At 65.0% G+C, this 57,268-nt stretch carries 55 protein-coding genes, 1 tRNA gene and 4 pseudogenes (2 of these 60 only partly in view); 33 read left to right on the plus strand and 27 right to left on the minus strand.

Features of this window, described 5'->3' with window-relative positions; all coding sequences use genetic code 11:
- Positions 1-641: the 5' portion of an alpha/beta hydrolase gene (locus B0T44_RS07800; protein WP_081511790.1), read on the minus strand. The gene continues 409 nt to the left of window position 1, outside the view; only the first 641 of its 1,050 coding nucleotides appear in the window; it begins with the start codon at positions 639-641; the stop codon falls past the left edge of the window.
- A gap of 233 nt (positions 642-874) precedes the next feature.
- Between B0T44_RS07800 and B0T44_RS27050 the strand changes: the two genes are divergently transcribed.
- Together B0T44_RS27050 and B0T44_RS07805 are read left to right on the plus strand one after the other, a co-directional pair.
- A complete protein-coding gene (locus tag B0T44_RS27050; protein WP_175648049.1) occupies positions 875-1,033 on the plus strand; it encodes a hypothetical protein in 159 nt (52 codons plus the stop codon).
- A gap of 26 nt (positions 1,034-1,059) precedes the next feature.
- The gene (locus B0T44_RS07805) at positions 1,060-1,674 is read left to right on the plus strand and encodes a class I SAM-dependent methyltransferase (RefSeq protein ID WP_077117641.1); all 615 of its coding nucleotides are present in this window, start codon (positions 1,060-1,062) and stop codon (positions 1,672-1,674) included.
- 97 nt (positions 1,675-1,771) lie between these two features.
- On the opposite strand, the gene B0T44_RS07810 is transcribed toward B0T44_RS07805, so the two are convergent.
- Entirely contained in the window at positions 1,772-2,095 is a 324-nt protein-coding gene (locus B0T44_RS07810; protein WP_367946995.1) for a zinc ribbon domain-containing protein, read from the minus strand.
- 267 nt (positions 2,096-2,362) lie between these two features.
- Between B0T44_RS07810 and B0T44_RS07815 the strand changes: the two genes are divergently transcribed.
- The gene (locus tag B0T44_RS07815; RefSeq protein WP_077117643.1) at positions 2,363-2,701 is read left to right on the plus strand and encodes an MmcQ/YjbR family DNA-binding protein; all 339 of its coding nucleotides are present in this window, start codon (positions 2,363-2,365) and stop codon (positions 2,699-2,701) included.
- A gap of 302 nt (positions 2,702-3,003) precedes the next feature.
- On the opposite strand, the gene B0T44_RS07820 is transcribed toward B0T44_RS07815, so the two are convergent.
- Positions 3,004-4,071 (minus strand): phage tail tip lysozyme, encoded by a 1,068-nt coding sequence (locus tag B0T44_RS07820; protein ID WP_077117645.1) that lies wholly within the window; start codon positions 4,069-4,071, stop codon positions 3,004-3,006.
- 280 nt (positions 4,072-4,351) lie between these two features.
- Here B0T44_RS07820 and B0T44_RS07825 point away from each other — a divergent pair, with 280 nt between their 5' ends.
- Entirely contained in the window at positions 4,352-4,999 is a 648-nt protein-coding gene (locus B0T44_RS07825) for a response regulator (protein ID WP_077117761.1), read from the plus strand.
- 29 nt (positions 5,000-5,028) lie between these two features.
- Here the strand turns inward: B0T44_RS07825 and B0T44_RS07830 are convergent, their stop codons facing one another.
- From B0T44_RS07830 to B0T44_RS07845, 4 genes are all read right to left on the minus strand, one after another.
- Complete coding sequence (locus B0T44_RS07830; RefSeq protein ID WP_077117647.1) at positions 5,029-6,012, minus strand: Acg family FMN-binding oxidoreductase; 984 nt, start codon at positions 6,010-6,012, stop codon at positions 5,029-5,031.
- A gap of 175 nt (positions 6,013-6,187) precedes the next feature.
- Positions 6,188-6,640: a CBS domain-containing protein gene (locus B0T44_RS07835; protein ID WP_077117649.1), complete on the minus strand. Its 453-nt coding sequence runs from the start codon at positions 6,638-6,640 to the stop codon at positions 6,188-6,190.
- Positions 6,641-6,763: 123 nt separating this feature from the next.
- Positions 6,764-7,765 (minus strand): zinc-binding alcohol dehydrogenase family protein, encoded by a 1,002-nt coding sequence (locus B0T44_RS07840; protein WP_217697513.1) that lies wholly within the window; start codon positions 7,763-7,765, stop codon positions 6,764-6,766.
- 76 nt (positions 7,766-7,841) lie between these two features.
- Entirely contained in the window at positions 7,842-8,285 is a 444-nt protein-coding gene (locus tag B0T44_RS07845; RefSeq protein WP_245839589.1) for a pyridoxamine 5'-phosphate oxidase family protein, read from the minus strand.
- Positions 8,286-8,479: 194 nt separating this feature from the next.
- On the opposite strand from B0T44_RS07845, the gene B0T44_RS07850 reads away from it, so the two are divergent.
- The gene (locus B0T44_RS07850) at positions 8,480-10,228 is read left to right on the plus strand and encodes a sensor histidine kinase (RefSeq protein ID WP_139347865.1); all 1,749 of its coding nucleotides are present in this window, start codon (positions 8,480-8,482) and stop codon (positions 10,226-10,228) included.
- A 15-nt stretch (positions 10,229-10,243) separates the two neighbouring features.
- On the opposite strand, the gene ilvD is transcribed toward B0T44_RS07850, so the two are convergent.
- Both ilvD and B0T44_RS07860 read right to left on the minus strand, forming a co-directional pair.
- The gene (gene ilvD, locus B0T44_RS07855; protein WP_254854206.1) at positions 10,244-11,923 is read right to left on the minus strand and encodes a dihydroxy-acid dehydratase; all 1,680 of its coding nucleotides are present in this window, start codon (positions 11,921-11,923) and stop codon (positions 10,244-10,246) included.
- Positions 11,924-11,988: 65 nt separating this feature from the next.
- On the minus strand, positions 11,989-12,306 hold the full coding sequence (locus tag B0T44_RS07860; RefSeq protein WP_077117653.1) for a MerR family transcriptional regulator: 318 nt from the start codon (positions 12,304-12,306) through the stop codon (positions 11,989-11,991).
- Between the two features lie 145 nt (positions 12,307-12,451).
- Here B0T44_RS07860 and B0T44_RS07865 point away from each other — a divergent pair, with 145 nt between their 5' ends.
- From B0T44_RS07865 to B0T44_RS07890, 6 genes and pseudogenes are all read left to right on the plus strand, one after another.
- A complete protein-coding gene (locus tag B0T44_RS07865) occupies positions 12,452-12,871 on the plus strand; it encodes an Hsp20/alpha crystallin family protein (RefSeq protein ID WP_077117769.1) in 420 nt (139 codons plus the stop codon).
- An 83-nt stretch (positions 12,872-12,954) separates the two neighbouring features.
- On the plus strand, positions 12,955-13,167 hold the full coding sequence (locus B0T44_RS07870) for an Rv3202a family protein (protein ID WP_077117655.1): 213 nt from the start codon (positions 12,955-12,957) through the stop codon (positions 13,165-13,167).
- 46 nt (positions 13,168-13,213) lie between these two features.
- Positions 13,214-13,393 (plus strand): annotated as a pseudogene (locus tag B0T44_RS27925) (cold-shock protein); the annotation flags it as partial.
- 85 nt (positions 13,394-13,478) lie between these two features.
- Entirely contained in the window at positions 13,479-13,691 is a 213-nt protein-coding gene (locus B0T44_RS07880) for a hypothetical protein (protein WP_077117659.1), read from the plus strand.
- Between the two features lie 101 nt (positions 13,692-13,792).
- Positions 13,793-14,680 (plus strand): manganese catalase family protein, encoded by an 888-nt coding sequence (locus tag B0T44_RS07885; RefSeq protein ID WP_077117661.1) that lies wholly within the window; start codon positions 13,793-13,795, stop codon positions 14,678-14,680.
- Positions 14,681-14,714: 34 nt separating this feature from the next.
- Positions 14,715-15,296, plus strand: coding sequence for a hemerythrin domain-containing protein (locus B0T44_RS07890; RefSeq protein ID WP_077117663.1), 582 nt, complete (start codon positions 14,715-14,717; stop codon positions 15,294-15,296).
- Between the two features lie 61 nt (positions 15,297-15,357).
- Here B0T44_RS07890 and B0T44_RS07895 read toward each other — a convergent pair whose 3' ends face one another.
- Genes B0T44_RS07895 through B0T44_RS07905 form a run of 3 tightly spaced genes read right to left on the minus strand, consistent with a single transcriptional unit; the run spans position 15,358 to position 18,088 of the window.
- On the minus strand, positions 15,358-16,074 hold the full coding sequence (locus B0T44_RS07895; RefSeq protein ID WP_077117665.1) for a catalase family protein: 717 nt from the start codon (positions 16,072-16,074) through the stop codon (positions 15,358-15,360).
- 60 nt (positions 16,075-16,134) lie between these two features.
- The gene (locus B0T44_RS07900; protein WP_081511773.1) at positions 16,135-16,995 is read right to left on the minus strand and encodes a methyltransferase domain-containing protein; all 861 of its coding nucleotides are present in this window, start codon (positions 16,993-16,995) and stop codon (positions 16,135-16,137) included.
- A 31-nt stretch (positions 16,996-17,026) separates the two neighbouring features.
- On the minus strand, positions 17,027-18,088 hold the full coding sequence (locus tag B0T44_RS07905; RefSeq protein WP_077117667.1) for an NAD-dependent epimerase/dehydratase family protein: 1,062 nt from the start codon (positions 18,086-18,088) through the stop codon (positions 17,027-17,029).
- 302 nt (positions 18,089-18,390) lie between these two features.
- Between B0T44_RS07905 and B0T44_RS07910 the strand changes: the two genes are divergently transcribed.
- From B0T44_RS07910 to B0T44_RS07940, 5 genes are all read left to right on the plus strand, one after another.
- Positions 18,391-19,881, plus strand: coding sequence for an FAD-dependent oxidoreductase (locus B0T44_RS07910; protein ID WP_254854204.1), 1,491 nt, complete (start codon positions 18,391-18,393; stop codon positions 19,879-19,881).
- A 110-nt stretch (positions 19,882-19,991) separates the two neighbouring features.
- Complete coding sequence (locus B0T44_RS07915) at positions 19,992-20,471, plus strand: Dps family protein (RefSeq protein ID WP_077117671.1); 480 nt, start codon at positions 19,992-19,994, stop codon at positions 20,469-20,471.
- Positions 20,472-20,542: 71 nt separating this feature from the next.
- Positions 20,543-20,627 (plus strand) — tRNA-Leu (locus B0T44_RS07920).
- Positions 20,628-21,178: 551 nt separating this feature from the next.
- Positions 21,179-21,544 (plus strand): hypothetical protein, encoded by a 366-nt coding sequence (locus B0T44_RS07930; RefSeq protein WP_077117673.1) that lies wholly within the window; start codon positions 21,179-21,181, stop codon positions 21,542-21,544.
- Between the two features lie 2,931 nt (positions 21,545-24,475).
- Complete coding sequence (locus B0T44_RS07940) at positions 24,476-26,035, plus strand: restriction endonuclease (protein WP_081511775.1); 1,560 nt, start codon at positions 24,476-24,478, stop codon at positions 26,033-26,035.
- Positions 26,036-26,958: 923 nt separating this feature from the next.
- On the opposite strand, the gene B0T44_RS07945 is transcribed toward B0T44_RS07940, so the two are convergent.
- On the minus strand, positions 26,959-27,156 hold the full coding sequence (locus B0T44_RS07945; protein WP_077117677.1) for a transposase: 198 nt from the start codon (positions 27,154-27,156) through the stop codon (positions 26,959-26,961).
- Between the two features lie 270 nt (positions 27,157-27,426).
- On the opposite strand from B0T44_RS07945, the gene B0T44_RS28495 reads away from it, so the two are divergent.
- Genes B0T44_RS28495 through B0T44_RS07960 form a run of 3 tightly spaced genes read left to right on the plus strand, consistent with a single transcriptional unit; the run spans position 27,427 to position 28,238 of the window.
- Entirely contained in the window at positions 27,427-27,720 is a 294-nt protein-coding gene (locus B0T44_RS28495) for a WXG100 family type VII secretion target (RefSeq protein ID WP_077117679.1), read from the plus strand.
- Positions 27,717-27,989 (plus strand): WXG100 family type VII secretion target, encoded by a 273-nt coding sequence (locus tag B0T44_RS07955; RefSeq protein WP_245839584.1) that lies wholly within the window; start codon positions 27,717-27,719, stop codon positions 27,987-27,989. The genes B0T44_RS28495 and B0T44_RS07955 overlap by 4 nt, the downstream gene beginning before the upstream one ends.
- An 18-nt stretch (positions 27,990-28,007) precedes the next feature.
- Positions 28,008-28,238, plus strand: a complete 231-nt coding sequence (locus B0T44_RS07960) for a hypothetical protein (RefSeq protein WP_077117681.1) — start codon at positions 28,008-28,010, stop codon at positions 28,236-28,238.
- A 137-nt stretch (positions 28,239-28,375) separates the two neighbouring features.
- On the opposite strand, the gene B0T44_RS07965 is transcribed toward B0T44_RS07960, so the two are convergent.
- From B0T44_RS07965 to B0T44_RS07980, 4 genes and pseudogenes are all read right to left on the minus strand, one after another.
- Positions 28,376-29,329, minus strand: coding sequence for a dipeptidase (locus B0T44_RS07965; RefSeq protein WP_245839583.1), 954 nt, complete (start codon positions 29,327-29,329; stop codon positions 28,376-28,378).
- A 503-nt stretch (positions 29,330-29,832) separates the two neighbouring features.
- On the minus strand, positions 29,833-30,009 hold the full coding sequence (locus B0T44_RS28500) for a hypothetical protein (RefSeq protein WP_342749235.1): 177 nt from the start codon (positions 30,007-30,009) through the stop codon (positions 29,833-29,835).
- A 424-nt stretch (positions 30,010-30,433) separates the two neighbouring features.
- The gene (locus B0T44_RS07975; RefSeq protein WP_081511796.1) at positions 30,434-31,339 is read right to left on the minus strand and encodes a restriction endonuclease; all 906 of its coding nucleotides are present in this window, start codon (positions 31,337-31,339) and stop codon (positions 30,434-30,436) included.
- A 322-nt stretch (positions 31,340-31,661) separates the two neighbouring features.
- A pseudogene (locus tag B0T44_RS07980) lies at positions 31,662-32,901 on the minus strand (IS3 family transposase).
- A 195-nt stretch (positions 32,902-33,096) separates the two neighbouring features.
- On the opposite strand from B0T44_RS07980, the gene B0T44_RS07985 reads away from it, so the two are divergent.
- From B0T44_RS07985 to B0T44_RS27930, 5 genes and pseudogenes are all read left to right on the plus strand, one after another.
- Positions 33,097-33,450, plus strand: coding sequence for a hypothetical protein (locus tag B0T44_RS07985; protein WP_217697509.1), 354 nt, complete (start codon positions 33,097-33,099; stop codon positions 33,448-33,450).
- Between the two features lie 10 nt (positions 33,451-33,460).
- The gene (locus B0T44_RS27520; RefSeq protein WP_217697510.1) at positions 33,461-33,604 is read left to right on the plus strand and encodes a hypothetical protein; all 144 of its coding nucleotides are present in this window, start codon (positions 33,461-33,463) and stop codon (positions 33,602-33,604) included.
- Positions 33,605-33,692: 88 nt separating this feature from the next.
- Entirely contained in the window at positions 33,693-34,097 is a 405-nt protein-coding gene (locus tag B0T44_RS27525) for a nucleotidyl transferase AbiEii/AbiGii toxin family protein (RefSeq protein WP_217697511.1), read from the plus strand.
- A gap of 357 nt (positions 34,098-34,454) precedes the next feature.
- The gene (locus B0T44_RS07995) at positions 34,455-34,664 is read left to right on the plus strand and encodes a hypothetical protein (protein WP_139347866.1); all 210 of its coding nucleotides are present in this window, start codon (positions 34,455-34,457) and stop codon (positions 34,662-34,664) included.
- Positions 34,665-35,442: 778 nt separating this feature from the next.
- A pseudogene (locus B0T44_RS27930) lies at positions 35,443-35,826 on the plus strand (IS3 family transposase); the annotation flags it as partial.
- 386 nt (positions 35,827-36,212) lie between these two features.
- Here the strand turns inward: B0T44_RS27930 and B0T44_RS08005 are convergent.
- A complete protein-coding gene (locus B0T44_RS08005; protein WP_077117692.1) occupies positions 36,213-37,100 on the minus strand; it encodes a LysR family transcriptional regulator in 888 nt (295 codons plus the stop codon).
- Between the two features lie 132 nt (positions 37,101-37,232).
- Here B0T44_RS08005 and B0T44_RS08010 point away from each other — a divergent pair, with 132 nt between their 5' ends.
- Complete coding sequence (locus B0T44_RS08010; protein WP_077117694.1) at positions 37,233-37,580, plus strand: DoxX family protein; 348 nt, start codon at positions 37,233-37,235, stop codon at positions 37,578-37,580.
- A 466-nt stretch (positions 37,581-38,046) separates the two neighbouring features.
- Here the strand turns inward: B0T44_RS08010 and B0T44_RS08015 are convergent, their stop codons facing one another.
- Positions 38,047-39,879 (minus strand): recombinase family protein, encoded by a 1,833-nt coding sequence (locus B0T44_RS08015; protein WP_077117696.1) that lies wholly within the window; start codon positions 39,877-39,879, stop codon positions 38,047-38,049.
- A 1,641-nt stretch (positions 39,880-41,520) separates the two neighbouring features.
- On the opposite strand from B0T44_RS08015, the gene B0T44_RS28505 reads away from it, so the two are divergent.
- Entirely contained in the window at positions 41,521-42,558 is a 1,038-nt protein-coding gene (locus B0T44_RS28505; protein WP_438269019.1) for a competence protein CoiA family protein, read from the plus strand.
- An 840-nt stretch (positions 42,559-43,398) separates the two neighbouring features.
- Here B0T44_RS28505 and B0T44_RS08030 read toward each other — a convergent pair.
- Positions 43,399-43,782 carry a hypothetical protein gene (locus B0T44_RS08030; RefSeq protein WP_077117702.1) on the minus strand — a complete coding sequence of 128 codons (384 nt, stop codon included), beginning with the start codon at positions 43,780-43,782 and terminating at the stop codon, positions 43,399-43,401.
- 275 nt (positions 43,783-44,057) lie between these two features.
- Between B0T44_RS08030 and B0T44_RS08035 the strand changes: the two genes are divergently transcribed.
- Together B0T44_RS08035 and B0T44_RS08040 are read left to right on the plus strand one after the other, a co-directional pair.
- A complete protein-coding gene (locus tag B0T44_RS08035; RefSeq protein WP_139347868.1) occupies positions 44,058-44,624 on the plus strand; it encodes a DUF5994 family protein in 567 nt (188 codons plus the stop codon).
- Positions 44,625-44,650: 26 nt separating this feature from the next.
- Entirely contained in the window at positions 44,651-45,130 is a 480-nt protein-coding gene (locus tag B0T44_RS08040; protein WP_077117704.1) for a DUF5994 family protein, read from the plus strand.
- A 279-nt stretch (positions 45,131-45,409) separates the two neighbouring features.
- On the opposite strand, the pseudogene B0T44_RS08045 reads toward B0T44_RS08040, so the two are convergent.
- From B0T44_RS08045 to B0T44_RS08060, 3 genes and pseudogenes are all read right to left on the minus strand, one after another.
- Positions 45,410-45,775, minus strand: a pseudogene (locus B0T44_RS08045) (zinc-binding dehydrogenase); the annotation flags it as partial.
- A 1,040-nt stretch (positions 45,776-46,815) separates the two neighbouring features.
- Positions 46,816-47,304 carry a hypothetical protein gene (locus B0T44_RS08055; RefSeq protein WP_175648052.1) on the minus strand — a complete coding sequence of 163 codons (489 nt, stop codon included), beginning with the start codon at positions 47,302-47,304 and terminating at the stop codon, positions 46,816-46,818.
- Positions 47,305-47,400: 96 nt separating this feature from the next.
- Positions 47,401-47,826 carry a MarR family winged helix-turn-helix transcriptional regulator gene (locus B0T44_RS08060; RefSeq protein WP_077117706.1) on the minus strand — a complete coding sequence of 142 codons (426 nt, stop codon included), beginning with the start codon at positions 47,824-47,826 and terminating at the stop codon, positions 47,401-47,403.
- A gap of 126 nt (positions 47,827-47,952) precedes the next feature.
- Between B0T44_RS08060 and B0T44_RS08065 the strand changes: the two genes are divergently transcribed.
- Both B0T44_RS08065 and B0T44_RS08070 read left to right on the plus strand, forming a co-directional pair.
- Positions 47,953-48,843 carry an MBL fold metallo-hydrolase gene (locus B0T44_RS08065; RefSeq protein ID WP_077117708.1) on the plus strand — a complete coding sequence of 297 codons (891 nt, stop codon included), beginning with the start codon at positions 47,953-47,955 and terminating at the stop codon, positions 48,841-48,843.
- Positions 48,844-48,860: 17 nt separating this feature from the next.
- Positions 48,861-50,045 carry an MFS transporter gene (locus B0T44_RS08070; protein ID WP_175648053.1) on the plus strand — a complete coding sequence of 395 codons (1,185 nt, stop codon included), beginning with the start codon at positions 48,861-48,863 and terminating at the stop codon, positions 50,043-50,045.
- A gap of 44 nt (positions 50,046-50,089) precedes the next feature.
- On the opposite strand, the gene B0T44_RS08075 is transcribed toward B0T44_RS08070, so the two are convergent.
- From B0T44_RS08075 to B0T44_RS08080, 3 genes are all read right to left on the minus strand, one after another.
- Positions 50,090-50,656, minus strand: coding sequence for a hypothetical protein (locus tag B0T44_RS08075; protein ID WP_077117712.1), 567 nt, complete (start codon positions 50,654-50,656; stop codon positions 50,090-50,092).
- Positions 50,653-50,781: a hypothetical protein gene (locus B0T44_RS27940; RefSeq protein ID WP_254893664.1), complete on the minus strand. Its 129-nt coding sequence runs from the start codon at positions 50,779-50,781 to the stop codon at positions 50,653-50,655. Before B0T44_RS27940 ends, B0T44_RS08075 begins: the two co-directional genes overlap by 4 nt.
- Positions 50,782-51,000: 219 nt before the next feature.
- Positions 51,001-52,611 carry a sigma-54-dependent Fis family transcriptional regulator gene (locus B0T44_RS08080; RefSeq protein ID WP_175648054.1) on the minus strand — a complete coding sequence of 537 codons (1,611 nt, stop codon included), beginning with the start codon at positions 52,609-52,611 and terminating at the stop codon, positions 51,001-51,003.
- Positions 52,612-52,787: 176 nt separating this feature from the next.
- Between B0T44_RS08080 and B0T44_RS08085 the strand changes: the two genes are divergently transcribed.
- The 3 genes from B0T44_RS08085 to B0T44_RS08095 are packed head-to-tail and all read left to right on the plus strand — an operon-like array spanning position 52,788 to position 56,955.
- The gene (locus B0T44_RS08085) at positions 52,788-54,248 is read left to right on the plus strand and encodes an aldehyde dehydrogenase family protein (RefSeq protein ID WP_077117716.1); all 1,461 of its coding nucleotides are present in this window, start codon (positions 52,788-52,790) and stop codon (positions 54,246-54,248) included.
- A gap of 8 nt (positions 54,249-54,256) precedes the next feature.
- Positions 54,257-55,855, plus strand: coding sequence for a class I adenylate-forming enzyme family protein (locus tag B0T44_RS08090; protein ID WP_077117778.1), 1,599 nt, complete (start codon positions 54,257-54,259; stop codon positions 55,853-55,855).
- Entirely contained in the window at positions 55,852-56,955 is a 1,104-nt protein-coding gene (locus B0T44_RS08095; protein WP_077117718.1) for an NAD(P)-dependent alcohol dehydrogenase, read from the plus strand. Before B0T44_RS08090 ends, B0T44_RS08095 begins: the two co-directional genes overlap by 4 nt.
- A 174-nt stretch (positions 56,956-57,129) precedes the next feature.
- On the opposite strand, the gene B0T44_RS27945 is transcribed toward B0T44_RS08095, so the two are convergent.
- On the minus strand, positions 57,130-57,268 hold the 3' portion of the coding sequence (locus B0T44_RS27945; RefSeq protein WP_245839580.1) for a hypothetical protein. The gene runs 20 nt beyond the window's last position; only the last 139 of its 159 coding nucleotides appear in the window; its start codon lies beyond the right edge, outside the window; its stop codon occupies positions 57,130-57,132.

Here is a 57,268-nt window from a genome sequence, read left to right on the forward strand (position 1 = left end):
GAGAACGAGCCGGCGAAGCTGAACTGACCCGGGTAGTGCGCGGCCAGGGTGAGCGCGGCGCTGCCGCCCATGGACAGACCGAACACCCCGTTGCGGTGCGCGGCGAATCCGAGTCGGTCACGCAGCGCCGTCGGCAATTCCCTGGTCAGGAAGGTCTCCCACCGATAGGTGTAGGACTTACCCGGCCCCGCCGACAGGACCTGCAGACCACCCGACCCCGACGACGACCCGGTTTGCGGCGGAATACCGAAGAAGGTGCTCGGCGCATTCCAGTCGGTGTAGAAACTGGATTGCCCGCCGACCGGCATCACGACGTTGATATTCCACTTGGTGAATTCCCGGGCGATATCGGTATCGATTTCCCAGCCACTGAGGTCTTCACGCGCCCGCATACCGTCCAGCGCGTACACCACCCGCGAGGTGTTCCCGTCGGCGGCGCGGAAAACACGCGTTTTGATCGGCCCCATACTGGAGTCGACCCAGAAGTCGAACCCAGCCGGATCGAACGCGGCTCGCGCGGCCGTGCCACCGCTGACCAGGGAAAAACCTTGGATCAGGACGGCGATCACGACGGCGAGGATCAGCCCGTGGCCGCGACGGTCGCGCCGGGGAATCGCCGACCAGGGGCGTCGGGCAGACATAGTGGCAATGGCCTTTCGTTCGAGCGAACACTTTTCTGCCACCGCCCGCCACTGCGGGCGATGGAAATCCAGACCGGTGACGCTGAACGGCACAGAAAGGCCCTCCGTAGCACCGCGTCACCAGTCGTTCTTTCGCTCGAACAGAACCAATAGTTACCGTATTGTGATATACCCCTCCCGACTCTCCCCTGACGTATAACCGATCCCGAGCCGACCTGCGCACCCGCGGCCCGGTGCGCTCCTTCACCGTGCTGCCCGCGTCGACCGGCAACGGCACTCAGATCACGAACCAGGACTCGTCCGAGGCGGGCAAGCACGGCATTACTGTCATCGACCCCTGCCTGCGTCCTGTGATCTTCGCGCGTTTCACGCAGTGCAGCGCCCTCGCGTAATGTGCCCCATCGAGGAGGAGCCGACGATGAGCGAACGTATCCCCAGCCAGTGGGAAGAGATCACGGCCGCCGACCCGACGCATTCCACCTGGTATGTGGAACGGTTCCGGACGATGGCGGCGGCGGGCCAGGACATCGTCGGGGAGGCGCGGCTGATCGACGCGATGCTGGGCCGCGGCGGGCGGGTTCTCGACGCGGGATGCGGGCCGGGTCGGCTGGGCGGATATCTACACCGGGCAGGCCATACCGTGGTGGGCGTCGATGTCGATCCGGTACTGATCGCCGCGGCGCAGGAAGACCATCCCGGCCCGACCTGGCTGGTCGGGGATCTCGCCGAATTGGACCTGTCCAGCCGGGGAGTGGAGCCCGATTTCGATATCGTCGTGTGCGCGGGCAACGTGATGACCTTCCTTGCTCCGTCCACGCGGCGGACGGTGCTGGCCGGGTTCGCCCGTCACCTCGCCCCCGGCGGCCGGGCGGTCATCGGGTTCGGCGCCGATCGCGGCTACGAATTCCCCGAATTCCTGGCCGACGCCGCGGCGGCGGGCCTCACCGAGGATTTGCTGCTGTCCACCTGGGATCTGCGTCCGTTCACCGAGAAGTCCGACTTCCTGGTCGCCATATTCTCGCAGGCGCGTTGACTTCCTCCCCACCGTGAACGGTGGGGATTCCTACGCAGCCTCACCCGTGGTGGGGTCTGTTCGGTGGGTTCCTGTTTCACAGAGACGTGCCTCCCACTTACGCGGCAGGGCTTACGGTCTCTCCGCAGGCGTTCAACCTCTCGGCCCGTCCAGCCGCGAGAATATTCTTGGCCGCGTTCGCATCGTGGTCGTGGCTGGCGCCACAGGTGCATGCCCATTCCCGGACGTGCAAGGGTTTCTTCCCACCCACAGCCCCGCACACCGAACACCTTTGCGTGGAGGGGAACCAGCGGTCGACCTTCCTGAACCCGCGGCCGTATCGGTGGGCTTCTCCTCCAACATGCGGGTGAACAGGCCCCACCCGGCATCGTGCACCGACTTCGCGAACCCGCCCGCTGATCATCAGACCGAACTCCGGCATCGTTCGCTCATCGGCGCGGAAGATGTTGGTGCACAGCGCTTATACCGTCGGCCACCGCACCTGTCGTCTCGGTATCGAAATATCTGGCCGCAGAACGGTCGACGCTGTACTCCACCGCGAAGGCGTGCCCGTGTGGGCTGGGAAGCGAGCGTGGTGCGCGCCTATCGTCTACCCCGCGCCCCTCCCCGAGCGGTTCGACGCCGTCACCTCAACCGCTGCTGCGGAGATTTACCGCGATGTCGGAGGGCCCTGGAATGATTCGGTCACATGAACGCCACTGGAGACGACGTCCGCGCCTTCGCTTTGTCACTGCCCGAGACAGCCGAGCAATTCACGTGGGGCATGCCCACTTTCCGTGTGGCGGGAAAGCTGTTCCTCACCCTCCCGGAGTCCGAAACCTCCATGGCGGTCCGCTGCCCCACCGTCGACCGCGATGAACTCGTCGTCGCCGAACCGCACAAATTCTGGATCGCGGCCCACGAAGCGAACAACCCGTGGGTCCGAGTCCACCTCGCCTCCCTCGACGACCGTGACGAACTGGAAGCCATCGTCGTCGATTCGTGGCGGCAGGCCGCGCCGCGGCAGCTACTCGACGACTCCGAATGACGCGGTATAGCACCGTTCACGAAAACGTCGGTGAGGTCCTGCGGGAGCTCACCGACCGAAGCTGGATCACCCGCGACCCGAGTGGGCGCTACACCCTCACCGACGCCGGCCGGTCAGCGCATTCCGCAGCGGCGCAGATCGTGGGGCGCGTCCGGGGAACTTTCGAGCGCGGGAGTCACCGAACAGGAATTCACCCAGATGATGGACATCCTGGGCCGCATCCTCGCGTGTGGTCCCCTGATGACGAGAACGTGACGACCTCGATGTCTTACGCTCGGACAAAGTCCGAGCTGGTTCCAGCACTACACAGCGATGTTGCTGTGGTTCGCCGCGAAGTTGTTCGCGTTCGCGATGCGCTGCGCTCGTGCGTGGCCGGAGCTTCGCTCGTAGTACTGGTCGAACACTGCTGCCGCCTGGCCGGGCGACTGCGCGGATTGCAGGTGCGCCCACGCGGTCGTTTCGGTGGCTCGCACCCCTTCCCCGCCCCGCATCTCATACACCAGGAAGTCGACCTGGACATCCCAGTCTGTGACGCTCTGACCACGGCTCGCGGCAAACGCTTCCAGCGCCTCCCTTCGTCCACCACGCCATTGAGCCAGTCCGATCGCGCCTTCGCCGGGATTGTAGGCGCCTGTGTTGAAGCCCGATTCGGTCTGCAGATTGCCGACGATTCCCGCCGCTTGCGCCGGTGTCAGCCCATGCTTCTCGATGAGGCGCTGATAGATCTTGTCCGCCGTCACCTTCTGGCCCGCGCCCATCGGTTGTGGGGCAGCGTTACTGACGACCGGGCTGGCCGTGGGTTGATAACCGCGGTTATAGGTGGGGGTGGCGGTGGGGTAGCCTCCGCTGTAAGCGGGTGGGGTGGAGTTGCTGGTCGTCGGCTGCTGGCCGTAGTCCACATTACGGGACTGCCTGTCCAGTTCCTCGTACGCGTCGCTGACGTCACCTGCGGCCTCGGTGACAGCTTTGTCGATATTGGCCACCGCGGTGACTTGGGTGAGCAGGTCAGGTTTTTTCGGTACGCCGCCGACGATCTCCTTGATTGCTTTCACGAGCTCTTCGACTTCGGTCCGCACGGTATTGCTGACGCTCGCCGACATCCCTGCGATTTCGGCGATATTGGTGTCCAGCGACTCCCAGTCCTCCTGGTATTGCTCGACCTCGTCCTTCTTGTCCTCGTATCGGTTCTCCAGTTCACTGGTTTCGTACTGGCGTTTACCCAGGTTGTCGAGACTTTCGACGGTGATCGTCTGCGCCGTTCCGTCGCCCAGACCTTCCATCAGCTTATCCAGTACCGCCTCTGCGTGAGTCAGATAGCTGTTGAGCAGCTCGGCGTCTGTAACTCTGGGCAGCTTCACCGGATCGGCCATGATCCACCTCTCACCACACGCCCCACGGGGCGGCCATCAGACAGCGAATTCTGCCGCTCGCACCGGCGGATGGGGCGCTGAAAGCCCCTCGGTATCGATATCATGGCCCCTACCGGTTTCGTCGCCTCATCTCGAATCCCGCTCGCCGTAGTGCTGGACTTCGCTCCGCCGAGCTCTTCCGGCAGGTAACCGCAGTTTAGTCGGCATTACGCCGCCCTCCCTCCCGAAAATGGGAATACCTACGCTGGATTCATGCCGCGGACAAGGAAGAGGTGTGCCCGTGATCAGGGTGTTCTTGGTCGACGATCACGAGATCGTCCGGCGCGGTATCAGTGACCTCATCGCAGTGGAACCGGATCTGGAGGTGGTCGGCGAGGCGGGCGGCGTCGCTCAGGCGTTGAGCCGGATCCCGGCGCTGCGCCCGGATGTGGCGGTGCTGGATGTGCGGTTGCCCGACGGCAACGGTATCGAGCTGTGCCGCGAGTTGTTGTCGACGAATCAGGAGTTGCGTTGTCTGATCCTGACCTCGTTCACCGATGAGCAGGCGATGCTCGACGCGATCCTGGCGGGGGCCAGCGGCTACGTCGTCAAAGACATCACCAGCCTGGAGCTGATCGACGCCATCCGCGAAGTCGGGGCGGGCAAATCGCTACTGGACAATCGCGCTGCCGCCGCGCTGATGGCGAAACTGCGGTCCGATGCCGAAGCGGCGAGCGGCCCGCTGGCCGGGTTGACCGAGCAAGAACGCACCCTGCTCGCGCTGCTCGGCGAGGGGCTCACCAACCGCCAGATCGCGGCACGGATGTTCCTGGCGGAGAAGACGGTGAAGAACTACGTATCGCGTTTGCTGAGCAAACTCGGCGTGCAGCGACGCACCCAGGCTGCCGTGCTCGCTTCGAAGCTGCGCCAGTCCAGCGGCAAGGAGTGACTACCGAGCAGGCGATGAGGAACCGGTGGCTAGCGTTCGAGCACTACCTCCAGCACCTCGTCGATCGGGCGGCGTGGCGTCGGCGGTGGCCGGGGCGCGGTCGATTCGCCGATACGGATCAGTGCCTGCGGATGCGTCATGTTCAGCAGGTCGGCGACTCTCGCCCGAACCGACGGCACCTCGGTCATATGCGTCAGCACACAGGTGGACAGGCCTTCGACAGTGCATTCCAGCAGGACCGCCGACAGCGCGGTACCACAGGCCAGTAGTGACGGCGCGGAATCGTCCCGGGTCGACAGCGCGATGAGGGTGGCGCGGTCGTCGGCATCGGGTTCGCCTGCGGGCGCGGCGGACCCAGCGGGAAAGACCCGGCCTGCGGGCACGTGCGCGGAGGTGCGCGACGACGGCAGCGCCGAGGCCGGGATGCCCACCTCCTTACGTGCGGTATTGCCCGCCCACCAGGTCAGTTCCCTCTGGTACCTGGGGTCGTGTCTGCGCAGAGCGGCCGTGGTCTGCGAGATATTGTCCAGTTCGCGTAGCTGCCCGGCATCGAGCACCCGCAGATCGACATGCCGGCGACGGCACAGGCTGCGCAGCACCACCTCCAGGCCGGCCCACGATTCGGGCGGGGTCATCGGCATCCGATCGGTGTATCGGGCATCGATCGCGGCGGCCAGCAGTTCGTCGGCCTCCAGTGCCCGATGCCATCCGGTGAACGTCAGCGACGCCAGATGCGCGCGGTCGGCCGGCTCAGGGAATTCGATGACACGCACCTCCCATCCGGCCGCGGCACAGGCCGTCTGGGCATGGTCGAGCACCGCGCCGCAGGCCAGGATGCCCTGACAGTTGAAGGCATCGGTCGAGGGAAGGAGCCGTCCCGCGTCGACGAACAGTGCCGCGACAGAACCGTCCCACCGCCAGCGCCACGGTTGGCTGTTGTGCAGCGACGGTGCGCGGCAGGCACGAGCCAGCACCCGGCGCACCGTGTCGATGTCCGGATTTCCCTCGCTCATCCCACCTCCTCACCGCTGGCCATCCCGCTATCACGTTCCGAGCCCGCACGCGACGGGCGCATGCGGGACCGTCCTCGGTCGGCGGTTTCAGTCTTGTCCCCGGCGCAGCGGTTCGGCAGGGTCCAACGGCCCTGGTTTCGGTACTACCGCGGCCCTCGGTGGCCGTGATCAGGCGCTATTGCGGGTTGTCACCGGTCCGGGCTGGTAACTTGTGCTCGCAGACCGATCCGACGAATTCCCCGACGGTCAGTTCTGGCATCCCCCGCGCCAGATCGGCTTCGGTGATGATCCCGACCACCTTTCCCTGCTCGGTGACCGGAAGCCGGCGCACCTGGTATCGCTGCATGAGCGCCAGCGCTTCAGCCATATCGGTGCCGACGTCGACGGTGCGCAGTTCATCTCCCTGGGCGAATTCACCGGCTGTCGCTGTGCTCGGGTTGCGGCCCAGCGCAAGACAGTTCACGACGATATCCCGGTCGGTGACGATCCCGACGGGATGGCCCTCGCCGTCACAGATCAGCAGGGAGCCGATATCCCGCTGCCGCATCTGCTGTGCCGCGACATCCAGAGTGTCGCGTACTCCGATGGAGACCACATCCTCATGCATTACCGACTTCGCTGTGCTCATATCTGGCCTCCCAACCAGGTCTGCACGATGGTGGTGCGACCATCATCGCCAGCCGCCTCGCACCGGGCCAGGGCACAAGGTAACGACCTGTGGCTACCTTCGGTAACCACCGGGTTCGATCGCTCAGGGCACGAGCACCGCCGCACCGTCGAACCGGCCGTTCGACAGATCGTCCAGAGCCTGGTCGGCGTGGTCGAGCCGATATCTGTGGGTGGTCACCTGGATCGGATGCCGGGCGGCGAAGGCGAGGAACTCCCTGGCCTGGGCTCGGGTATTGGCGGTGACGCTGCGTATCTGCCGTTCCCGGAACAGGTGGCGCTGATAGTTCAGCGGCGGCACGTCGCTGAGATGGATACCGGCCAGCGCCAACGTCCCGCCCGCGTCGAGCGCTGCCAACGCGGGCGGCACCAGCTCGCCTGCCGGGGCGAACAGGATCGCCGAATCCAGCGGTTCCGGCGGCGGCTCGGCGGGGCCCTGTACCGATGCCGCACCGAGCTCGAGCGCGAGCGTTCGGGCTGCCTGTCCGCGGGTCATCACGTGGACACGGGCGCCACGAGTGAGGGCCACCTGCGCGGTCAGATGCGCGCTGCCACCGAAACCGTAGATGCCGAGCACACCGTCCTCGGGTACCTGGGCCCGCATCAGCGCGTGATAGCCGATGATCCCCGCGCACAACAGCGGCGCCAGTTCTTCGTCGCCGTACCCCGAGGGCAGCGCGAGCGCGTAATCGGCGGGAGCCAGGGCGTATTCGGCGTATCCGCCGTCGGCGTCCCAGCCGGTGTACCGAGAGGACTGGCACAGGTTCTCCGTGCCGCGGCGACAGTATTTACACGTGCCGCAGGTATGACGCAGCCACGGGACGCCGACCCGGTCGCCGGGCGCGAGATCACTTGTCGTGCCCGGCCCGGCGAGCACGACTTCGGCGACGACCTCGTGACCGGGCACCACATGCGGCCGGTGGACCGGCAGATCACCTTCGGCCACGTGCAGATCCGTCCGGCACACCCCGCATGCGAGGACCCGGACCAGCAGTTCGCCTGTGGCCGGGGTGGGAATGGGCACGTCGAGCCGCTCCAGGGGTCCGCTGGCGACCGGCCTGGGCGTGCTCACCCGCCAGGCGCGCATCGTCGCGTTCTTGCCCATCCCTGCTCTCCGTTCCTCACCAGGTATCCGGATCGGCGCTGTGGACGGTCTGGGTGGCTCAGGCGACCAGTCTGAGACCGCTGACGATCGTGGGCTCGATCGTGATCACCGCTGCCGTTCGCGGTTCCACCCACGGCTGCAGGGTACGGCCGTATTCGGCGACCCGTTCGGGGGTCGTGACAGTACGCGCCAGCCCGGTGACCACCACCGACCAGCCGATGCGCCGCACGGGATCTATTTCGTCGGCCTCATAGGCGACGACGACCGATCTGCCGGGCCGCATCAGCGCGGCCAGCCCGGACAGCAGCCGCGTGCGCACGACCACGAAACCTTCGCTGTCGACCAGATGGTTGACGGGCCGGATCGCGGGTAGCGCGTTGCTGGTGAACACGATACGTCCGAACGGCACGCTCGCCAGCAGGCCGAGCGCCTCGTCCCGCGCCAGTTCTACAGTGCGGCGGGCGTAACCGTCGTACTCCTGGCACAGTTCGGACTCTTCCACGTCGTGACACCCACTTCCTCGCTCGCTTCCTCGATCCCATCGCACCATCACCCCCGGGCAGCGCACAGAGGCGAATGCCCTCAACCGTGATGGACCATCGGCCGGGACCGTTCGCGCGACTCGGCATCAGGAACGGACCGGTGACCGTGCTCTGGTGGCCATAGCCGCGAAAAGACATCGCCCAGCCTGGAAGAATGGCCGGTATGGAGTCCAGGTTGCCCGCGCCGGGCAACGGTCAGCCACCGGTCACCGAGACGCTGTCGCAGCTGCGGCTGCATGAGCTGCTGCTCGAAATCCAGGACCGTATCGCGCAGATCGTCGACGTGCGCGACCGGATGGACCGCCTGGTCGAGGCCATGCTGGTCATCACCGCCGGGCTGGACCTGGACAACACGCTGCGCTCGATCGTGCACACCGCCATCGAACTGGTCGACGCCCGATACGGCGCGCTGGGCGTCCGGGAGACCGACCCTGCCAGCCATCAACTCGCCGAGTTCGTCTACGAAGGTATCGATGACCGCACTCGGGTCATGATCGGTGATCTGCCGCGCGGGCACGGGGTGCTCGGCCTGCTGATCGAAGATCCGCAGCCGATCCGGCTGACCAATATCTCCGCCCACCCGTCGTCGGTGGGTTTCCCCGAGCATCACCCGCCGATGCGCAGTTTTCTCGGTGTTCCGGTCAAGGTCCGTGACGAGGTCTTCGGCAACCTGTATCTGACCGAAAAGAAGAACGACCAGGACTTCACCGAAGACGACGAGGTCGTGGTGCAGGCGCTGGCCGCGGCCGCGGGTATCGCCATCGAGAACGCCCGGCTCTACGAGCAGTCACGCAATCGGCAGCGCTGGCTGGAGGCGACCACTGCCGTCGCGACCGAACTGCTCGCGGGCGGTGCACCGCATGAGGTGCTGGAACTGGTCGTCGACCGGGCGCTGACGCTCACCGGTTCGGCCTGCACCTTCGTCGCGCTCCCCGAGGACCCGGATCTGCACGCCGACGAGGTGGCCGAGCTGATCGTGGTCGCCGCCGCGGGCCCGGGCGGCGACGACCTGAAGGGGTATCGGCTGCCACTGGACGACGCGCAGGCGGGCGAGGCGTTCCGTGAGGGCCGGGCGGTGGTCGTCGACAAACCCGCTGTCGAGTCGCTTCCCGATTTCACGGCCGATCTCGGTCCCGCGCTGATCCTTCCACTGCGGGCCACCGGAGCGGTCGTCGGTGTGCTCACCACGGTGCGGCCCCCCGGCGCCGGGGCCATGGACGCCGCGGCGCAGGCGATGATGGCCGCCATCGCCGATCAGGCGGCGCTGGCCCTGCAGTTGGCCGACACCCAGCGCCGGATGCGGGATCTGGACGTGGTCGCCGACCGCGACCGCATCGCCCGCGATCTGCACGATCACGTCATCCAGCGGCTGTTCGCCGTCGGCCTCGGCTTGCAGGGCACGATCCAGCGGGCACGCGACCCGGAGGTGAAGGCACGGCTCACCGAAACGGTCGAAGATCTGCAGGGCATCGTCCAGGACATCCGCCATTCGATCTTCGATCTGCACAACGGCACGGTCGATTCGGTCAACTATCGCAAGCATCTACAGGCGATCGTTGTCGATATGACCGCTGACTCCGGTCTGCGCACGTCGGTGCGGTTGAGTGGTCCTGTCACGGTCCTCGTCCCGCCGCTGTCCGACGATATCGAGGCGGTGCTGCGCGAAGCGGTGAGCAATGCGGTCCGCCATGCCCGCGCCAGTTCGATCTCGGTCGAGTTGCGCGTCGGCGACGATGTCACCATCGAAGTCGCCGACGACGGTATCGGAATCCCTGCCGAATGCGCCCGCCGCAGCGGGCTGGCCAATCTCGCCGCCCGCGCAGCGCGAGCGGGCGGTGACTGCCATATCGCGCCACGACGCAACGGCGGGACCCTGCTGCACTGGAGTGCGCCCCTGGCCTGAGCTACGGCTGCCCGGTCAATCGCAGACGGCGCCGGAGGATGCCGAGCCCACCAGTTTCGAGTACTTGGCGAGGACACCGCGGGTGTAGCGGGGCGGGAGCGGTGCCCAACCGTCCCGGCGACTCGCAAGTTCCTCGGCATCGACGAGCAGGTCCAGGGTGCCCGCGGCGACATCGAGACGGATCGGGTCACCGTCGTGGACGAACGCGATCGGCCCACCATCGACAGCTTCAGGGGCGACATGTCCGACACACAGCCCGGTAGTGCCTCCGGAGAACCGGCCGTCGGTGAGCAGCAGTACGTCCTTGCCCAGGCCCGCGCCTTTGATGGCGCCGGTGATGGCGAGCATTTCACGCATCCCGGGGCCGCCCTTCGGTCCCTCGTAGCGGATCACCACCACATCCCCGGCCCCGATGGTGCCGTCCTCCAGCGCGTCCATCGCCGCCCGCTCCCGGTCGAACACCCGCGCGGTACCGGTGAACACCTCGAAGTCGAATCCCGCCGATTTCACCACCGCCCCGCCCGGTGCGAGCGTGCCGTGCAGGATCGTGATCCCACCGGTCGGGTGAATCGGTGCCGCCATGGCGCGGACCACCGCACCATCGGGGTCCGGCGGCGCGATCTGCGCGAGGTTCTGCGCGACCGTGCGCCCGGTCACGGTCAGGCATCCACCGTGCACGAGCCCGGCGTCCAGCAGCGCCTTCATCATCACCGGCACACCGCCGACCCGGTCCACATCGGTCATCACATGCCTGCCGAACGGTTTCACATCGGCCAGGTGCGGCACCCGGCGCCCGATGCGGGAGAAATCGTCGAGTGTCAGCGCGACATTCGCCTCGTGCGCGATCGCGAGCAGGTGCAGCACAGCATTTGTGGAGCCACCGAAGGCCATGACCACCGCGATCGCGTTCTCGAATGCTTCCTTGGTGAGGATGTCGCGGGCCTTGATGCCACGGCGGATCAGGTCGACGACCGCTTCGCCACTGCGCCGGGCATATCCGTCGCGGCGGCGGTCGGTGGCCGGCGGAGCCGCGCTGCCGGGCAACGACATCCCCAATGCTTCGGCGGCGCTGGCCATGGTGTTGGCGGTGTACATGCCACCGCAGGCGCCTTCACCGGGACAGATCGCCCGTTCGATGGCGTCGACGTCCTCGCGGCTCATCAGGCCCCGCGAGCATGCGCCGACCGCTTCGAACGCATCGATGATGGTGACCTCGCGCTCGCTGCCGTCGGACAGTTTCGCGATACCGGGCAAGATCGAACCGGCGTAGACGAACACGCTTGCCAGATTCAGCCGCGCCGCCGCCATCAGCATCCCCGGCAACGATTTATCGCACCCGGCGAGCAGCACTGAACCGTCGAGCCGCTCGGCCTGCATCACCGTTTCGACGCTGTCGGCGATGACTTCCCGCGATACCAGCGAGAAGTGCATCCCCTCATGCCCCATGGAAATACCGTCGGACACCGAGATGGTGCCGAATCTCAGGGGATAGCCGCCTGCAGCGAACACGCCCTCCTTGCCTGCTGCGGCCAGCCGGTCCAACGACAGGTTGCACGGGGTGATCTCGTTCCAGGAAGAGGCGATCCCGATCTGGGGTTTGTCCCAGTCCTCGTCGCCCATGCCGACAGCACGGAGCATCCCGCGTGCGGCGGTCTTCTCCAAGCCGTCGGTGACGTCGCGGCTGCGCGGTTTCATATCGACGCGTGTCGTCTGGTTGGCCACGAGGCCCATCATGCTCTTATCGGCTGCGGTGCCACGGGTTATTCGCCGGTATCGCTGCGTAGCCGGGTGTTGTCGGCGTGTAGTTGGGCATTGGTGTCCTCGAGGTCGAGGATGCGGCCGACTCCCGCGAGGTTGACGCCTTGGGCCACCAGTTCGGTGATGCGGTGCAGCCGGGCCAGATCGGCGGCACTGTAGCGGCGGGTGCCGCCCTCGCTGCGGGCCGGCGTGAGCAGCCCGTGTCGTTCGTACAGGCGCAAGGTCTGCACTCCGATTCCGACCAGTTCGGCGGCCACCGAGATGCCGTAGACCGCCTGATCGGGATCCGGGAGCCGCGGTGTGTGCTGATCGGCCGACATACAGCTCCTCCTTCTTCGCTCCATCAGATTTTCTATTTTAGAGACTTGCATTCGACTACCGAGAATGTTATAAGAAACCTATGTCAGGCAGAACAGATTATCTGCCAACAACCTAGAGAGAATGGAGGAGTTGGAGGTGGCGACCATGCTGATGCGCACCGATCCGTTCCGTGATCTGGACCGTTTGACGCAGCAGGTGTTCGGCACAGCAGCCCGTCCCGCGGTGATGCCGATGGACGCCTGGCGCGAGGGCGAGAAGTTCGTAGTCGAGTTCGATCTGCCCGGTATCGACCCGGATTCGCTGGATCTGGACATCGAACGCAATGTGGTGACCGTGCGGGCGTCGCGCCCGGAACTCGACACCGGCCGGGAGATGATCGCCGCGGAACGCTCCCGTGGTGTTTTCAGCCGCCAGCTGTTCCTCGGCGAGAACCTCGACACCGACCACATCACCGCCGACTACACCGACGGTGTACTGCGCTTGACCATCCCTGTGGCGGAGAAGGCCAAACCCCGCAAGATCGCGGTCGCCCGCGGTAACGGGCACAAGGCCATCGACGCCTGACCGGCTCTGCTCGGCGGACCCGCAAGCCGGGTCCGCCGAGCGAACCACATCAGCGGCTCGATCCCAGTGCCAGGAGGTATGCCATGACCATCCCTGCCTTCGACCACGCCGACTTCGCCGACCAGAACACCTTCGCACACGACGAGGACCGCGATATCGGGCTGGACACCACAGCGGTGACCCCGCTCGCCGAAAAGGTCCGCGCCGCGTTCGATACCGCCGAGACCACCGACCGAATCGAACAGTCCCACATCACCCTGCTTCCCAATGACGACGACTATCCCTTCGCCTACTGAGACCCGGGCGACACCGGCCTGCCAACCCGAATGCTGGAAACACGGCATGGTCGCCTGGTTCAACAGCGAAAAAGGTTTCGGTTTCCTCCAGCCCGACGACGGCACCGCACCGGTGTTCGTCGAGTTCTCCAGCATCGAGGCCACCGGTTACCGAACACTGAGCGCAAGGCAGCCGGTTGTTTTCACCACCGTCGCCACCGCACGCGGTCCCGAAGCCCGCCGCGTACGCCCCTACACCCGCGCCCGGTCGGTACCGCTGCCACGGCGATCAGTCACCGAATCTCTGCGCTCCCGGAAATGAAAGGCACCTGATGGCTTTGCGACACGCCCACCATCATCTGCTGCTGCTGCTCGCCTGCCTCGCAGGTCTGGTCATGCTCGGCGCCCCGCCACTGACGCTGCTCGTACTCCCCGGCATCGCCGCCTGTGCGCTGCTGGCTCTGCTGCTGCACGAAACCCAGCGCGTCGACCACGAAGGCCCGGCCGGCGCCCCGGCGCGCGCCGAACACGGCATCGAACCCTGAGGCGCCCGGCATCCGTCCTGTTTCGGCCGAGCCCTGTTTCCGACCGGGGAAACAGGGTAGGCGGCGGACATCGGAGTGCCGTGACTACTGCGAGGAGTGCGATGTTCGTCCACAACAAAGACCTCCAGTTCGATGTCCGTGTCGAGCGACCCGACCCACGGTTCGCCACCCTGCTGCAGGAACAATTCGGCGGCGCCAACGGGGAACTCAAAGCCGCCATGCAGTACTTCAGCCAAGCGTTCGTCCTGCGCCGCAAACACCCCAAGATGTACGACCTGTTCATGGATATCGCCACCGAGGAATTCAGCCACCTCGAAATGGTCGGCAATATGATCACCATGCTCCTCGACGGCCTCAACGACGACCTGAAACAGGCCAACGAACACTGCGACTGGATGCCGGTGGTCGCCACCTCCGACGGAAAAGAGCAGGCGATTCATCAGGTAGCCACCGATCCGCTGTTCCTGGCACTGCGCGGCGGCGGGCCGGACCTCGGAAACTCCGCGGGCGTGCCGTGGAGCGGGGCGTATGTCAACTCCAACGGTGAACCTTCGGTGGACCTGCGCAGCAACCTCGCCGCCGAGTCGCGGGCCAAGATCGTCTACGAATACCTCAAGCAGTTCACCGACGACCCTGGCGTCCAGGACACCCTGTCGTTCCTGATGACCCGCGAGGTCGCCCACTTCCAGCAGTTCACCGCCGCACTCAACGAACTGCCCGTCAACTTCCCGCCCGGTGCGCTACCCGGTGACGACCGCTTCCAGAATCTCGCCTTCAACATGTCCGATGGCCAGTCCCATCGCGGCCCCTGGAATGAAGGCCAGGGCCCGTGGCCCGACGGGATGGAATGGAAATACGTCGAGAACCCGGTCCAGGATTGGCTGGGTACCAGCATGCGCGACAATACCGGGTCCACCGGCAACCCCCAAGGCAGCCCGGCCGTCGCGGGAAGCAAACCGTTCACGCACGAGCAGCATCAGCCGGGCTGAACACCGGTCACGATCGCGGAGGGGAGAAGATCCCATGGATGCATTGAGTTTTCTCCGTAGTGAGCACGAGAGTGTGCTTGGCATGATCGAGTCGCTCGAACGGGGCCGCGGCAACAGCCAGCCGGAACTGGATGCCCGCAATCATTTGACGACAAGCCTGGTGATGGCGGCCTCGCAGCACGAAGCCGTGGAGGAGCAGTTCTTCTGGCCCGCGGTCCGGCAATCACTGCCCGACGGCGACGCCCTGGCCGATCAGGGGATCAATCAGGAAGAATCGGGCAAACAGTTGCTGCAGATGATCGAGGACTCCGAGGCAGGCAACGAGCAGTTCGAACAGGCCCTGACCGAATTCCTCGCCACGCTGCGCGAGCACATCGAGTTCGAGCAGAGCCAGGTGTGGCCGCAGTTCCGCAAGTCACAACCGCCGCAGGCCATGGAAGAACTCGGGCAGAAAATGGCTGCGGCCAAGAAGACCGCACCCACTCGGCCCCACCCGGACACACCGTCGAGTTCTGGAGTGCAGAAGACCGTCGGTCCGGCGGCAGCGGTCGCCGACAAGGCTCGCGACATGTTCAGTGGACGCCGATCCCATCAGCCGCCCGACCCGCCGTCCTGAACGCCAGGACAGGCAGCAGGCTCGCCCGGACGTCGCCGAGGATCGGCGTCCGGGCGAGCCGTCAGTGCGGCAGCAACGGGGCTTCTTCGCCGCGGCCGCGCCTGCTTCCGGAATAGGCGAGTTCCCGGATGTGGGCAATCGCCGCCGGAACCAACGCCACGGAGTCGGGGCGGTTGATCATGGGGTCGAAGTAGTCGGTGTGGTGCTCGTTCGACTTGTCGGAGTCGGCCGCGTGCAGCGCGAGTTCGGCTATCGGCCGCTTCGGCTCGCCGATACGGGCCGCGGTCAGTTCGAACCCCACCTGGTGGTCGCGCAGATGTCTGGTCAGAGCGGCCAGCGATGCCGCCGCGGGCTGGTCGACGTCGGGTTCGGCGAACAACCACACCGACGGTCCGTCGGCGAACCGGTAGGGCAGCAGCGTGCCGTAACGGGCGCTACGCCAACCACGAGCGCCGGTGATCAGGAACCGGCTCAGCATCCCCGTCCCGGTGGTGGCCAACGCAAAATCCCACGGGCGGTTGTCTGCGTCGAGGACCCGGAACGCGAGCCCGAACACGTCCGGCACACCGTCCGGCGCGCCGATGCCCTTGGACAGCCGCGCCACAACCGGCCGTTCCCCCGATCCGAACAGCGGTTCGTACTCTCCGGACGCGCGCAGCCGACCGGTCAGATACAGCCCTTTCGGATGAAAGACCCTGGCATGCCGCAGCCGTGCCCCCTCCCGGAACCCGCGTCGCAGCAGCTCAGACGGCATATCGGCCAATCTGGAACGTTTCATGGCCACGATCTACCCTGCAGCGGCCGACTCAATCGCCGACCGCGGCCGTGGCAGGCCTCGTCACTGCGGCAGGTGAGCGAGCACCGCGAACATGGTGACCGACAGGTGATAGTCGCCTGCGGCTATCCCGGCGTCCATGGTGGCGACCAGGTTCTCGTGCTCCTGCTGGGTGATCGCGCCACTGTCGCGCGCGGTCTCTCCCATTCCGGCGAAGAACGGCCGCAGCGTTTCGGGCTCCCAGATCACCGCCTCCGAACCCATATCGTCGATGACGAACCCGGCGGCCGCAAGCAGGCCCCGGAGCCGCCGACCGGACGCCGGATTCGGCGTGGCTGCCAACATCACGTCCGACAGACGCCGCACCACGTCCGTGTCGCCGGGGTGCAGGATCGCGGTGTGCCAGTCGCTGTCGATGAGCAGCACCCGCCCACCGGGATGTAAGACCCGCGCGATCTCGGCGGTGGCGGCGTCGGGGTCATCCAGATGCTGGTAGACCCGTTCGCACCGCACGGCGTCGAAGTGCCCGTCGGCGAACGGCAACCGGTAGGCACTACCTTCGACGAACTCGACGCACCCGGCCTGCGTGCCGGCAGCAGCCGTGCGCTCGCGGGCCACGGCCAGCATCGCCGGATTGGGATCGACACCGACCGCCTCCCCGTCAGGCCCGACCCGCTCGGCGAATTCCCGCACCTCCGAGCCGGTTCCCGACCCGATATCCAACACCCGCTCCCCCTGCCCCACCGCCAGCACCTCATGCCCCCACCGCCGGATACGCTGAATGCTCGGCAGCTGGGCCTGCAGATCCAGCAGGCCGACCAACATCGCCATCGCCTCGTCGGCGCCTTCCGCCGGTTCTCTGTTGAGAGCGTCCACATGAAACGACAGCTGCTGTGCCCGGCTTATCGGCTCATCGATCTGCATGCTTTCGACAGTAGTGTTCCCGTTGCCTGCCTCAGGCGCTCGGCGCTGCGGCAGCGGCCGATTCACGCAGCGGTGCCGACGCAAACCGGGCGAGACCGTCGGCAGGACGAACGCGAGCGGTGAAACCGAGCACACGCGCGGCCTGCGCGGGGTCGGCAACAATATGGCGGACGTCGCCTGCCCGCACGCGACCGGTGACGACCGGCTCGGGGCCACCGTGCGCCCGCGCCAATGTCGCCGCCACCTCACCGATGGCGATCGGATGCCCTGAGCAGATGTTCAGCGGCACGAACCCGGGCAGGGGCTGCTCGACGGCGGCACGATTGGCCTCGGCGACATCGCTGACATGCACGAAATCGCGCATCTGCCCGCCGTCCTCGAACACCTGCGGTGCGCGCCCGGCCTCCACTGCCGAACGGAAGATCGCCGCCACCCCGGAATACGGTGTGTCCCTGGGCATCCCGTCGCCGTACACATTGTGGTACCGCAATGCGGTGACGCAGCCACCGGTCGCCGCCGCCCACGCCGCCGCATAGTTCTCCTGCGCGACCTTGCTGGCCGCGTACACACTGCGCGGCCGTGACGGCGTTTCCTCCGGCACCGACACCCACTCGAGGGTCTCCTCGCCGCAGCGATACTCGTACATTCCCGCGGCGAGATCGACGGCCAGCCGCACACCCACCTGAACCATCCCGCACCGCCGTCCCCGATAACGCCCCTCGCCGTACACCACCATCGAAGAAGCCAGCACCAGCCGCCGGCAGCCTGCTCGGTCCATGGCGGCCAGCAGCACCGCGGTCCCGTAGTCGTTATGGCTGGCGTAGGCGGGCGCATCCTGCGCGCTCACCCCGGCCCCCACCACCGCGGCCTGGTGGCAGACCACATCCACGTCTGTGAGCAGCCCATCCAGCGCCGCGGAGTCACGCACGTCGATCCTGCGCACCCCCTCGGGCGCGGCAGCCGCCGGTCCGTGCGCCGCATCCAGCATGACGTCGACGGCGACCACGTCGTGTCCGCTGTCGCGCAGTGCGCGGTGCACATGGGAACCGATGAACCCGGCCGCGCCGGTCAGCAGAACTCGCACACCCCCAATCCTGCCCCCGCGCGACCGGGAATCGAGGTAGCCGACGCCGTGTCCTCGCGAATTCGGTCATTCTCACAAGCCGGCCGCGGTGCACTCGCACCCGGCTTGCAGGACGAGCAGAGCAGGGGTCGCCGACCTGGCACCGGCTCGACCGTTGCTGGCGGGGCTCCCCCATCTGCCAGAGGACTCATCGGAACCGGGCATCGAACGTTCTTTGGGGCAAGGGAGCAACGACAGGATCGTGTGGGTGGTGAACGTGCGGGTACCCGCCCGCCATGGACGCCTTGCCCGGAGCTGCCGAATCGTACTGGATGGACTCTGCACCAGCGACCTCGTATCCGCCGGTTACCGGCGATATCGAGGCAGATGTCGCAGTGGTCGGCGGTGGTATCGCCGGCATCTGCACTGCATGGGAACTGGCGCGGGCAGGCCGCTCGCCGGTCGTGTTGGAGGCCGATCGGATCATCGCGGGCACCACCGGCTACACCACCGCGAAGGTCAGCGTCCAGCACGCCCTTATCTACGATCGGCTGCGTTCCTCGTTCGACGCCGAGGTCGCCCGCCTCTACGCGCAAACACAACAGGACGCCGTGGAACATCTCGCTGCTACGGTCACCGAACTCGGCACCGACTGCCAATTCGAGCGCGCGCCCTCCTACACCTATGTGACCGACCCGAAGAGCGTCGACACGATCCACGCCGAAGTCGCCGCCGCAAGGGCCGCGGGCCTGCCCGCGTCACTGGCCATCGACACCGAGTTGCCGTTCCCGGTCGCGGCCGCCATCCGGGTCGACCAGCAAGCCCAATTCCACCCGCGCCGCTATCTGCTGGCTCTTGCCGAAGACCTCGGCAACCGCGGCAGCCGCATCTTCGAACGCACCCGCGTGGTCGGCCTCACCGAAGGCGAACCGTGCACGCTGACCACCGAATCGGGGGCCACTGTCACCGCCCGCGATGTAGTCGTCGCGACCCACTACCCGGTGTTCGATCGCGCCCTGCTGTTCGCCCGCTTGATACCGCACCGGGAGCTGGTCGTCGCTGCCGCCGTCGACGCCGACGCCGCGCCCGAGGGCATGTACATCACCAGCGAGAACAACACCCGTTCGGTGCGCAGCGCCCCCTACCGCGACGGGCAGCGGCTGCTGATCATCACCGGCGAATCCGAAGCACCAGGCACCGCCCCCACCGCCGAACGCTTCACCCGCCTCGCCGCCTGGGCCAGAACCCACTTCCCGGTCCAATCCTTCGCCTACCACTGGGCGGCCCAAGACAACAACACCCCCGACCAGCTCCCCTACATCGGCCCGTTCCACCCCGGCGCTCGGCACACCTGGGTCGCGACCGGCTTCGGCGGCTGGGGCATGACCAACGGCATCCTCGCAGGCCGTCTCCTCGCCGCCCAGCTCACCGGCACCTCACCGGACTGGGGACGTATTTACGACCCCCGCCGCCTCCATCCCACCGTGGAAGCACGAGGCCTGCTCAGCGCCGCCACCAAAGTCGTCCGCCACTTCGTCGTCGACCGCCTCACCCCCACCCACACCGACTCCCCTGACGACCTGGCCCCCGGCCGCGGCGCCGTCATCCGTCACCGCGGGCAGCGCACCGCCGTCTACCGCGACGACGAGGGCGCTCTGCACGCCGTCTCGGCCACCTGCACCCACCTCGGCTGCCTCGTGGCGTTCAACGACGCCGAACGCAGCTGGGACTGCCCCTGCCACGGCTCCCGTTTCGATATCGACGGCGCCGTCCTCCACGGGCCGGCCACCACCCCACTACACCACGTCGAACTGGGCGAATAACTCTGCCGGCCGCTGGGGATGCACATCACAACGTGCCGCGATTCGATATTTCACATCTGGGTAGACCGCCTTTGACCGGCGGATTTCGACACAAGGAAGGCGTTACCACAATGACCGTCCCCATCAAGAGCACCCTCGACCCGGAACAGCAGCGGATCACCGGTGAAGCCCTCCGCGGCGCCGTTGTCGACCTCATCGACCTGTCGCTGATCGCCAAACAAGCCCACTGGAACGTCGTCGGCACCAACTTCCGCTCCGTGCACCTGGCGCTGGACGAGCTGGTCACCGCCGCCCGCGAATTCACCGATTCGGCCGCCGAACGCGCCACCGCCATCGGCGTCAGCCCCGACGGCCGCGCCGCCACCGTCGCCAAGGAAGCAGGCGGCCTCGGTTTCCCCGACGGCTGGCAACAGGACACCGACGTCATCAACGCGATCGTCGACAACCTCGCCACCGTCATCGGCCGCCTCCGCGAACGCATCGACGCGACCGAAAAAGCCGACCCGGTAACCCAGGACCTCTTCATCGAAATAGCAGCCCGCCTGGAACAACTCCACTGGATGTGGCAGGCCCAACTCACCACCGCCTGACCCCCCACCCCCACGCCCCACCCGCGATTTGGTTCACGCCGCGTGATCCGATAATCTTGCGGAGCACACCGGTCCGGGTGGCGGAATGGCAGACGCGCTAGCTTGAGGTGCTAGTGCCCGTTATAGGGCGTGGGGGTTCAAGTCCCCCTCCGGACACACAAACGAGGCATTTATGCCCCAGAAACGGTGTCCAGGCACAGCCTGGACACCCATTTTTCTCTCACTCTCCTGACCTGCAGTTTCACCCCGAACGGGGGTGGAAACTGTGACCAGTGACACACTGCGGCCGCCACTCCCCTCATTCACCGCCGCTCCCGGATTCCCCCTGTCCGGCAGCCCGGCATTGCCGCTGTCCGAGGTCGAGCAGCCGACGCGGTCGATGGCTGTGCACAGCATCCGGGCCGTCGACACCAACGGCCGTGTGGTCGACAAAGCGATCGTCGACGCCCTGGGCTGGCGGCCCGGGGACCTGCTGTCGTGGCGGGTCGCCGGCGGACTGGTTCTGATCACCCGCCCCGGACACGGCCGTCGTGGCGTCACCAAGTACGGCCACATCTGCCTACCGGCCGCCGTACGGCACGCCGCGGGCGTCCGTATCCGCGATCGCGTCCTGTTGGCCGCCGACCCGACCACGCCTTGCTTGTCGTCTATCCCGCCGCGGTCCTCGACGACATCCTCGCGCGCCGCTTCGCCGAAGGAACCCCGCAATGACCACCAGCACTCAGGCCGATATCGCCGCGGTGCAGATGATGATGCAACGCTTCGGCCTCACCGTCGCCGACCTCACCACCGGTGCTGGCACCGAAGGTGCCCGGATGACACCGACCTTCGGCGACTACATTCCGACCGTCCTAGCGGCAATGCCTGAAGGGCGGACCCGCGAGCACTACCGCACCTACTGGAACAAAATCCTTGCTCAGCCCGGCTGGGGTTCCCGGCGCCTGGACGAACCCACTCCCGCGGATCTGCAGGTGCTGTGTGAGGCGATCCGCGCCGCCCGGGTGATCCGCCGCTCCGACCGCGGCGGCAACGATGTGGTCCGCCATGTCATCGATGCCCTGCGGAAGCTGTAGGATCATCCCCGCCTGCGCGGGGAGCACACTTCCTGACCGGGCACTTTTCTGTGGAACAACTGTTTCTCATTTAGTTTGCCGCTTCCTCACAAGTGTCTTCGATGGGACCCACGTACAGTCGCAAATCCCCTACTCGGTCGAGACCGCTCGGCGAAAGCGAGTTCAGTGTTGTCGGCTGTGTTCGCCGCATCTCTCTCGCCGCTCCATTGAAGACGTTACCTGGGGTCGCTGGCTATCTGTCTGCGGCCCACAGCAAGTCCTGTTAAAAGGTTGGACGCAGACCCCTGCACCATTCATCACACCCAACGACGCCGCATTGGTCGCCAGGGTCCGCCTCGATCGCTACCGCCCCGCTCGTTCGTGCAGGGCTCCCGCTCGCAACCACCATGACCCCAGCAGCAGCCGACCAGGCTGCATAACCACTGTCACCTCGTCGTGCAGCAGCCCCCCATACAAATGCGTGTATTCAGCAGCGAACGATCTCGCGTTGCGTGTCGTAGAGTGTTCGATGCCACTTCACCACCGAGCACTCCGCGGAAGCGATCGATATCAGCCCATTCAGTCCGTGTTCGGCGATGACAGTGCGGAGCTCGGGGTCGCTGCCCGCAGAGCAAGCAGCTCGGCATTGAGTGCAGCTACCGGCCAGGATATCGCCGTCGCCGTCTGGACCCGGTCCCGATCGGATGCCGGCTGCGAGATCAGGCGCCACCTGTGACCGTTCCAAGAGCTGCTTGACCAGCCTCCACGCGCTGTCGGTAGTGACGAGTACGAGATGATTGAAGGTATCAGCAGGGAAAGCCGGGAACACACCCACAGCAAACAGAGCGTCAGCAGCGCAAGACCCACATGGCCTCCGTACCCCATAGGCGCGCAGCCATATTCGGGCCCCACTGTTACCCGGTGGTTTATCGATCCGAAACACCGGCAGCGGCTCGTCATCGTGATGCTGGCGCCCTGTCCGGTGGGAAATGTCCTCGCATCGCCCGCACAGCACAGTCCAGGCACCAGGACCGCCCCCGAGCATGCCTCGTTCGTCTGCCACCCAGACCGAGCACATCGCACACGCTTGGCCCCAACGCGCTCGCCGACCAGTCCCCGACATTCACCGCCCCCTTTGACCGCGCCACCGACAAGCATCCATCGTCACACGCCGGGCTTGAGTTTCCGTCAGTACTCTCTGAAGACCACCGATCTGTCCCTGCACAGTGTAAAGAACCTCTGGCGGTTCCGTGTCGAATCAACATCCAACTGCGCAGAATCCTCAAGTGGCGAACTGTAGCCGAGGTCTACCAGTACGAACCGACAGGATGAAATCCGTTCACGTATTGCGACGGTCACTCGAACCCGCGGTTGAACTCAATCGGACGGTGCTGCCGCCAGGCCACGGCACTGATGCGATGTATACAGCTTCAGGGATCGGCTCGACACCGGGACGCCTTGGCTTCTGCACGAAGGCTGCTCGCTGAGACCAGCCTTCACCGGAAATGCGCCCCGGTCCTACTCATCATCTTCGGGATGTGATCTTGGCGCGATGAGCGCGCTGCCGGCAGGTCGAGTCGCAGTACCTTTTGGACCGTCCCGTTTCTGCCAGTTTCAGCGCCATGCTGCAGACTTCGCAAAGTCGGGAATTCGGAGGCGCCTCTTCGCCGAGATACGCTGCCAGCGCCGCACCGGACTTTAGCTTCCGCCGATCGATCCAATCCCGACGTAGAAGGATAGGTATCCAGTACGCGGAATACCCTGCGGTCCTGGCGACCGCGTCATTTGCGATTTCTTCGGCGGTTCGGCCTTCTATATAGAACTGTTTAATCACGTGCCGCTGTGCCGCGTTTAGATCCAGCTCGTTCAGCGCCTGCTCCAAGTCCTCAGCGAGAAAGCTGTTCGCAACATAATCGGCAACGCCACCGTTACGGTAACGGTAACGGTGAGACCTACTCATCGAACCACCTCATTGCAAACTGACCGTTCCGCCCAGAACGCCCGTTCAGCCGAAAACCCAGGCTCCTATCAACCCAACGGGCATCAAGCCGAGGATCGCGACAACGGGCATCCGCGTAAAGCGAACACACCTTCGGTACATCCATGGACCTCGCTCTCATCAGCGCCACTGTAGGCACGATAATCACTGCAACAGCTCTGACCAACGCGGGAAGACTCAGCCAGAAGATAAGCCAGCCGCCAGCCGCCACATCGGCCACGGCCTCAAGTCCCGACGGAATCACCACAACACTCCTCCTCAGACGACACAGGGCCCTCGACAACCGCCGAGGGCCCTGTAGACAAAAAAAGGGGCTCCAGTAGCAATGCTGAAGCCCTTGGACAGAAATCTGCCTGTGGTGATGAAGGCCATCATCGTTGCCCGTAGTTGATCAATATCCCGAGAAAGCGCAGGCCAGGGCGAATTTTGGATACATGGTGACGCTGCACGACCCGGTCCACGACGCGGGGGACTTTCGTGACGAATCTGGTACATCTTGCCGTGCGCAACGTCGCGATCCCGCTCTCCGGCAGCGATTGCCCTTGGCACACCCGAGGCTGGCCACCACCACGCGATCGTTTTCGGCTCCGGCTCCGGCTGCGACTGCGGACCGGTGCGGCGGCTGCTCAACGGTTCTGGACCGGATAAGCCCGTCCGGCGGCTCAACCCCGCCGGTACACAATCACACGGAAAGACTCTTCTTGCAGTAACTCAGTCCTTCGCAAAGGCCAATTCTCTCCCGTAACCATGTCCGCCGGACTTCACTGCCCTTGCTCACACTCCTATGTATCGAAACCGCCACCGACGCATTGCCGCTTCCACCCGCCGGTATCACTGACGGATTGGGCGCAAGACCGATACCGTGGAACAGACCAAGGTCCACGCGGTGCAGGGGTAGGTGTGACGATGGGTTCACGACGGGGAATTTTCCGGAGATCCAGCGGCAGCAGCGGTTGGCCGCACAGCAGCAGGCACGGCACCAGCGTGCCATCGAGCGTGAACAGCGGCAGGCCGAGCAGGCTCGGAAAGCGTATGAGAAGCGGCAGCGCGCCGACTACATCACAGGCAGGAAAGCCCAGGTGGATGCCTACAATCGCAACCTCGCCGAACAACTCCGCCGGATCACCGGCCTCCTCGTCTCCGGGCTGCGGCAACCGGAGCGGTTCGACCTCGCCACCGTCCGCGTGCAGCTCGCCGAGCCACCACTCGATCTCGGCGAATACGCCAGTCCAGAGCCCCAGCCCGTGTGGGAACAGTGCGCCCCAGCCACACCCGGTCGACTGTCGCGGCTCACCGGCGGAAACAACCGATATCAGGCGGCGTTGCGGGACGCCCAGCACCAGTTCGACCTCGCGCAACGCGCACACGCCGACCGCGAGGCGCGCCGCGTCGCAGAGATCGCCCGGATCACAGCCGAACACGAGCGCACTGTATCCACGCTCCGGCAGCAATGCGACGAGGAGAACGCCCGGCTCGACGCCCGTCAGAAAGGGGTCGCCGACCGCATTCCGGAGGATGTGATCTGGCTGGCCGAACAAGCACTACGCGAAACCCCTCTACCGCAGGGCTTCCCCCGCTCCGCGGAGCTCGCCTTCGATCACCGAACCGACATGCTGCGGGTCCGTCTCGAATTGCCCTCCCTCGACGTTGTGCCGATCGAACGCGAATTCAAATACATTCAGTCCAGCGACGAAAACCGCATCATCGAACGCGCCCGCGCTCAGCTCAATGAGCTATACGCCGAAGTCATCGCCCAAACCGTTCTGTTGTCCATCCGCGACCTGTTCGCCGTCGACGCCGCGCTACGGGCAGTCAGCCTCGATGGCCACATCTACCGCAACGACCCTGCCACTGGCGCTCTGCACTACCCGAGGATTGTCAGCACGACTGTCGAACGCGAACAATTCCCACCGGATACCAACCTGGTCAACGTCGAAGCCCAGGCCTGCCTGCGCAGTTTCAACACCCTGATCTCCAAACACCCCTATCAGGTCGAGCCCGCGGCGCCCACACTCGACTTCGATTGGGACCGCTACCGCTTCGTCGGCGAATACGACGCCGCCGCCACGCTCGACGCCCGGCCCGACCTGATGGACATGAGCCCCACGGAGTTCGAACACCTGGTACGGCAAATATTCCAGGCCCAGGGCGCTGAAGGATGGACCACCCAGCAGTCCAAGGACGACGGCGTCGACGCCGTCATCGCCAAACGCACCCCGCTGATCGGTGGTCTCGCCATCGTCCAGGCCAAGAAATACAAGGGTGTGGTCGGGGTGAACCACATCCGCGAACTCGCCGGAGCCATGGAGGAGAAGAAAGCCGGCTGGGGCATTCTCATCACCACCTCCTGGTTCACCACCGGCTGCTGGGAGAAAGCCCGCGAATACGGCCGCATGGAACTCATCGACGGCGACCGACTCGTGCACCTGATCAAGGAACACCTGAACAAGGACGTTCTCATCGGCGCACCCCGACCCGGGCCACCGCCGTCCAACAAGCCCATCGTTACCTGAAAACAGCGGCATCCGGTCCGGCCACATCTACCGCCCGCTCCGGTCCCGGCCGCCTGCTTGCTAGGCGGCCGACGGATTCTGCTCCCCCACCCTACATGCCAGCCAGGCCCAGGCCCGACGCCCTCGTCGACGCACCTCGCCTCTACCTTCAGGTTTCCGAACGGTTCGTCGCAAGTGCAGGTGTGCCCGGCACCTTCAGACACCGGCCGCGTCGGCATGAAGTGACCATCTTTTCCGAACTGCGCTCGTAGTGACGGAACCAGCGGTACCCTGCACGCATTTCTGATGTTCATCGCACCCGACTGTGCGGCTGAACGTGGTGAGGCCGCCGCTCAAGTATCCGATCCCAGGCGCCCAGCCATGCCCGCAACCACCAATCGGTAAGAACCCCGCTTCGGCACCGCTGGCACCGGACAGACACGCCGGAGGACTGTCGTAAGCAGGGGGCGCTGTGCTGATCGCACCAGTCATCCCACCCAGTCAATCCCTGGAAGAGACTGGAAGAGATACGGGGCAAAGTTTTCGCTATCCCACCGTCGAGTACCGACACCGACCTGTGCGATATCGCATACAGCACCGGCACTCTCGGACCAGCCGACCGTATCAGCGACAAACACACCCTTCGCATCCTGGGCTGGCGGCCCGAAACACGGGCCGATATCCGTTGCGGATACTACGGAGTCCTCACCACCCCACGCCGCCGCCACAGCCCCGGCCTACGTCACCACCGGCGACTACTTCTGGATCCCGTTCCGCCTCCGCCACGTCGCCAACCTCGAGATCGGCACCCGGGTCCTAATGATCGCCTACCGCGCTGAAGGCTGTTCCAGGCGTTTGCACCACCAGTAATAGGTCGACGAAGCTATCCGAGTACCCGCAATACAAGCTCGACCGGGTGCCAGCTGTCCGTGACGAACCGCAGATCACCTCCGGGTCTGGCCGAGCTCCGAGGCGAAATACGCACTCGCAGAATGAAGGTTGTCGTTGACCCGCTCCAGCTCGGCGACCTGCTTGCGCAGCCGCTTGTTCTCCTCGGCCAGATCGTTCGCCGCTGGTTCCGGTCGCTGACCGGTATCTTCCTGGCGGATCCAGTTCCGCAGGGCCTTGTGGTGCACGCCCAATTGCTGGGCGAGCTTTCAGATCGTCGGTTTCAGGTCCGACTCCAGACACAGCCGGACCGCTCGAGCCGTCAACTCGTCCGGAGATTTCTTCGGTGCTGCCACGCGGGACTCCTTCCCGGTCCTATCGGACCATGCTCAGAACCCTCCAAGGAAGCGGGAACCTCATTGGGCGGTGGCCGGATCTCCTGATCCTCATCTGGCGGTGGCCGGATCTCCTGATAGGTTGATGAACGTGGTCCTGCTGGGGAGACACCGCCGAGTGGCATTGTTATTGTCCCAGAGGAGATTCGGGCGGTAGGTCAGTTCGTCGCTGATATCGCTCGTCAACTGCGGTCCGGGCTGAACTCGGCGAGTTCCGATGTCGCTGCCCTGCTGGCCGATGGGTGGCGCGGGGATGCTTCGAACGAGTTTTTCGGTGGTTGGACCGAACTCCGCGACGGTGGGGTGAAGATCCTGCAGGCCCTCGATGTCATGACTGAACGCTTAGGGGTACAGGCGAACAGCTATCAGGCGACCGACGACAGCACCTCCCAACAGTTCCCGAGTCTGAATCTGCATCTATGAGCAACCCGGAGTTCATGGTCGACCTCGAGCGTCTCGATCAACTCGTCTATCGCCTGTTCGGTTTGGCCGGGTATCTCACCGAGCAATTCGACCTGATCGATGACAAGGTCGCGACGTTGGATGGGGTGTGGGAGGCGGTGGTCGCGGCCGCTTACCGGGATGCGCATCGGTTGCGGGCAGCCAGCGCGCGTGAGTTCACCGACGGGCTCGCCGATATCGGCGATGCCGTCTGCGCGGCGCATACCCGCTCACCAGGGCGATCGAGTTGAACCGAGCGATGCTCAACAGTGGGTGACCCGGCGTTGTTCGTGAACTGGGATACCTACTATGAGGCCGCGAGACGATGCCAGGACCTGGCCGGTGAGCTGCGCGCCGCCGACCGCCCGCTGCACGAGGTGGTCAAGCGTTCCTGCGCCAGGATGGCCGGTGACGCCCCCGGCTGCAAGCAGTGGGGCGAAGCCTACGATGAGCACGCGCGGGCGCCTCGAACAGCACCGGGCAGTGGCCACCCGCTATGACAAACTCGCCGTCCGTTACCTGGCCACCGTCCGGGTCGCCGCGATCAACCTGTGGTTATCCGGCCACGACAACCTAGCGATTCGCCCCTCTCGGCCGGCGGAAGGCCGGACGTGGCAGCAAACATCCAGAGTCGATTCTAATCCCGCCACACCTGCCGGGCCACGCGCGCGAAGTTGCCGCCGAAGACCGCGGCCAGTTCGTCCTCGGCGAAGCCGCGCTGGGCCAACACGTCATGCAAGCCGGGTACGTCCGACAGACCGAGGAAGTCCTCCGGTGGGGTCCAGCACAACTGGCCGTGACGGGTGTACTCCTCGGAGAACAGCTCCGGATTGGCGGCCAGCATGTCGTTGAAGTCGTCCGCGTCGAAGGAATAGTCGGAACTGACACCGATATGGTCCAGGCCGACCAACTCCACGCCGTAAACGATGTGATCGGCCATAGCAGCTACCCGTTCGGCGCGTTCGTCTTTCCCGTTGTGGCCCAGAAATATTCCAACGCCATTGATACCTATCACACCACCGGTTGCCGCGCAGGCCCGCGCCTGGTCGTCGGTAATGTTCCGCGGATGTTCCCACACCGCACGGAAATTGGAGTGGCTGTAGATCATCGGCACGCTCGAAGTTTCGGCGATGTCCAGCCCGGTCTGAACCGAGCAGTGCGAGCCGTCGGCGAACACACCGGACTCGTTCAGCTTACGGATCAGATCGCGGCCGTAAGCCGTGAGTCCGGTGTCCTCGGTGTCGAGACATCCACAACCTGAGGCGTTGGCCTGGTTGTAGGTCGGCAGCAGCGACCGCAGCCCCAGGTCGTGGAATATGTCGACATTGTCGAGATTGCCCTCGAGCGGAGCGGAGTCTTCCAGATCGAACGCCAGCGCAATGAATTCGTCCGCCTCCACCGACCCCGGTTCCGGCCAGGCATCGGCGACGCTCTTCACCAGCCGGAATCGACCATCCGCCAAAGCTTTCCGTCGGAACACATCAAGCAGTTCCAGCACTTCCTGGGCGGACTGGGGCGAATAGCCCACGTTCACCGACAGATACGAGCCCAGCGGATAACGTCCCAGGCCGGCGACGTCTGCTGTCGGCACCAGTGGCAGGCAACAATGTTGTTCCCACAGTCGTGGCCTGTCTACCACCGGACCTCCTGGAACTGGATCGGCAACGAACCAGCAATGCTACTGATCATCAGGAGTGGGACGTGGATGCGCTCTACGGCACCGTTTCAACCCATGTCATCCGACTGGTGCGCGCCGCTACGCTACGCGTTGCGGCCCGCGGCCGAGCTCACCCGCATTCCGGTTCTGGATGCGAACCCCTCACCGCATGACGGCACCGCCTACTTGTGAAACACGCTCTAGGGCTGCGCCCCCACGCACCCTCCCGGGCCTCTTGGTGGGCCGACGCCCAGGTCGCGCACCGAGACTCGCCCCTACTCGCGCCTGCGGTAGCACATGACAGCGTTCAAACCGCTGCTCGTCGGTGAAGACACCGTCGCAAAGTCGCCGTCCTCGTCGGACTGGGACCGCGTGACCGCGACCGGCAGACCATCGTGGAGAGCATGGCGGTCATCCTCGCCGCGGGCCCGGCGCTGTCATGGATCTGACAGCCAACCCCGCAAGGTGGCGCTGCGCGCGTTCTTGCCGACGACGCCGACGAACCTGCCCTCGTGGATCCGGGCCGCGAGGTCCGACTTGTACGGCTCGGGCAGGTTCTGGGTGCGGTAGATCCACTTGACGGTGTCTCGACGGTGCGGCGTGCGTAGAAGCACGTGGTGCGCGGATCGAACAACGCGTCACGCTCAGCCTTCTTGGCTTCGGCGTGCAGTTGCGGCCATTCGGCCTGCAGGAAGTCGAAGTTCCCCACCATGAGCCCGCGGTCCTCTCAAAACTTGTGTGCACCGCGCGCAGCATCTGCCGCACCGGCGTCACTGACAGCACCGCCCTACCGTCCGGGCTCTTTCGCTGGGTGGTAGGGCGGTCGCGTCATCGGCACGGTGTGTCACCGAGCGCACCGAACTTCTCGACGCGTCACCGCCATCTGCGCCGAGTTCGCCGACATCACCTGGACACAGGAGGATGGGCTTATCCACGGACGCATAGGCAGGAAATGCTGTGGGAGCCGAGGTCCGTTCGCTGCTCGGCGAAGTTCTCGTCGCCGAGCAGGGGTGGAATGTGCTCAGGGGGGCTGTGGAGTCATTCGAAGTAGTCCTCGTCGACCTCGACGACGGTGAAGGTCTGTCGCGTCTGGACGGCGACGCCGTAGCGGATCATGAGTTCGGCGAGGCGCCTGCCGTCGATGAGGACGATGCGGGTGCTGATGCTATGTGCGTACTCGCGGGCGCCCGACGTGAACGCGCTGGTGGTGATGAAAACTCCGCGGGCCGCGCCGACACCGTGCAGTGCACCGACGAACGCCTGGATCTCCGGCCGGCCGACAGTGTTCTCCGCTGCATAGCGTTTGGCCTGCACGTAGATGCGTTCGAGGCCGAGCGGATCCTGGTCGATGACGCCGTCGACGCCGCCGTCACCAGAGCCACCGATCCGGGCGGCTCGCCCCTCGGTGCCTCCGTAGCCCATGGCGACGAGCACGTCGAGCACCGACTGTTCCAGGAACGCCGGGTTCTGACCGCGCAGCCGCGCGAGCAGGTCTGCCGCGACCTCGGCGTGGAGGCGTTCGACGCCGTGCTCGATCTGCTCGAGCGGGTCGACGTCTTCGTCTGTACCCACGGCGCCGGTTACCGGCGTGATGTTCGACGAGCCCGAACGCAGCGGGGTGTAGTCGCGGTATTCCGGTAGTGCTTTCAGAGTCTTCTCGGTGATCCCATCCGGATGGGCTTTGAGCAGCGCACGACCCGCGTCGGTGATGACGAACGTCGCGCGGGCCGGCTTGTCCACCAGCTTAGCGCGGTACAGACCGCTCAGCGCCCACCCGATCCGGTTGTCAGCACGCCCCTGACCCGACGGCAGCACCTCGGCCCGCTGCTCGACCGTCAACCCGATACGGTCCTCCACCGCCGAGTGCAGGTCCCGTTTGCGCCAGACCTGGCCATCGGTCAACACTTCCAGCACCGGAGTAAGGAAGCCTGACCACACCGGCATCGCTGACACGGGATGAGGGGTGGTCATAGCTCGCCTCGGAAGGTGCGGGATCGGAGGGAAGTAAAAAGGGAATCCAGCTCGGCACAGGCAGCGCGGTGTTGGTCCTCGAGCATTTCAGTACTAGTGATGCGTTCCGCGAAAACCTCTTTGGGCCTTTGAGGCGGCAGTGGGATCGACAGCGCTCGCAGAATCCCGAGGTTGATGTTCTGAGTAATTGTCAATTCTTGTGGATCTCCGGGTTTCTCAGGTTATTCGCAGCCAGTGATCCAGGGCTGCGAAGTCCTCGTCACTGAACCGTCACGAGTAAGGGACCGGCTTCGGTTCAGACCAGCACCGGTCGACGTGGCGTTTGTTGAGAGTAGTACGCGGCTTCGTATTCGGCCGGACTCAGGTAGCTCAGTCGCGAGTGGAGCCGGGCGTTGCTGTACCAATCGCACCACTCCATGAGCGCGAATTCGACCTCGGTGAGCGTCTTGAACAGGCCAGGCCGGTTGACGACCTCGGTCTTGAACAAGCCGATGATCGATTCCGCCAGGGCGTTGTCGTAGGCATCGCCAACCGAACCTATCGACGACGAGAGCCCTTGCAGGGCAAGGACTCAACGAACTTCACTGACGTGTATTGCGACCCGGCATCGGAGTGGTGGATCAGGCCGGGCTCGATCCGGTGCCCGTAATGACCGCGCCGCCACACGGCCATGTCGAGCGCCTTGGACACCAGCGAGGTCGTCTTCGTGGCAGCCGCGGTCCAGCCGACAATCGCGCGGGAGTAGGCGTCGAAGACGAACGCGACATATGCCCATCCGGCCCAGGGCGACACGTAGGTGAAACCGGCGACCCACACACGGTTCGGTGCGGCGGCGGTGAAGTCACGGTTGAGCTTGTCACCGGCCCGCACGCCGTCCTCGACCGGGATCGTGGTGCGCAGCTTTCGGCCTCGCACCACCGCGTTCATGCCCAATTCGCGCATGATCCGATCCACGGTGCAGAAGGCGACGTCGTGGCCGCGGCACCGCAGGTAGCGGATCATTTTCCTGCGACCATACATCTCTTCCGGTCGGCCTGTCGGATCACGTAAAGCGTTCTCCACGTGCGCATCTGTGATATCGCGCGTCGACGCCTGTCGACGGCGGGCTTTGCGATAGGTCCGCGGCGCGATCTGGATTCCGTGCGCGGCCAGCGCACGGCAAATCGACTCGACGCCGAAGACCTGGCGGTATTCGTCGATGAACCCGACGATCAGCGGTGTCGCGGGTCGAGTTCGCGCGAAAAAAGCCGAGGCAGCTTTCAGGATCTCATTGGCCTGCTCGAGATCCCGGACCTCTTTGCGCAGCCGCGCCAACTCCTCACACTCGCCCGCCGACAACCCCGCACCGCCTTGCTATCGGGCGGGACGCCCTGCGTGAGTGCCTTCTTCACCCACACCCGCAACGTCTCGTAATGCACATCCACCAACGGGCCGATCGCCCTCGCAGCGGCCTACGGGGACCCGAACTCATCCAGCCGTTCCAAGACCAGACGAACGGCCTTCTCACGAACCTCGGGCGGGTAACGCTTCGACATGATGGGAACCATCTTCCTCACGAAAGGAAGCAGCCCCAAACCCGGGACGGTTCACAGCCTTGCGGATGATCATCCCAGCGCATTCTCAACGCGGGTAGCGGACTACAGCGATGATGATGTCACCAGCCGATCTCCACAGACAAGTTCGGACGGATCCTAGCTTTCACGGCGGTTAGACTGGCAGGCAGCCGAGCCTTGGAGGAGAGGATATCTGAGCAGCCCCGTGAGCAGCGGAAATACGCGCGACCGGTCGCCGTGCCGGACGATCTGGCGCTGCTGACCGGACCGACGAGCGGCACCGTGACCCTCCCGGCCCACCTCGACTGGTCGGGTAACGCCGAATACGATCTCGACCGCCCAGGCCGCATCGTCGACCTCTACCGCACGGTGATCAACGAGGCCGCGAGCCCGGCCGACCTGCATACCTTCCTCGACACCGCCACCCTGAAGCGGCTCTGGTCCTACATGTGGCTCCCTCCGCTGGTCCGGCGCGCCTGGGAGGACCGTTTCCCCGAACTCGCCCAGATCAGCCGCCTGGCCTCGGCATAGGCTTTCGCCCGTGGAACCACGCCATCGCCGACTGGCGAAAATCGCCCTCGCGGTCTCGGGTGCTCAAGGATTCGCCCTCGCCAGCGGCTACGCCCTCCGCGTTCACGGAATGGGTGATCGGCCGAGCGGCGACGTCGACTTGTTCACCGACTGACATCGCCGCGCCGACTTCCCCGCCGCGGTGCAAGCGGTCGTCACGGCGCTGGAAGAACACGGATACCAGGTGTCCACCGCGATGAGCGGTGATTCGTTTGCTGGTGTCCCCGCCCGATGGGAGCGAGCCGGACAAATTGGAGATGTCGGCGGATTGGCGGGCGCATCCACCCGTTCTCCTGGATATCGGACCGGTTCTGCATCCAGATGATGCGGTGGCGAACAAGATGTGCGCATTGTTCGGGCGAGCACTGGCCAGGGACTTCCTCGATATCGACGCGGCGGTTACCAGTGGCCGATACACGAGGGAGAGACTGCTGGAGTTGGCGGACAACGCCGACCCCGGTTTCGATACCGCGATTTTCGCGGACGCTCTCGGCGTGCTCCATCAGATCACCGATGATGCCTTTGCCGAATACGACGTCGCATCCGAGCACATCGGCGCTTTACGCCGCCGTTTCGCGGACTGGCGCGAGAAACTGCGCTCCCAATAGGCGCCCCCGCAGGTACAAGCCGCCGATCGTGTTTGGTGACGGCATGCACACGAAATGTGTGCAGAAATGGCGTGGTACCGGTGGCCAGCCCCCCTCCGGACACACAACGAGGCATTTATACTCCAGAAACGGTGTCCAGGCACAGCCTGGACACCTATTTTTCTCTCGCTCTCCTGACCTTCGGTTTCACCCCAAATGGGGGTGAAAACTGTGACCCACTGCGACCGCTGCCCCCCATTCACCGCCACTCCGGATTCACCCCGCCCGGCAGCCCGGCACTCCCCCTCGCCGATGTCGAACAACCACCACCCTCGACAGCCGTACACAGCATCCGGCCCCGTCGGCACCAACGGCCGTGTGGTCGACAAAGCGATCGTCGACGCCCTGGGCTGGCGGCCCGACGATCTGCTGTCGTGGCGAGTCAGCGCAGGACTGGTTCTGATCACCCGCCCCGGGCACGGCCGCCGCGGCATCACCAAATACGGCCACATCTGCCTGCCCGCCGCCACACGCCACGCTGCGGCCTGCACCCACACCCACCACCCGGTGGGCTGCAACATCAACTGAACACCGACGAAACGACACCGGGCTCTGAAACCGGGTGGTCGCGTTACCGGGGACTGGTCACCAGCGCGTTCTGGGCTTCCGATCGCAATACCCCAAGGGCTCGCCCGGCCTGTGGATGGTCGATTACCAGGAACTGGCCGACCATCTAGCTCTGTAATGGGCACCAGCTAGGCGAACGACGCCTGCGGCGATCACTCGCGCCGCAGGCGTCTTCGGCGAGCAGTTGAGGCGGGGAAAGCTCGAACACGCTTCTGAACACCTGAACAAAGACCGGACGCAGTCGCTTACTGTTCAGCACCGACCTCGCGATTCCCGCAGCTAACAGCGCCCGGAGCCACGATCGCGCCATCGCCGTAGAGTCGGCTCCGACTCACGGGGGGGGCGAAGCCTCACACACTGAGCAAGCGGCGCGGTACCGGCATCCCTACATCCTCCGGTGCAGCAGCTGCGCCCGCGGTGCCACCCCCGACACCCGGCCCGTTAGAATGGGCCCCAGCAGCATTCGAAAATGCCACCAACATCACCACTCTGGCGGCCAACTCCGCACTGACCAGACAGGCAGATGTGACGCGTCTATGGAATCTGCCGCAATCGACTGCGAGAATCCCGAAAATCGAACGTTACAGCTCGAATTCGGCGTCAGTCGTCTATCTTCCGCCCATAGACCCTCGGTCAGGCGCGGTCCCATCTGTACCGGCCCCGCCGGCGGCAGAAACCTGCGCTGTTCGCCGTCGAGCTGGAGCCGACCGGACGATGGGTGACTACCCGGCCGGATCGTGGCTACTCGACCGACTTGCGGGTGAAGCCCGGCTCGCGGTGAATACGTTGAACAATGCCGTTGCCCGCCGCTGTGAGGTGGCCGACACACCGACCGCGGTTCGCAATTTCGCCCCAGGCGTTTTGTCCATGCCCTGAACCGGCATCGCATGGTCGGGTTATGGGTCGAGTCGGGGCGGCCGAGGACAACGCCGCGATGGAAAACTCCTTCAGCCTGCTGCAACGCAATACCTTGGACCGGCAGCGGTGGGATACCCGCGAGCAGTTGCGGATCGCGATCGTGACCTGGATCGAACGCACCTACCACCGGCGCCGACGCCAAACCCGGCTCGGCAGGTCGACCCCGATCGAATACGAAACCATCATGACCCCAGCTGCCTCTGCTGGACCGGAACACCCTCATGCGCGGGGGCGACTCCGATCGGTATCGAGCTTCCATCTGATCATGGGACCATCCCCCGCGCACACGAGGATAGCTTGCCGCGTACGGATCTCGCGGTCACCGCAGCGGTGTACGGCCAGAACCTCCTCCCCAGCAAAACGATTGTCAACGCTTCCCCAGTTCGATTTGTGTGGTTAGCGCGGGTATCCCCCTCCTATTTCATCCCCCATGCAAGGGTCCCCGTATACGCCATATCCGCCCGATCCGGCGGATACTACGGCGCCCCCCTCACCAGACGAGCTGGGCTGAACCTGTGACGACAACGTCAGAATCCAAGGAGATGCCGGAAGTATCTGCTTCTGCCGCTCCCGAGAGCGGCCACGGCGTAGTCAGGAGAGCGTCCCATGGTCGCGGACAGTTTGAGCGAACGCGCGAATCAGTGAGGACTCTTTCGAGGCCTGCCATGCGAAGGCCCATTGGACCGGTGGGGCATCGAGCACCGGGAGGTAGACGAGGTTGGGCCAAGGGTAGAAGCGGGCTGCCTCGGCCGGGACGGCGAGGGCGGCCCGGCCTGAGACGACCGCCTTGACCTGGTCGTCCCAACTGGAGACCGCCGGACCCCGCGAGATCGGGCGACCAGAGGGGGTACGAAAGGGCTGAAACGCTGTCTCCATCGCCGCAGGAACTGGCGACGTTGGGGTGACGAAGGCGAGATCGCCGTAGTCCTCCAAACAAACCGATACACGGTCGGCGTACGGGTGGGTCGCTGCCAGCATCAGCAGAATCGGCGAGGTGTGGGTGACGGGTCCGATGGTGAGGTCCGGTTCGTGGATGGGCAGCCACAGATGTGCCACGTCGATCTCGCCCGAGCGGAGCAGGGCGAACGGAGCGACCGGGTTGATGTCACGGTGGTCGATGAGGATGTCCGGGAAGCGGGTTCGGAACTGCTCGACGAGCTTGTCGACCATCCAGCCCTGCGGTCCCATGGTGCCCAATGTCAGGGTTGCGCCGGAATTCCGGGCGGTGGCCGTCACTGCCTCGATCCCGTTCACGATCTGCCGGTAGCCAGCGTCGAGCTCGCGGTAGAGCTGCTGCCCAGCGGAGGTGAGGCGGACTTTGCGCGTGGTGCGTTCGAACAAGGTGGTGCCGATACGTCGCTCTTGCTGCTTGATCGCCTGACTCACCCGAGCGGAGGTGATATGCAGCCGTTCGGCAGTGCGACCGAAGTGCAGCTCCTGCGCCAGCGTCAGGAAGATCTCGATATCCCGTAGCTCCACCCGTCCTCCACATTGTGAAGCTTCACGTTAACAGTGTGGTGCGGGAACGCTCCTTTTTCGATGCCTCCACGGCAACGACACTGACAACAGCATCATCCACGTAAGCATTGCAAGTGAAGGGATCGAACTTCGATGAACACCGCCTACCACATCGTCGCTGTCATCGCCGCGCTGTGGATCGGTTTCTCGGGATACTCGCTGTTCACCAAGCAGCAGTTCGTCGTCGAACCACTCCAGCAGTACGGTATCTCGCAGTCGTGGTGGAACTGGCTGGCTCTGGCCAAGTCCGCTGGCGCCCTCGGATTGGTCGTGGGTCTGTTCATCCCCGCGATCGGAGTCGCGGCCGCGGTGGGACTGATCCTCTACTTCCTCGGGGCCGCGGCTACCACAGTGCGGGCACACTCCTACAAGACCACAGTGTTCCCACTGTTGTACCTCGCACCGGCCGCGGCAACACTGACGCTGCAACTGGCCAAGTGAGAGCAGGAAGGGATTGCGCCATCGCCGACGGTGGCTCGTCTGATTGGCCGGGCCCTGCGGTTCCTCCGCCATTCACGACATCAATTGCCGCGTATCGCGCTGCCTGGATCGGCCGCGCCCGTGGGAACTCGCGACAGTCCATACACGCGGCCATCAATAGATCCCACGTTGATCTGCCCCGTATGCCGGGGCGTAAGCTCAAGCGCGAACTTCGCGCTTGGCGGCAAACGGCCTCGCCTGCGGCTACGCCCTATCCGCCCGATTTTCGGCGAGTACTACGGCGACCCCGGAACATCAATCCGATCACCTCGGTGCTCGAGCCGCAAAATCCGGGCGAGTGGAGGCCGCCGATGTCGGCCGGCCGAACGCGACCAGATGGTGCACGATCTCGCCAGCGCGGAGCAGCGGTTCAACTACCCGCGCTTGCGGCGCAGCCGTACCGTGAGCAGGCATAAAGCCAGCCGTATTACCCACGTCCCTCTACTGCAAGAAACTCCTCTGGCATCATGGCTCCAGAGACAGCATCACACTGGCCGACAGCGCGTGGGTGTAGTGGTCCACTCCCCCTCCGGACACCAGTGCTAACCCCACAGGGGGTAGCACCAACTACTACGCGATGACGTAGATGTTGGTAGCGAACCTGAAGGCCCAGACTCTGGTAGAGCTGGGCCTTATCGGTTAGTTGACCTGCGGCAAGGACCGCCTTGATGTCGCCGAGCGACCCGATAAGTTTCCGGATTTCTGTCTCCGTGAGACGCTCGGGTTTGGGCAGAACGTTCAGCTCGGCTTGGGCGGCGGCCTTGTCCGCATGAGCGGCGTTCATCGCGGCGACCAGAGCTTGCGGATCAACCCCTGCTTCGATAGCGGCGAGATGACGCGCGAGGCGGGCATCGGCGTCAGCGGCTCGCCTTCTCAGCATCTCGCGATGAACCTCGCCTGTGTGGTCGTGCCCGGCCTCGAGCAACGCGGCTACGGTCGCTTCTCGGTGGTCGTGATCGAACAGGCCTGTCAACCATCCATCCAGAGGAGCGATGACGAGGTCTTCGCGCAGGTTCACTGTGCGAGGATGATCCTGCAGCACCGCGCTGCCGGGCGCGATGGTTTTGGCTCGGCACCGGTAGTAGACGCTGTCGCGGACGATCTCGGCCTGCATCTTCCGGCCACACGCATCGCATCTGAGCAACCCACTCAACAAATAGGTTCGGCAAGAACCTCGCCGCGTGCGTTCCAGCTTCGCCCGTGCCCGGTTGCTTGCCCCGGCTCGCCGACGCCGTTCCAACTGCGCTTCGGTAAAGGTCGCCACCGAGACGATGGCCGGGTGCGCCGGCCGCTTCGATCGGACGACCCGATCAGCGCGCGAGCGCCGGAACCGCACGATGTGACCAGCCGCGACATCGTCGGGGTCGAGCAACTCCTCGCATTTGCGCCACCGCCCGAACACCGCATACCCCGTATACCGGGGATTCTGCAGAATCGCCGCCACCGCGCTGGCTTGCCAACCGTCCCGGGAGCGATGTCGATTCTGCTCGGGCCGATACGCCGACGGACACGGAATGTTCTCCCGGTTCAACTCGATCGCGATCGCCTTGTCACCGCGACCAGCGAGGTAATCGCGGAAGATGCGCTGCACGACCGGAGCGGTCGCCGCATCAACAGCCAGAATGCGCAACCGCAGCCCGTCCGCTGCCCGGTTCGGGTTCGGGTGCGGTGGGCCGTCGACGACCACATACCCATACGGCGGCCGCCCACCTCGATGGCGGCCCTCGTTCAAGACCTGGGCGTCCATACTCGCCCTGGTCCGCTGCTGGACGTGCTGGCGTTCGGACTCACTCAGCCCGCCCAGCATGCTCATCATCATCGAGTGGGTGACGTTGCGCGAATCGAAACGCCCACCTAGTTCCGGTACCCACACCTGCACACCGTGCGCCTCGATCCGAGGCGCGATCAGGCTGAACTGGTTGCCGAACCAGCAGCGTGTTCCCTCCCCGACCACGATCGCCGACCACCCCCGCGCCGGGTTCTTCAGATCGGCCAGCAGCCGCGCTCCGTGCTCGCGTCGATGCCACGGCACCGAGCGGGATTGCCCCACATCGAAATAGCTCTCGACGATCGCTGCCTCACCCACGAACTTCTCGGCATTGCCCCGCTGCCACCGATACGAAGTCTCCGGATCCTGATTGTCCTCGGTCGAACACCGCCCATAGAACGCAAAGCGCTGGCCGGAGCTGACGTCCACATCTTCTGGTTCGAGGCCGAGGAGCTCATCCAGTACGGCCCACTCATTGGTCTCGGTCGACATCGTCGGTCCTCTCTGCGGGGTGATCACGAGCATGACGGAGAAGTATGCGAAGCAGAACTCTGGCCGCAGCAGCGTTCAACTCCGGCAGAGCGTCCGGAAAAACAGCTGTGATCGGCTCCCCGAAGTCCCGCCGCCCGTTGTCAACACACATGACGAGGGGCACCGACCGCTGCCACACGGGCGTCCGGCAACACGATCCCCCACCTGGAGCGAATTTCGCAAACACAAATCTGCTGCTCACGACCCTGGGCGGTTCGCTGAGCGCGGGTCACCGGTCCGGCCGCAACGACATCGCTTTCCTTCTCACCCGGCGTGAACAGGAGAAGTAACCGAACCGTGGCATCCGGTTCGGGCGTCTCGCACCGGCAGCCCGCCAGGGCTTGCTCGACACCAGATGAGAGTCGGCGTGACCTTGACAGGCTCATAGTGTCCAACTCCCGCCGATCGCGATACACGGCCCACCACCAGGCAAAACAGTGTTCCCGCTATACGCGAGGCCAGAGCCGAAGTTCTTCCGCGAAGTTGCTGTAGCGCTCGGCCGGCACGGCGGGCCGAACGAAAAGCAGCGGCCGGTGAGAGTGGGGCGGGGTGAATGGAAGAGGGACGACGGCATGGCTGCTCCAATGGCCCGTCGGCGATTCTCCCACCATCAATCAAAGCTCGAGTACAGCGTTTTCGCCACCCGCCTATAAGGGGCGGACTGCTTCAGGTCATGTTGGGGCTGTCGAGAGTCATCTCGTGGTTTGTGAACTCGACAGGGTTGCAGGGCGATTCTATGTTTCAATGCGCATATCTACGTATGAATAAATGATTGCCCTAGTGCACGCTGCTTCACCGAGGTGTGCGGGCGTGTCTGCTCTTTCGACGGAGAGCACACGGCCTGTATCACTGCATCGCAGTCCACGCACCGAAGTTTTCCGCTCGGCCACCTATGCTGCTGTGTCGGGATGTCCTCGGCGCGAATCCGTACCGGTGGGTCGGTGTCGATGCGCCGTGCCTCCGGCATCGACACCGTGGATCTGTGCTCTCGTTCGTCCCCCATCGACCAAGGGGGCCGTCCGACATCTCCAGTGGGTGAATATCGATTGATTGAGCTCGGAACGTGTTGTTTGACAGGCTTTCTCGACAAGACGATCAGTTCGCTCTACCGTGGAGTTACCGGCCGCACAGCACATGCTCAAACCTTTACACCTACTCGGCGTTACATGCCCACATTGATATGTCAGCCGTTCCAGGCTCCCCGAACTGAACTCAGCCGAACCCACGTCTTTCTCGAATAGAGCGGCCCGCCGTAGCCTTCCCGCGTTCGCCGGAGGGCTCACCGTCTATTCGACAAGGGGTGTCCGAGTGGGTTTCTCCGATCAACTCACGGTCGCGCTTGATCTCTCGTGCGGGCAGTACATTTGCGCGCCAACCGATCCCGCCGACCCGCACGTGCAAGAACTCAAGGGCAAGAGCCTCACCGGTGACAGGTCGCTGGTATGCGCGGCCTGTTTCACCGAGTTCGGCGACGAAGTGCCCGTGGTGGTTCGCGCCCGCCTGGGCGGGCAGCACCGACCGCACTTCGCCCATCCACCCGGGCAGGCGCCAGCCGATGGCCGGCATCATCCTGAGACGCTGTGGCACTTGACCGGTAAGGCGGTGCTGGCCGAGTGGGCCCGCAGCCAACCGGGCGTGGTCGAGGCCGACACCGAGGTGTGGTTGCCCAACCGCGAACGCCGCGCCGATGTCCGCGTCGTTTTTGCCGATCGCCGCGAAGTCGCCCTCGAAATCCAGGGCGGGCCGATGACCGATACGGAATGGGTCCACCGGCACCGCGACTATCAACGCAACGGCATGGTCGACGTGTGGTTCTGGCATCCCGCCAACCACCCACACTGGGTCGCGCTCAGCGATCCCAACAGCCCTCAACAATTGTGGACCTTGAACCCCACCCAGCGTGCCGCCACCGTGATGGTCGGGGCCCCACACCGAAGCCTGTGGCCAGAACCGCCGACCGAGCACGACATCACCCACCGCGTCCCGCACCTGCCGCCATGCCTCTACGACGAACTGGTCCCCCACCCGTGCCGTCTGGACGACCTCACCTTGACCCCGCGCGGCCTCGCGATCCCCACCCAGTTACAACGGTCATTGGCCGACGCGCTGCACCACGAACACGAACTCCTCCGAACACGTCGCCGGCAAAGGCTCGACCAGCGCAATCACACCACTCCATTGACCGCTCCGACGCACACACATCCCGTCCCGCCCGCCGCCGGGCCCACCTTGGTTGCGGTTGACACCGGCCCACGAGAACCGACCGCCGATCCCCAGGCGCTCGCTCACCTGCTATGGATCCGGCTCCAGAACGAATTCATGACCATCGGCCATCGCCCGGTCTATACCGATGCTCCACAGTTCCGGCGAGCCCGAACGATGCGGCAACCGATCACCTGCGTCGACTGCGGCCACACAGTCTCACCAGACACCACTCCCACCGAGATCCCGAGCTGCCCGCCATCCCAGCGCGTTAGATACCGACCACCAGCAACAACGCATCCACCGGCCTCTCCGCCATCCGACCCAGCAGCAACGAACGCCCTCCCTACTGCGTCAGCACGAACAGATGGTCAGGCCCCAACGCAGAGCGCCAAGCGCCACCGAGCTCCGAATCCTGACCAGCTGTGCCTGTTCTGACGTGTGCTCAGGACGCCAGGCGGGTGTAGGCGGCGCATATGTCGAACCCAGCACTGGTGCCCGGCACAGCCAGCAGGACCGCACTCGTCAACGGCCGATACGACACCCACGTAGGAGAAGAACTGGCATATGTCGATTGGTCGCAAACGGACGGACCAACCGTGACCCCACCCGCCGCAAACAGCTCGGCTATGCAGTCAGGTCGAACTGAAACTTTCCGCGGCTCTCAGCCGCATCGATCTTCTTCGGCAAGGCATCGACCAACTCGACGGCGCCACCGAAGATCAACGCCAAATCCATACCGGACATGAAGATGATGTTGGGGGTGTGAAGGCGACCAGCTCGCGAACCGGCCAATGACGTCATCGTCGAACCCGACTATCGACATACAGGCCCGCGTGCTGTCGAGCTCGCCATCGACCTCGAGTTTGACGTCGGCGAGCTGGGCGGCGGTGGGCTTTTCCTCCCCACTGTGCTTCCACGAGGTAGGTGAACCCGCGAAAGAAGAACAAGCCCTCGACCTGCTCATGGCCGTTCTGCCGTGACGGCTCGTAGTCGATGTCATTGGCCTGGAACAGGCCCGCAACAGCTCTCAGGAGCGTGTCCGCGTGCCTGAAGTCCGGCACCGATGACACCATCATCAGCATATGCACCCCGTCGCATCGCCGGCCGCTGCGGCAGGGAGCGGACCAGCTGCCAGCCGGCCGCGTACCCGAGATCCCAGGCTCGATCCTTTATGGTCATTGGTTACCGTCGGCCGATAACGTCATAGCTCTAGTTTGCCGCGGCCGCAGGGATGCATGCAGCAGCTGGGTGTGTTCGCTCAAACGCGTGTCCTGTTCAGCGTGGGGCGGTGGTCGTGCCGGTGGCCTGATGGCCTCCGAATGGGTGCCGCCATGAGCGGGGGCTGTCGGCAGTTGTCGTGACAGTGCGGATATTGTCCGGCCCTGCGGTGGTCTCGCGGGTTCGCTTCAGTTCACGGCGGGCGAGACGGCCGCGGCGTGAGGTCCGTCGTGCACTGGCGAGCAGCACGCCGAGCCCGGCCGCGGCGACCGCGCCGACGATGATGCCGTAGAGGAACAATGTTCCGGTCGATCCGGTGACGTGGTATCCGAACACGGAGAAGTTGTCGGTCAGCGTGTGCGTGGTCCCGGCGTTGCCGAGCACCCCGGCCACCGCGATGATCACCGCGGCGAGCAGAACGACGAGCCCAAAGATGATCATGACGCCTCCTAAGCCTGGAGTAGTGCCTACCTCCCCCAGTCAACGCCGGGTTCATGCACGGTGTCCAGGACCGACGGGCCGACACCCACGGAGAGGTTCCTGCGACGCTTCGAACGTCGGCGCGGACGTAGGCCCGCTATCGGCCCGGTGTCCGCCGCGCGGACGCAGGTAGGATAAGAAATGCCGGGGGATTTTCGTACGAGACGAGCCGTAGCCTCGTTGTCGCCCGGCCAATGCACAGGGCCCGCCACGCGGGCCCGGTCAGGAGCGTCGTGATGACGCCACAACACGAGCCGATCCTGCTGGACCGCTCTGCACGCTTTTCCCTCCGTGACCGACTACCCCTATCACACCGGTTACCGACACCGCGCCGCTCCCGTCCCGGGGCAGTCGGCGGGGCCTGGTGGCCCCACACGAACAACTTGGTCGCCGAAATGGCCGACCTGCAGACGCTACTGGGCAGCCGAGCCGGCAGCGTCGGCCGCATCATGTACAACCTGGACACCTGGCAGCCGGCCCCTAGGCACACAATGCTCGGCGGGCAGTCGGTTCGCCTGGACGGATACCGGCACCTGCCCGCCCACACGCTCTGTGTCCTGGGCCTCGACCGCACCCGCCTCGTCCTCCTGGTTATCCCGGCGGCTACTGCTACCGACACCGCGCAGGCGTTGCTGTCGGCCGCATCCCGGCTGGACAACGAACTCACTGCCGGCGAACTCGTGGCCGCCGACACTCGGCACCGTCTCGAACGCAACCAGAACGCCGCGTTACACCGCTGGGACGACGAAGGCGGGCACCTCGCACCAGTCAACCCGGCAGACCGGCGCAGTTCCATCCCGTGATCCCCGACCCTTACTGGAGGCCGGATATGGCACAGAACCCGCCCCCGAACAGCAGCGATGCTGCCGCAGACCGCGGCCTCGGCCGATTCCAGGCCACTGCCGGTGGAGGGCAACCGTTCGACACCCCGACCCGCACACCGCGGCTGCTGCTGCGCGACCGGGACGAGGAATCCGGCGTCGTCGACGGCGCCTGGTGGCCCAGGACAGACAATCTCACCACCGAACTGCACGACTTGGTCACCGCTCTCACCCCGCGACTGGGCGCGACCGCCCGCATCAGCTTCGACTGGAATGCGCTGAGTCTGTCCCAACGCCGCATCGACGCCCCCGACGGAATACAGGTCACCGGGCCGCTCCCAGACCAGCCACCCCACGTGATGTATGCCTTCGGCCCGCACGAACAGCGTCTCCGCTTGCTAGTTATCGACCCCGCCACGAACGCAGACCTCGCCCAGGCGCAGATGCGCAACGCCGTCAGCGCCACTACAGACCGGCCGCAATCATGACCCGTTGGATGGGCGCCCCCAGGCGGAAGTGATTCCGACCACCTGGTACCGCCACATCCACTGGTCGGGCCATGGAGCCATCGAAGCCGACACTGGGATCGGTAGGGGTTCGCTGTCGGCCGACCACAGCATGTGCAAGGCCTTGAAAGTTCGCCTAACGCATTTCCCTGGTCAGTTGAGTGTCAGCGGGATGCTGGGGGCGACCTGTCGGCGTCTTGCCGACGCGAGTTCGCCGCGCCTGTGCCCTTCGAGTTGGACGTGGCAGCGTGGCCCGTTTGGTCACAGAGTGAGCATCGTCTTGATCGCCTTGCGTTCCTCCATGGACCGGTAGCCCTCGGCCGCCTTGTCCAGCGGAAGTACCTGGTCGAAGACCTTGCCGGGGTTGATCTTCCGATTCCAGATGAGGTCGATCAGTTCCGGCAGGAACCGGCGGACGGGCGCGGGGCCGCCCAGCAGGTGGACCTCGGCGAAGAAGAGGTTGTCCAGGGGCAGGGCGACGTCGTGGGCGACGCCGACGAAGCCGATATGGCCGCCGAGGCGGGTCGAGCCGATGGCCTGCAGCATCGATTCACGGGTGCCGACGGCTTCGATGACGCTGTGGGCGCCGAGGCCGTCGGTGAGGTCCTTGATAGCGGCGATGCCCTCGCCAACCACCATTCATCCCACAGGAGACCTGAATCTTCGATTAGGCAACCAACACAAATCCGCAACACCTGATCAGACCCGGCCCATCCAGCCAGTCATCCCCACAGAGAAAGGAAACCAGCATGGCAAGGCGCCACTACCCTCTCGGCCCAGGAGGCACTTGGAAGAGCGGTCAACGCGTCCCGTCACGGGACGCTACGTCGACCAGCACGGAACCATCTCGGAGCATGAGCAACACGACACTTTTCCGCCTTGCGTAGCCAGGAGAGGTGAAGTCGCTTTCCGGCGATTGGTGAAGGTCGCACAGCACGCGGTCTAGCTATCGCGTTGCGATGCCTCTGGAGGCTCACGGGTCCAATCGTCCCTCCAGAGGCACTATCCTGCCACATCGTTCAATCGATGCCGAGTTCCGAAGCCACATCCGTCGGCTTATGCCTGCGCCAGATCCATTCCATCCGCGCGGCTCCGCTATGCCTGAGGCAATCGGCCGCCAAGCCCTATACCCAGCGTCTGCGCAACCGAAGCGCACTCCTCAGGTGCGTAGCTGGACATATTGCCTGAATGCCGATCTGCCGCCGTTGACTGCGGTGGCCCAGTTTTGCCAGGACGTAGCTCACGTTATGAACGAGACTGCGCACCTGCCCTATCTGGAGCCGAGCTGTGACATCGCGGGGTTCGATCAGAATCGAGGTACACCCGAGATGGTCGATCCGCTGTGGACAGCACATAAAATGGCACGGTTCTACCGGGTAGCGCCGCAGATCTCCTCTACAGCATCGGGCAGTTGCTGGCTCTTGTGAGCCGATGGTCATCTCACCGGCAGTGCTCGCGCGGACGGTGGCTGAATACTGTGGACGCGTCAAGTGTCTCTCGGCAATTGAGGACGCTCGATAGCTGAGCTGCTCGCGGGTCGCGGTCTCGACGATGTCGTTGAACTGGGAGCGGATGCTGGGCAGCCGCAGCATCTGGCATGCCTGGCCGACGGCGGCGTCGGCGGCCTGGTCGCTCATGCCGTGACGACGGGGGCCAGGGCTGGTCATCTAGGGATTCCCTGCTGCGATTTTCGGTTTGGCGATGCGGAGCAACTGGTCATAGATCGCGACCGACGGCAGGGGCCGGGTGTCCGGTGGTAGTTGCGCCAGGCGGCGGGCGGTCAGCGACGGAATCGGGTCCGGGTCGGGTTCGGGGAGATCGACCACGTGGGCCAGCCTTGGTGCGGATTCGGCGGCTTTGCGGGCCTCGAGCACGACCGCGTCGGCGGTGAGTGCTCCCGCGCACAGCGCGGCGTCCAGGCCGGCGACGATCTGCTCGTGGGGCATATTGCGGTGCAGCAGAAGAATTTCGATGACCGCGCGGGTGCCGTCGCGTTCGCCGTGGGCTTTGTGGACCGCGGCCCACCACGCGTCGTGGCTCTTGGTGAACTTCCCGCTCTGGCGTGCTGGTCGCGCCTCGGCCGACACCCTGGTGTACTTCGCCAGGCTGCGCACGGAGGCGTGCCGCGTGGTCGGGTCGATGTCCTTCAACGCCACCGAGGGTTTCGCCCTGGGGCGGCGAGAAACACCTGCCCGCGCTCCCCTACCCCCGGTTCGGCCTCGGGTGATCGAGGTCTGTGGCGGGCAGGGCGGTCACCGCCCGGCGACGGCTTGTTCCAGCAGCTGGTGCAGGGACTTCTGTTGTGCGGGTGTCAATCCCGCCAGCGGGGACTCCTCTACGAGAAGCGCTATCAGCTGCTCCCGCAGGCTGGTCCCCTGAGCGGTGAGGACCAGCTGCTTCGCGCGACGGTCGGTGGGATGCGGGCGGCGTTGGACTAGGCCGCGTTGCTGCAGTTTGTCGACGACGAAGGTGGCGTTGGACGGTTCGCAACTCATCCGTTCGGCCAGTTCGCTCAGTGTCATCGGCCCGGTCATCTCGCGTAGCGCCGTGGCCTGCGCCCCGGTGAGGCCCAGCGTGGTCGCGCGTTCCCGGACGTGGTCGCTTATCCGGCGGGCCAGCCCGTTCACGAGCCCGCAGAGTTCACGCTCGGCGACGAGCTGAGGGTCCGGTGTGGTCATGTCCCCAGCGTAGCAAGGTAGGTCAAGTAATAATAATTAAAGCTTGAAACATTCAATTCATGAGCTTATTGTCGTCCTCGCTGCCATCTGACTGTGGCCGCATCTCAGCCCGGACAAGGACGAAACATGGCGAACTCGACATCCGACAGCGACACACGACTACGGCAGACCGCGACCATACGGTCGGTCCAGCTGGGCGAAACGACAGTGACCTACGTACCGGACGGATCGGTCCAACTCACCCCACAGGGATGGCTTCCCGACACCACCGGCCAAGTGTGGGCCACCCACCCGGAATACCTCGACGAATCCGGCAACCTGGTCGGCAGTATCGGCGGGCTCCTCGTGGAGCACGGCACCCGCGCACTGCTGATCGACGCCGGATTCGGGCCGCAGGCAGTGCCTGCGCAACCCGGCAATCCGCACGGCGCAATTCACGGCGGTGCACTGCTGAAGAACTTGGCAACACTAGGTCGCGATCCCGCGCTGATCGAAGCGGTGGCCTTCACTCACCTCCACATCGACCACGTCGGGTGGGCCTGGCATCCCGCACCTGGGAGCACCGAGCCTGCCTTCACTCGTGCCGCATACCTTGTTTCCGAGCCAGAATGGACACAACGCCGACTGGTCGAAGCACATGGCACGACCAGGGAAATCCTCGATCGGCTGCAACCGCGGGTACGCACCGTAACCGATGGTGAAGAGATCTTTCCTGGGGTGCAGGTCATGTTCACGCCCGGCCACACCGCCGGCCACACCGGCTACATCATCACCGAAGGCAACCAGCGGCTCATCGCCTTCGGAGACGCACTGCATTCACCGATCCAGGTCGATCATCCCGAATGGTCGGCAGCCTCCGATCACGACCACGGCATGTCCACCGAGTTCCGGCGCCGACTGGTGGCCGAATTGGCCCGACCCGCCACAATCGGCTTCGGCGTGCATTTCGCCGATGTGGTGTTCGGCCGGGTCGTGCTCGACGGCGCCAGCCCGGCATGGCGGCCGATCCCCGCCTGAGTCGTGGTGCGAACATCATGATGCGATTGGTCTCGACACCTACGCTCACCGGCCCATGGCCCGCAGTGTCCACCACAGCCCTTGTTGCAACGGTCACGGTGATGCCCGGTTTCACCGTGGGAGCGCTCGCCGCACCCATCGCAGCCGACCTCCATATCTCGCACACCTCTCTCGGCCTGGCAATGAGTGCGTTCTATGCCGCCACGGCGCTCGGATCGCCGGCTGCCACCCGACTTGCCGCTGCTCTTCCTGTCCCCTTGATTCTGGCAACCGCTGGAATCGCCGCATCGACGGTGATGATCACGCTGTCGCGAACCACCGGCTTCGCAACCTTGCTCGCGGTACTGATTGCCGGCGGATTCACCAATGGGCTGGTCCAGCCGGCTGCAGGTCGCGTGATCGCCACCCGGATACCGGTTCGCCGCCGTTCGCTGGCGGCGGGTCTGGTGGGTGCCGCGCTCGGCGCCGCCACGCTTGTTCCCGGATTGCTTGTCGCCTTCGTACTTCCGTCACACGGATGGCGCACCGCTATGTGCATTGCCGGACTGGTAGCCCTCCTTCCAGTGGTATTCACGGGCGCGACCCGGTGCATGAACTCGCCACTGCCGCTCCGCCCGGTCGCCGCCGGTTCCCACACACCACATGTACGCCGGATCCTGTTGTTGTGGGCGCTGGCGGCAGGACTGTCGGCGACCGGCAACAACGCAGTGGCGTCTTACTTCATCCAGCTCGGTCAGCACTCTGGTACAGCGGCCTCCGTCGCTGGGAACCTACTGGCGACTAGCGCGATCCTCGCCGTGGTAGTGCGACTGGTGACCGGGGCGCTGTCGGATCGGGCGCCGAGCCACAATCCTGCGGTGATCACCGCCATGATGCTCGCCGGGGCACTCGGCCTCGCTTCGATCGCCGTCGGAACACCAGCGATGTTCGTCAGCGGAGCGGTGCTGGCCTTCTCCGCGGGCTGGGGCTGGACCGGGCTGTTACTGGCCACGACATTGCACCTGCTTCCTGGGCGCGCGGAAAAGGCCGGGCATACCGTGCAAGTCGGCATCTACACTGGTGCGACCATTGCACCTTTCGCCTTTGGTGCACTCGCCAGCGCATTCGGGTTTACCGTCGCCTCGGCAATGGCGGCCGCGCTCGGGCTCGCTGCGGCGGCTGCTATGGCGCTGGGCATTCGACTGTTGCACTCGAGAACCTGATAATGTCCGGGCATACCCCGGCAAGACGACTTCCTGGCAGTCGATCAGCCCGACGAACAGCGCCTACTCGCCCTCACCGACGGGCGGGTGGAGGCGAACTGTACGAATCCAATGACGGCCTCAATGAACAGGTCAAGGCACTGGACCCTAGGCGCTTTCGTACCATGACCGCATCTGGGCTTCATCGCCATCCGGCCATTCCATGTCGACCAGCCATTCCAGGTCCGTGGGCAGGTCCACAGCCATTGATGGACTTCGGCCTCATCAACCGGCTCGGTGATCGAGTCGCATCCGTCCCGGCCACTCTCGGCGTCCGCATCAGGTGAGGCGCTATCATCAGCGAACTGCCGCCGCTGGCCGGCTTTCGGAAGATCGAACGGGGTCGCAATCGGTTCCGGAATCTGCAGTCCGGGCGAATCGATCGACAACTGCTCGAGTAGATGGATCAGCTTGGGTATTCCGGCCCGTTCCGCCTCGAGTGGTGCCATCAGGTCCATGGACTTCCGGGTGATCTCCGCCGAGGCTTTCCGAACCGCCTCGACCAGGGCTTGCGCGACCTCGGAATAGCTGAGCTCAGTGATATCGTCGCTGAATTCGATGCCGGTGATCACGTTTCCGAACCGTGCAGGTAGACCCCGCCGTCGTCACGAGCCATATCCACCACGCCGGCGAGGCGGACGGTGATGTGCGCTGAATCGGTAATCGTTCCACGAAGTGTTGCAGTGGAGATACGCACGAGCCACCGTCCTCAGGGCAAGCGGCTATGCCTATTCAGCGGTTCATCAACCATTTTCGGCGGGAAACGCCCGGTCGATTCCTGCTTGAACTCGATGATGTGAGACGCGCTGGATCGGCCCACACCGGCGACGAGAAAGTGGACGATACCTACGACGAGCCCACTCCAGGCTCGATCGCCTCGAGGAGAATCACATCGAATGGACCGCTCGGCCAGCGCTCACGCGTGGATGCGGTAGCGACGTAGCCGGGCGTAGAGGGTGGTGCGTCCGATTCCCAGCTCGGCCGCCGCAGCAGCCTTGTTGCCGTCCGCCTTGCGTAAGGCGGCAAGGATGGCGTCCCGTTCAGCGTTCTCCATCAAGGTGAGTGGACGTGTGGACGGCGACCGATATGTCTCAGGTAGGTGCCGTTCGGTGATGTCGCCGACCGGAGCGCGGGAACACGCGTGAGCGAGGACCGATTCCAGCTCGCGGAAGTTCCCCGGCCAGGAATGAGCGGCCAGAGCACTGAGTGCCGATGGCGTTATTCCCTTGCCGGACTGCGGTTTCAAACGCTCCAGTACCTCCGTGACCAACGTGTGGAAGCCCTGACGGTGGGCGCGCAGCGGCCGTAACTCGCAACGGTGGAGCGCTTCCGCGGCCAGGGCAGCATGCTCGGTGCACTCATCGGACAGTGGTGATGTTGCCATCACCACCTCGCCGGCGGATGCGCGGACGGCGGGCGCGAGAAGGGTTGCTGCTCGTGGCGTCAGGGCGTGGATGTCGTCGATCACCACTTGCGGGGAGTCGTTCAATGCCTGCCGAACCGACCGTAGCCATCGGCCCTCGGCGTCCTCGTCGATAGCGGTGAAATAGGCGGCGTCAGGGCCTGCGATCTCGCGAGCCGTCGTGGTGCGACCGGTGCCGGGTTCTCCGATGACGAGTTGTCTGCGCCGGGATATCGCGGCGGGCGGCGAGGAGCCGGGCGAGGGCGATGCAGATTCGGCGGGAACGAGATCGAAGATGACGCCCCCAGCAGTGTCGGGGACAGCGCTGGCGGTGACCCGGACATTGGCTCCCGAGGCCAAGGTCAGGTGGCGGTGAACCGCCGTGCGGGGGTCGACGGCGGAGGCGAGCATCCGCAGTTCGGCGTGATCGGCTGCCCTGAGCAGATCGACCGCAGCCGCGTTGCTCAGCAGGACGTTGTCTCCGTAGACAACCACTGGGTGGCGGGTGTTTCGGGTGTGAGTCTGGAATGCGGCGAGGAGACGTTGCTCGGTGACTTTTGCGCCTTCGAGCAGGCGCTGCTCGATGTCGTGAACAGCGCGCATCAGAAACGGCCCTAGCAGTGCCGTCGATTGGTCGACCGGTCCGGTGATGTCGAGAACGCCGACGACTCGACGGGCGATCGGGTGGACGATCGGCGCGCCGAAGCAGCAGAACTGGCGTAGCGACTCGAGGTAGTGCTCGTCTCCGGAGACAGCGATGGGCTTGCCCAGTTCGTAGGCGGTGGCGAGCGCGTTGGTACCGCTGGACTCCTCGAGGTACTGGAATCCGGGGGCTGCGAGCACGCGGTCCAACGCGCCATTGAGCTCTCGTTGTGCCACACGGCGCTCGATGATCCTGGCGGTGCGGTCGCCGAGAAGCACCGAGAAACGGGTGTCGGCCAGCTCGTCCATCATCCGATCCAACACAGGTTCGGCGGCCACGACGAGCCGACTGCGACGGTGGAAATCGCTGACGAACGTGCTTTCGCGCACAGGCATCCCGGGATCCAACCCGAACAATTCTGCACGTTTCCAGGCCGCGGCGATCTCTGGGCGTAAACGGGGTTCCATCGAACTAGCGGTCATCGAGGTGGCATCTCTTTCGAACGGGCGAGTGGAGTCTACCGTCGCCAGGCCGCGGCGGACCGTGTCGCCATTTCCGGGAAATGTTCGTAATCGGAACACAGCCTCCGGCGCCGGCGGCAGCACCATGGTCTGCATCGCATCACAGTGATGCGCAACACACGATCGAGGAGTCAACGATGACAGTGGGCCAGTCGGTACAGGTCGGGGTCGGAGCCGAGTTCGTCATGACGATCAACGGTGAGTCGGTGAAGGGGGCGGAAACGTCCGATGTCTTCAACCCCGCGACCCGGTCGGTGATCGCCCAGGTACCGGTCGCAACCCGCGAGGATCTCAACCGCGCGGTGGACGCCGCCCACCAGGCGTTCGCGACCTGGTCGGCCGCCCCGCTTGCCGAGCGGCAGGCGCTCGTGGCCGCGATCGGGGACCGGCTCGAGGAGCGCGCCGAGGACTTCATGGCGCTGCTGACCGCCGAACAGGGCAAACCGCGCGCGATGGCCGAGTGGGAGGTCTACGGCTCGATTGCTTGGTTCCGGGAGGTCGCCAAGCAGTCGCTGCCGGAGGACGTCGTCGAGGACACGGCAGAGCGTCGGGTGATTTCCCGCCGCACCCCGCTCGGTGTCGTGGCGGCGATCGTTCCGTGGAACTTCCCCATCCTGCTCGCGGTGTGGAAGATCGCGCCGGCGCTGGTCGCCGGCAACACGATCATCGTCAAGCCTTCGCCGTTCACCCCTCTGTGCGATCTCAAGCTGGTCGAACTCGTGCAGGATCTGCTGCCTCCGGGCGTGCTCAGCGCACTGAGCGGTGACGACGATCTCGGCAAGTGGATGACCGCGCACGATCGGATCGCCAAGATCGCCTTCACCGGCAGTACCGAAACCGGCAAGCATGTCATGCGTTCCGCGGCGGGGACCCTGAAGCGGATCACCCTCGAGCTCGGCGGCAACGATCCGGCCATCGTGCTCGGCGATGTGGATCCCAAGAAGGTCGCACCGCAGCTGTTCTGGGCCGCGTTCCAGAACAACGCCCAGTTCTGCAACGCCGCCAAGCGAGTCTACGTGCACGACAGCGTCTATGACGCCGTGCGAGACGAACTCGTGGCCTTCGCCCGCACAGTCAAGGTCGGCAACGGCGCCCAGCCGGACACCGAACTCGGCCCCATCCAGAACGAGCCGCAGTACCGCAAGGTAGCCGAGTACTTCGACGACTGCGCCGCCAACGGCTACACCTTCGCCCTGGGCGGCCGGATCGATCCCGACGCCGAAGGCTGGTTCGTGCCGGTGACGATCGTGGACAACCCCCCGGAGAACTCCCGGCTGGTGGCCGAGGAGCCCTTCGGGCCGATCGTGCCGTTGCTGCGCTGGTCCGACGAAGACGACGTCGTCCGCCGCGCCAACGACACCGTCTGGGGCCTGGGCGCTACCGTGTGGGGCGAGGATCTCGACGCGATCCAGCGGATCGGTCGGCGGCTCGAGGCCGGCACCGTGTGGCTGAACGAGGTCCACCAGTACTCGCCGCACCAGGTCTTCGGCGGACACAAGCAATCCGGAATCGGCGCGGAGAACTCCCTGCACGGCCTGGCCGAATACACCAACCACCAGACGATCACGCTGAACAAAGCGAGCGGGTCGGTCTCGTGACGGATCTGATGCCTACCTCGCTGTCCTGGCCCACCGTCTTCGCCCCCGAAGCCGGACCAGGGGAAATCCTTCCGCACGCAGCTCGTCGCCAACCGCAGCACGTGGCACTCGTCGCCGGGGATCGGCGCTTCACCTATGCAGACCTGGAGTCGATGTCCCGACGGGTCGCGGCAGCATTGCGCAACCGAGGCATCGGCGCTGGCGACGTCGTCTCGCTCTACGGGCAGAACAGCTGGGAGTGGATCGTCGGCTACCATGCCGCCCTTCGCGCCGGCGCGGTGGTCAATCCGATCAACGTGATGCTGACCGGACCGGAACTGACATACGTGCTGAACGATTGCCAGACGACAGCCGTGCTCGCCGGTGCCGCGCAGGCCGACAAGATCGCCGCGATCCTGCCCGACGTCGCATCCATTGAACTGTTCGTCCAGTTCGGCGACCACCCCAGGTACGACAGGGCCGAGACCTTCGCATCATTGCTCACGGAGCGTGACGAGGAGGGGTTCATCGACCACCGGCCCCGGCCCGGTGACCTCTGCGCGATCGCCTACACCTCCGGGACGACCGGCCACCCCAAGGGCGCCATGCAATCGCATCGCGCGATTCTGCTCAATTGCGCGCTCACAGCAACGATGCACCTCCGCACCAGCGACGACATCGTGGTCACCGGCCTACCCGCCGCCCACGTCTACGGCAACGTCGCCATCAACGCCACCTTCCTCGCCGGCGGGACCGTGGTCCTGATGGAACGTTTCAACGCCGCCGAGGCGCTGCGTTCGATCGAAACCGAGCGCGCCACCATTTTCGAAGGCGTGCCGGCGATGTACTCGATGCTGCTCGCCGAGCAGACATCGGCCACCGCTGATCTGACAAGCCTGCGGATGACGACCGTGGGCGGGCAGACGATCGCACCGGAGACCATGCGGGCCTGGCAGCAACGGTCGCGAGTACCCCTGATCGAACTGTGGGGAATGACCGAGCTGGCCGGGCTCGGCACCACCCACAGTCCATATGCACCCGCGGTGCCCGGCTCCATCGGCGTCGCACTGCCGGGCACCGAGATCCGCATCGCGGCCCTCGACGGCAGCGCCACCTCGGTCGGCATCGGCGAACCCGGTGAGCTACAGGTCCGGGGCCCACTGGTCATGCTGGGCTACTTCGCGAACCCGGAGGCCACCGAGGAAGTCGTCCTCCCCGGTGGATGGCTACGAACGGGCGACGTCGCCTACGCCGCCGACACCGGGCACTACTTCGTCGTGGACCGGATCAAGGACATGATCCTCACGGCCGGTTACAACGTCTACCCTGCCGAGATCGAACAAGTCCTGGCCGGCCACCCCGGAGTCGCGATGGTTGCCGTAGGACGGCGAACGGACGAGGTCCGCGGCGAGATAGCCGTCGCCTACGTCGTGCCCAAAGCGGGAATCGGGCTGACCGAAACAGAGATCATCGACTTCTGCCGAGACAGCCTCGCCCCGTACAAACGTCCCCGCGCAGTGGTTTTCGTCGACCACCTGCCTACTACAGCGTCGGGAAAGATCATGCGCCGCAAACTCGCGGAGCTCGACGCCGTCGAGAGCGTCGCCAAGAACCAGGAGAATTCGTGAAAACCACAGCAGCCATCCTTCATTCCGCCGCCTCCCCGCTCGTCGTGGAGGATGTCGACATCGCGGCGATCGCAGCGCACGAAGTTCTGGTCGAGATGGCAGGCGTCGGCATCTGTCACACCGACCTCGGCGTGATCGCCGCACCCGCCGAGGGACAGACCCCGATTGTTCTGGGCCACGAAGGCTCTGGAATCGTCCGCGAAGTCGGTTCCGCAGTTACCGCGCTGGCCCCCGGCGACCACGTGGTCCTCACCTACAGCTTCTGCGGTAGGTGCGACAACTGCACGCGGGGGATCCCGCAGCATTGCCGCGACTTCATGGGCATGAACATGACCGGCGCGCGCCTGGACGGAACAACGCCGCTGAGGAAGGACGGCGCTCCCATCCTCGGCTCCTGGTTCGGCCAATCCTCCTGGGCCCGGCACGCGGTCGTCACCGAGCGCAACGCGATCAAGGTCGACAACGACCTTCCACTGGAAATTCTCGGCCCCCTCGGATGTGGAATTCAAACCGGAGCAGGCGCGGTACTGAACACCCTCGAGCCGCGCCCCGGCTCATCCATCGCGATCTTCGCCGTCGGATCGGTAGGGCTGGCCGCACTGCTGGCGGCGCGAGTCGCCGGCTGCGAGACGATCATCGCCGTCGACATCCAGCAATCCCGCCTCGAACAGGCCCGCGCACTCGGGGCCACCCACACCGTCAACTCCGCAGAACGGGATGCGGTCGAAGCGATCCGCGACATCACCGGAGGAACGGGCGCCGAGTACACCGTCGACTGCATCGGGCTGCCGTCCGTCGTGCGCAGCGCCCTCGAATCGCTCCAGACACCGGGAGTGTGCGCCACTGTCGGCTTCCAGGGCATTCCGAACGAGATCACCATCGATCACGGGCAACTCCTGTTCGGCAAGTCGCTGATCGGCGTCATCGAGGGCGACTCCATCCCGTCTGAGTTCATCCCGCTCATGATCTCGCTCTACCGCGAAGGCCGGTTTCCTTTCGACAAGATGATCCAAACATTCGCCTTCGAAGAGATCAACAAGGCCATCGACGCCGCCCACCACGGCGAGGTCACCAAGGCCGTCCTGACCTTCGATCACTGAAACGACTCGAGGACCGACAGTGACGTCACCGCCTCCAGCACATACCGACAGCAGCTACGCCGACGACACCCTCACAGCCGAGCAACTCGGCCGCCTTCGACACTTCGACAATCTTTCGCGACAGCAGCCGAATGATCGGTCCTCGATGCAAAGCCGCGCCACAGGCGGCTCGGGCTACTCGGCGAGATCGAGCGCGTACCGGGAGGTTTCGAGGCGATCTGGATGGACGAGCGCGGGCTCGTCCATTCGCAGGTGTTCGACGGCGTTCTCCACCGCCCTCTGCAATACCACGACGTTGGCCGCCACCCTGGCC

It is taken from the genome of Nocardia donostiensis (assembly GCF_002081715.1).
Lineage (GTDB): Bacteria > Actinomycetota > Actinomycetes > Mycobacteriales > Mycobacteriaceae > Nocardia > Nocardia donostiensis.

Bases quoted from the DNA above. Each gene is read 5' to 3' on its own strand.
- B0T44_RS07805 (WP_077117641.1), top strand. From the start codon at position 1,060: ATGAGCGAACGTATCCCCAGCCAGTGGGAAGAGATCACGGCCGCCGAC.
- B0T44_RS07810 (WP_367946995.1), bottom strand. From the start codon at position 2,095: ATGCCGGAGTTCGGTCTGATGATCAGCGGGCGGGTTCGCGAAGTCGGT.
- B0T44_RS07815 (WP_077117643.1), top strand. From the start codon at position 2,363: ATGAACGCCACTGGAGACGACGTCCGCGCCTTCGCTTTGTCACTGCCC.
- B0T44_RS07820 (WP_077117645.1), bottom strand. From the start codon at position 4,071: ATGGCCGATCCGGTGAAGCTGCCCAGAGTTACAGACGCCGAGCTGCTC.
- B0T44_RS07830 (WP_077117647.1), bottom strand. From the start codon at position 6,012: ATGAGCGAGGGAAATCCGGACATCGACACGGTGCGCCGGGTGCTGGCT.
- B0T44_RS07835 (WP_077117649.1), bottom strand. From the start codon at position 6,640: ATGAGCACAGCGAAGTCGGTAATGCATGAGGATGTGGTCTCCATCGGA.
- B0T44_RS07840 (WP_217697513.1), bottom strand. From the start codon at position 7,765: ATGCGCGCCTGGCGGGTGAGCACGCCCAGGCCGGTCGCCAGCGGACCC.
- B0T44_RS07850 (WP_139347865.1), top strand. From the start codon at position 8,480: ATGGCCGGTATGGAGTCCAGGTTGCCCGCGCCGGGCAACGGTCAGCCA.
- ilvD (WP_254854206.1), bottom strand. From the start codon at position 11,923: ATGAAACCGCGCAGCCGCGACGTCACCGACGGCTTGGAGAAGACCGCC.
- B0T44_RS07860 (WP_077117653.1), bottom strand. From the start codon at position 12,306: ATGTCGGCCGATCAGCACACACCGCGGCTCCCGGATCCCGATCAGGCG.
- B0T44_RS07865 (WP_077117769.1), top strand. From the start codon at position 12,452: ATGCTGATGCGCACCGATCCGTTCCGTGATCTGGACCGTTTGACGCAG.
- B0T44_RS07870 (WP_077117655.1), top strand. From the start codon at position 12,955: ATGACCATCCCTGCCTTCGACCACGCCGACTTCGCCGACCAGAACACC.
- B0T44_RS07880 (WP_077117659.1), top strand. From the start codon at position 13,479: ATGGCTTTGCGACACGCCCACCATCATCTGCTGCTGCTGCTCGCCTGC.
- B0T44_RS07885 (WP_077117661.1), top strand. From the start codon at position 13,793: ATGTTCGTCCACAACAAAGACCTCCAGTTCGATGTCCGTGTCGAGCGA.
- B0T44_RS07890 (WP_077117663.1), top strand. From the start codon at position 14,715: ATGGATGCATTGAGTTTTCTCCGTAGTGAGCACGAGAGTGTGCTTGGC.
- B0T44_RS07895 (WP_077117665.1), bottom strand. From the start codon at position 16,074: ATGAAACGTTCCAGATTGGCCGATATGCCGTCTGAGCTGCTGCGACGC.
- B0T44_RS07900 (WP_081511773.1), bottom strand. From the start codon at position 16,995: ATGCAGATCGATGAGCCGATAAGCCGGGCACAGCAGCTGTCGTTTCAT.
- B0T44_RS07910 (WP_254854204.1), top strand. From the start codon at position 18,391: ATGGACTCTGCACCAGCGACCTCGTATCCGCCGGTTACCGGCGATATC.
- B0T44_RS07915 (WP_077117671.1), top strand. From the start codon at position 19,992: ATGACCGTCCCCATCAAGAGCACCCTCGACCCGGAACAGCAGCGGATC.
- B0T44_RS07930 (WP_077117673.1), top strand. From the start codon at position 21,179: ATGACCACCAGCACTCAGGCCGATATCGCCGCGGTGCAGATGATGATG.
- B0T44_RS07955 (WP_245839584.1), top strand. From the start codon at position 27,717: ATGAGCAACCCGGAGTTCATGGTCGACCTCGAGCGTCTCGATCAACTC.
- B0T44_RS07975 (WP_081511796.1), bottom strand. From the start codon at position 31,339: ATGCCGGTGTGGTCAGGCTTCCTTACTCCGGTGCTGGAAGTGTTGACC.
- B0T44_RS08010 (WP_077117694.1), top strand. From the start codon at position 37,233: ATGAACACCGCCTACCACATCGTCGCTGTCATCGCCGCGCTGTGGATC.
- B0T44_RS08015 (WP_077117696.1), bottom strand. From the start codon at position 39,879: ATGTCGACCGAGACCAATGAGTGGGCCGTACTGGATGAGCTCCTCGGC.
- B0T44_RS08030 (WP_077117702.1), bottom strand. From the start codon at position 43,782: ATGATCATCTTTGGGCTCGTCGTTCTGCTCGCCGCGGTGATCATCGCG.
- B0T44_RS08035 (WP_139347868.1), top strand. From the start codon at position 44,058: ATGACGCCACAACACGAGCCGATCCTGCTGGACCGCTCTGCACGCTTT.
- B0T44_RS08040 (WP_077117704.1), top strand. From the start codon at position 44,651: ATGGCACAGAACCCGCCCCCGAACAGCAGCGATGCTGCCGCAGACCGC.
- B0T44_RS08060 (WP_077117706.1), bottom strand. From the start codon at position 47,826: ATGACCACACCGGACCCTCAGCTCGTCGCCGAGCGTGAACTCTGCGGG.
- B0T44_RS08065 (WP_077117708.1), top strand. From the start codon at position 47,953: ATGGCGAACTCGACATCCGACAGCGACACACGACTACGGCAGACCGCG.
- B0T44_RS08070 (WP_175648053.1), top strand. From the start codon at position 48,861: ATGATGCGATTGGTCTCGACACCTACGCTCACCGGCCCATGGCCCGCA.
- B0T44_RS08080 (WP_175648054.1), bottom strand. From the start codon at position 52,611: ATGACCGCTAGTTCGATGGAACCCCGTTTACGCCCAGAGATCGCCGCG.
- B0T44_RS08085 (WP_077117716.1), top strand. From the start codon at position 52,788: ATGACAGTGGGCCAGTCGGTACAGGTCGGGGTCGGAGCCGAGTTCGTC.
- B0T44_RS08090 (WP_077117778.1), top strand. From the start codon at position 54,257: ATGCCTACCTCGCTGTCCTGGCCCACCGTCTTCGCCCCCGAAGCCGGA.